The organism is Cupriavidus sp. SK-4 (genome assembly GCF_000611125.1).
In the GTDB taxonomy this organism is placed as follows: Bacteria; Pseudomonadota; Gammaproteobacteria; order Burkholderiales; family Burkholderiaceae; genus Cupriavidus; species Cupriavidus necator.
On record NZ_JFJW01000025.1, the window covers coordinates 56,731 to 112,462 of the forward strand.

General features: G+C 64.2%; 54 protein-coding genes, 1 tRNA gene and 1 pseudogene (2 of these 56 running past the window's edge). 33 read left to right on the forward strand and 23 right to left on the reverse strand.

What is annotated here, in order from left to right:
* The 6 genes in view from CF68_RS05700 to CF68_RS05725 are tightly spaced (each overlapping or abutting the next) and all read right to left on the reverse strand, a layout consistent with a single transcriptional unit that may run on beyond the window.
* Positions 1–521 carry the 5' portion of a glycosyltransferase gene (locus CF68_RS05700; RefSeq protein WP_035816652.1) on the reverse strand. It extends 379 nt beyond the left edge of the window, so 521 of the gene's 900 nt are visible here — the first part of the coding sequence; the start codon lies at positions 519–521; its stop codon lies beyond the left edge, outside the window.
* On the reverse strand, positions 502–1,851 hold the full coding sequence (wzy, locus tag CF68_RS05705; RefSeq protein WP_084187091.1) for an O-antigen polysaccharide polymerase Wzy: 1,350 nt from the start codon (positions 1,849–1,851) through the stop codon (positions 502–504). Before wzy ends, CF68_RS05700 begins: the two co-directional genes overlap by 20 nt.
* Positions 1,844–3,079, reverse strand: a complete 1,236-nt coding sequence (locus CF68_RS05710; RefSeq protein WP_161786852.1) for an oligosaccharide flippase family protein — start codon at positions 3,077–3,079, stop codon at positions 1,844–1,846. Before CF68_RS05710 ends, wzy begins: the two co-directional genes overlap by 8 nt.
* On the reverse strand, positions 3,070–3,894 hold the full coding sequence (locus tag CF68_RS35445; RefSeq protein ID WP_051591417.1) for a glycosyltransferase family 2 protein: 825 nt from the start codon (positions 3,892–3,894) through the stop codon (positions 3,070–3,072). The genes CF68_RS05710 and CF68_RS35445 overlap by 10 nt, the downstream gene beginning before the upstream one ends.
* Complete coding sequence (locus CF68_RS05720; RefSeq protein WP_035816658.1) at positions 3,891–5,051, reverse strand: glycosyltransferase; 1,161 nt, start codon at positions 5,049–5,051, stop codon at positions 3,891–3,893. Before CF68_RS05720 ends, CF68_RS35445 begins: the two co-directional genes overlap by 4 nt.
* Positions 5,048–6,097, reverse strand: coding sequence for a glycosyltransferase family 4 protein (locus tag CF68_RS05725; RefSeq protein ID WP_035816660.1), 1,050 nt, complete (start codon positions 6,095–6,097; stop codon positions 5,048–5,050). The genes CF68_RS05720 and CF68_RS05725 overlap by 4 nt, the downstream gene beginning before the upstream one ends.
* Before the next feature lie 199 nt (positions 6,098–6,296).
* Here CF68_RS05725 and CF68_RS05730 point away from each other — a divergent pair, with 199 nt between their 5' ends.
* Positions 6,297–7,364: a glycosyl transferase gene (locus CF68_RS05730; RefSeq protein ID WP_010813796.1), complete on the forward strand. Its 1,068-nt coding sequence runs from the start codon at positions 6,297–6,299 to the stop codon at positions 7,362–7,364.
* 170 nt (positions 7,365–7,534) lie between these two features.
* On the opposite strand, the gene CF68_RS05735 is transcribed toward CF68_RS05730, so the two are convergent.
* Genes CF68_RS05735 through CF68_RS05745 form a run of 3 tightly spaced genes read right to left on the reverse strand, consistent with a single transcriptional unit; the run spans position 7,535 to position 11,237 of the window.
* Positions 7,535–8,770 carry a lipopolysaccharide biosynthesis protein gene (locus tag CF68_RS05735; RefSeq protein ID WP_035816662.1) on the reverse strand — a complete coding sequence of 412 codons (1,236 nt, stop codon included), beginning with the start codon at positions 8,768–8,770 and terminating at the stop codon, positions 7,535–7,537.
* Positions 8,755–9,924 (reverse strand): glycosyltransferase, encoded by a 1,170-nt coding sequence (locus CF68_RS05740; RefSeq protein WP_235205678.1) that lies wholly within the window; start codon positions 9,922–9,924, stop codon positions 8,755–8,757. Before CF68_RS05740 ends, CF68_RS05735 begins: the two co-directional genes overlap by 16 nt.
* Positions 9,921–11,237: a sugar transferase gene (locus CF68_RS05745; RefSeq protein WP_035816666.1), complete on the reverse strand. Its 1,317-nt coding sequence runs from the start codon at positions 11,235–11,237 to the stop codon at positions 9,921–9,923. The genes CF68_RS05740 and CF68_RS05745 overlap by 4 nt, the downstream gene beginning before the upstream one ends.
* Before the next feature lie 413 nt (positions 11,238–11,650).
* Here CF68_RS05745 and CF68_RS05750 point away from each other — a divergent pair, with 413 nt between their 5' ends.
* Genes CF68_RS05750 through waaA form a run of 3 tightly spaced genes read left to right on the forward strand, consistent with a single transcriptional unit; the run spans position 11,651 to position 15,412 of the window.
* A complete protein-coding gene (locus tag CF68_RS05750) occupies positions 11,651–13,036 on the forward strand; it encodes a phosphomannomutase/phosphoglucomutase (RefSeq protein ID WP_035816731.1) in 1,386 nt (461 codons plus the stop codon).
* Positions 13,017–14,123, forward strand: coding sequence for a lipopolysaccharide heptosyltransferase I (gene waaC / locus CF68_RS05755; RefSeq protein ID WP_035816668.1), 1,107 nt, complete (start codon positions 13,017–13,019; stop codon positions 14,121–14,123). Before CF68_RS05750 ends, waaC begins: the two co-directional genes overlap by 20 nt.
* Entirely contained in the window at positions 14,123–15,412 is a 1,290-nt protein-coding gene (waaA, locus tag CF68_RS05760) for a lipid IV(A) 3-deoxy-D-manno-octulosonic acid transferase (protein WP_035816732.1), read from the forward strand. Before waaC ends, waaA begins: the two co-directional genes overlap by 1 nt.
* Positions 15,413–15,420: 8 nt before the next feature.
* Here the strand turns inward: waaA and CF68_RS05765 are convergent, their stop codons facing one another.
* Together CF68_RS05765 and CF68_RS05770 are read right to left on the reverse strand one after the other, a co-directional pair.
* Positions 15,421–16,512, reverse strand: a complete 1,092-nt coding sequence (locus CF68_RS05765; protein ID WP_035816670.1) for a glycosyltransferase family 4 protein — start codon at positions 16,510–16,512, stop codon at positions 15,421–15,423.
* Positions 16,509–17,798 (reverse strand): O-antigen ligase, encoded by a 1,290-nt coding sequence (locus tag CF68_RS05770; protein WP_035816672.1) that lies wholly within the window; start codon positions 17,796–17,798, stop codon positions 16,509–16,511. Before CF68_RS05770 ends, CF68_RS05765 begins: the two co-directional genes overlap by 4 nt.
* Before the next feature lie 351 nt (positions 17,799–18,149).
* Between CF68_RS05770 and CF68_RS05775 the strand changes: the two genes are divergently transcribed.
* Positions 18,150–18,974, forward strand: a complete 825-nt coding sequence (locus tag CF68_RS05775; protein ID WP_035816673.1) for an META and DUF4377 domain-containing protein — start codon at positions 18,150–18,152, stop codon at positions 18,972–18,974.
* 68 nt (positions 18,975–19,042) lie between these two features.
* On the opposite strand, the gene CF68_RS05780 is transcribed toward CF68_RS05775, so the two are convergent.
* The 6 genes from CF68_RS05780 to CF68_RS05805 all read right to left on the reverse strand — a co-directional run bounded on the left by CF68_RS05780 (position 19,043) and on the right by CF68_RS05805 (position 26,918).
* Positions 19,043–20,560, reverse strand: a complete 1,518-nt coding sequence (locus CF68_RS05780) for a TolC family outer membrane protein (protein ID WP_035816675.1) — start codon at positions 20,558–20,560, stop codon at positions 19,043–19,045.
* A gap of 75 nt (positions 20,561–20,635) precedes the next feature.
* Positions 20,636–20,959 (reverse strand): rhodanese-like domain-containing protein, encoded by a 324-nt coding sequence (locus tag CF68_RS05785; protein WP_035816677.1) that lies wholly within the window; start codon positions 20,957–20,959, stop codon positions 20,636–20,638.
* Positions 20,960–20,972: 13 nt separating this feature from the next.
* The gene (locus tag CF68_RS05790; RefSeq protein ID WP_018311229.1) at positions 20,973–21,626 is read right to left on the reverse strand and encodes a protein-L-isoaspartate O-methyltransferase; all 654 of its coding nucleotides are present in this window, start codon (positions 21,624–21,626) and stop codon (positions 20,973–20,975) included.
* A gap of 113 nt (positions 21,627–21,739) precedes the next feature.
* On the reverse strand, positions 21,740–24,976 hold the full coding sequence (locus CF68_RS05795; protein ID WP_035816679.1) for an efflux RND transporter permease subunit: 3,237 nt from the start codon (positions 24,974–24,976) through the stop codon (positions 21,740–21,742).
* An 11-nt stretch (positions 24,977–24,987) separates the two neighbouring features.
* On the reverse strand, positions 24,988–26,100 hold the full coding sequence (locus CF68_RS05800) for an efflux RND transporter periplasmic adaptor subunit (protein WP_035816681.1): 1,113 nt from the start codon (positions 26,098–26,100) through the stop codon (positions 24,988–24,990).
* A 2-nt stretch (positions 26,101–26,102) separates the two neighbouring features.
* Complete coding sequence (locus CF68_RS05805; protein WP_035816684.1) at positions 26,103–26,918, reverse strand: TetR/AcrR family transcriptional regulator; 816 nt, start codon at positions 26,916–26,918, stop codon at positions 26,103–26,105.
* Positions 26,919–27,186: 268 nt separating this feature from the next.
* Here CF68_RS05805 and CF68_RS05810 point away from each other — a divergent pair, with 268 nt between their 5' ends.
* From CF68_RS05810 to CF68_RS05820, 3 genes are all read left to right on the forward strand, one after another.
* Entirely contained in the window at positions 27,187–27,492 is a 306-nt protein-coding gene (locus tag CF68_RS05810) for a hypothetical protein (RefSeq protein WP_035816685.1), read from the forward strand.
* 41 nt (positions 27,493–27,533) lie between these two features.
* Entirely contained in the window at positions 27,534–28,094 is a 561-nt protein-coding gene (locus CF68_RS05815) for a DUF1439 domain-containing protein (protein ID WP_035816686.1), read from the forward strand.
* Between the two features lie 80 nt (positions 28,095–28,174).
* Positions 28,175–29,056, forward strand: a complete 882-nt coding sequence (locus tag CF68_RS05820) for an undecaprenyl-diphosphate phosphatase (RefSeq protein WP_035816733.1) — start codon at positions 28,175–28,177, stop codon at positions 29,054–29,056.
* 69 nt (positions 29,057–29,125) lie between these two features.
* Here CF68_RS05820 and trmB read toward each other — a convergent pair whose 3' ends face one another.
* The 5 genes from trmB to CF68_RS05845 form a co-directional block, all read right to left on the reverse strand.
* Positions 29,126–29,914 carry a tRNA (guanosine(46)-N7)-methyltransferase TrmB gene (gene trmB / locus CF68_RS05825; RefSeq protein ID WP_035816687.1) on the reverse strand — a complete coding sequence of 263 codons (789 nt, stop codon included), beginning with the start codon at positions 29,912–29,914 and terminating at the stop codon, positions 29,126–29,128.
* A 66-nt stretch (positions 29,915–29,980) separates the two neighbouring features.
* Positions 29,981–30,055, reverse strand: a tRNA-Gly gene (locus CF68_RS05830).
* A gap of 98 nt (positions 30,056–30,153) precedes the next feature.
* Positions 30,154–31,014, reverse strand: coding sequence for a transglutaminase family protein (locus tag CF68_RS05835; RefSeq protein WP_035816734.1), 861 nt, complete (start codon positions 31,012–31,014; stop codon positions 30,154–30,156).
* Between the two features lie 138 nt (positions 31,015–31,152).
* A complete protein-coding gene (locus CF68_RS05840; protein WP_235205679.1) occupies positions 31,153–32,547 on the reverse strand; it encodes a PhoPQ-activated protein PqaA family protein in 1,395 nt (464 codons plus the stop codon).
* 100 nt (positions 32,548–32,647) lie between these two features.
* Positions 32,648–33,646 (reverse strand): LysR family transcriptional regulator, encoded by a 999-nt coding sequence (locus CF68_RS05845; protein ID WP_035816689.1) that lies wholly within the window; start codon positions 33,644–33,646, stop codon positions 32,648–32,650.
* A gap of 90 nt (positions 33,647–33,736) precedes the next feature.
* Here CF68_RS05845 and CF68_RS05850 point away from each other — a divergent pair, with 90 nt between their 5' ends.
* The 3 genes from CF68_RS05850 (at position 33,737) to CF68_RS05860 (ending at position 36,305) form a co-directional block, all read left to right on the forward strand.
* Positions 33,737–34,726, forward strand: a complete 990-nt coding sequence (locus tag CF68_RS05850) for a tripartite tricarboxylate transporter substrate binding protein (RefSeq protein WP_035816690.1) — start codon at positions 33,737–33,739, stop codon at positions 34,724–34,726.
* A gap of 8 nt (positions 34,727–34,734) precedes the next feature.
* Complete coding sequence (locus CF68_RS05855) at positions 34,735–35,847, forward strand: CoA transferase (RefSeq protein ID WP_035816691.1); 1,113 nt, start codon at positions 34,735–34,737, stop codon at positions 35,845–35,847.
* An 80-nt stretch (positions 35,848–35,927) separates the two neighbouring features.
* A complete protein-coding gene (locus tag CF68_RS05860) occupies positions 35,928–36,305 on the forward strand; it encodes a DUF5594 family protein (protein WP_035816692.1) in 378 nt (125 codons plus the stop codon).
* Positions 36,306–36,319: 14 nt separating this feature from the next.
* Here CF68_RS05860 and CF68_RS05865 read toward each other — a convergent pair.
* A pseudogene (locus CF68_RS05865) lies at positions 36,320–36,644 on the reverse strand (aldose epimerase); the annotation flags it as partial.
* Between the two features lie 538 nt (positions 36,645–37,182).
* Here CF68_RS05865 and CF68_RS05870 point away from each other — a divergent pair.
* The 22 genes from CF68_RS05870 to CF68_RS05970 form a co-directional block, all read left to right on the forward strand.
* The gene (locus CF68_RS05870; RefSeq protein ID WP_035816693.1) at positions 37,183–38,868 is read left to right on the forward strand and encodes a ParB family protein; all 1,686 of its coding nucleotides are present in this window, start codon (positions 37,183–37,185) and stop codon (positions 38,866–38,868) included.
* Between the two features lie 8 nt (positions 38,869–38,876).
* Positions 38,877–39,437, forward strand: coding sequence for a DUF2857 domain-containing protein (locus CF68_RS05875; protein ID WP_013957688.1), 561 nt, complete (start codon positions 38,877–38,879; stop codon positions 39,435–39,437).
* Positions 39,438–39,699: 262 nt separating this feature from the next.
* Positions 39,700–40,476, forward strand: coding sequence for a PFL_4669 family integrating conjugative element protein (locus tag CF68_RS05880; protein ID WP_035816696.1), 777 nt, complete (start codon positions 39,700–39,702; stop codon positions 40,474–40,476).
* Positions 40,473–41,021, forward strand: coding sequence for a DUF3158 family protein (locus CF68_RS05885; RefSeq protein ID WP_035816698.1), 549 nt, complete (start codon positions 40,473–40,475; stop codon positions 41,019–41,021). The genes CF68_RS05880 and CF68_RS05885 overlap by 4 nt, the downstream gene beginning before the upstream one ends.
* A gap of 1,188 nt (positions 41,022–42,209) precedes the next feature.
* Positions 42,210–42,440 carry a hypothetical protein gene (locus CF68_RS38070; protein ID WP_084187093.1) on the forward strand — a complete coding sequence of 77 codons (231 nt, stop codon included), beginning with the start codon at positions 42,210–42,212 and terminating at the stop codon, positions 42,438–42,440.
* A 209-nt stretch (positions 42,441–42,649) separates the two neighbouring features.
* Entirely contained in the window at positions 42,650–43,228 is a 579-nt protein-coding gene (locus CF68_RS36015) for a PilL N-terminal domain-containing protein (RefSeq protein ID WP_013957682.1), read from the forward strand.
* Positions 43,225–43,878 carry a hypothetical protein gene (locus CF68_RS05895; RefSeq protein WP_035816700.1) on the forward strand — a complete coding sequence of 218 codons (654 nt, stop codon included), beginning with the start codon at positions 43,225–43,227 and terminating at the stop codon, positions 43,876–43,878. Before CF68_RS36015 ends, CF68_RS05895 begins: the two co-directional genes overlap by 4 nt.
* Positions 43,879–43,887: 9 nt before the next feature.
* A complete protein-coding gene (locus CF68_RS05900) occupies positions 43,888–44,613 on the forward strand; it encodes a TIGR03759 family integrating conjugative element protein (RefSeq protein WP_013957680.1) in 726 nt (241 codons plus the stop codon).
* Complete coding sequence (locus CF68_RS05905; protein ID WP_035816701.1) at positions 44,598–45,173, forward strand: transglycosylase SLT domain-containing protein; 576 nt, start codon at positions 44,598–44,600, stop codon at positions 45,171–45,173. Before CF68_RS05900 ends, CF68_RS05905 begins: the two co-directional genes overlap by 16 nt.
* Before the next feature lie 7 nt (positions 45,174–45,180).
* On the forward strand, positions 45,181–45,717 hold the full coding sequence (locus CF68_RS05910) for an integrating conjugative element protein (RefSeq protein ID WP_035816702.1): 537 nt from the start codon (positions 45,181–45,183) through the stop codon (positions 45,715–45,717).
* A 15-nt stretch (positions 45,718–45,732) separates the two neighbouring features.
* Positions 45,733–47,904, forward strand: a complete 2,172-nt coding sequence (gene traD, locus CF68_RS05915) for a type IV conjugative transfer system coupling protein TraD (protein ID WP_035816703.1) — start codon at positions 45,733–45,735, stop codon at positions 47,902–47,904.
* Positions 47,901–48,650, forward strand: a complete 750-nt coding sequence (locus tag CF68_RS05920; protein ID WP_035816704.1) for a TIGR03747 family integrating conjugative element membrane protein — start codon at positions 47,901–47,903, stop codon at positions 48,648–48,650. Before traD ends, CF68_RS05920 begins: the two co-directional genes overlap by 4 nt.
* 144 nt (positions 48,651–48,794) lie before the next feature.
* Positions 48,795–48,938 carry a hypothetical protein gene (locus CF68_RS37445; RefSeq protein WP_161786853.1) on the forward strand — a complete coding sequence of 48 codons (144 nt, stop codon included), beginning with the start codon at positions 48,795–48,797 and terminating at the stop codon, positions 48,936–48,938.
* Positions 48,939–48,967: 29 nt separating this feature from the next.
* A complete protein-coding gene (locus CF68_RS05930; protein ID WP_035816707.1) occupies positions 48,968–49,330 on the forward strand; it encodes an RAQPRD family integrative conjugative element protein in 363 nt (120 codons plus the stop codon).
* Complete coding sequence (locus tag CF68_RS05935; protein ID WP_035816708.1) at positions 49,327–49,566, forward strand: TIGR03758 family integrating conjugative element protein; 240 nt, start codon at positions 49,327–49,329, stop codon at positions 49,564–49,566. Before CF68_RS05930 ends, CF68_RS05935 begins: the two co-directional genes overlap by 4 nt.
* A gap of 23 nt (positions 49,567–49,589) precedes the next feature.
* The gene (locus CF68_RS05940) at positions 49,590–49,955 is read left to right on the forward strand and encodes a TIGR03745 family integrating conjugative element membrane protein (RefSeq protein ID WP_035816709.1); all 366 of its coding nucleotides are present in this window, start codon (positions 49,590–49,592) and stop codon (positions 49,953–49,955) included.
* Between the two features lie 12 nt (positions 49,956–49,967).
* Entirely contained in the window at positions 49,968–50,417 is a 450-nt protein-coding gene (locus tag CF68_RS05945; RefSeq protein ID WP_051591420.1) for a TIGR03750 family conjugal transfer protein, read from the forward strand.
* Positions 50,414–51,103 (forward strand): PFL_4703 family integrating conjugative element protein, encoded by a 690-nt coding sequence (locus CF68_RS05950; RefSeq protein WP_035816710.1) that lies wholly within the window; start codon positions 50,414–50,416, stop codon positions 51,101–51,103. The genes CF68_RS05945 and CF68_RS05950 overlap by 4 nt, the downstream gene beginning before the upstream one ends.
* Positions 51,100–52,020, forward strand: coding sequence for a TIGR03749 family integrating conjugative element protein (locus tag CF68_RS05955; protein ID WP_035816711.1), 921 nt, complete (start codon positions 51,100–51,102; stop codon positions 52,018–52,020). Before CF68_RS05950 ends, CF68_RS05955 begins: the two co-directional genes overlap by 4 nt.
* Positions 52,010–53,476 (forward strand): TIGR03752 family integrating conjugative element protein, encoded by a 1,467-nt coding sequence (locus CF68_RS05960; RefSeq protein ID WP_035816713.1) that lies wholly within the window; start codon positions 52,010–52,012, stop codon positions 53,474–53,476. The genes CF68_RS05955 and CF68_RS05960 overlap by 11 nt, the downstream gene beginning before the upstream one ends.
* Positions 53,457–53,891 carry a TIGR03751 family conjugal transfer lipoprotein gene (locus tag CF68_RS05965; protein WP_035816715.1) on the forward strand — a complete coding sequence of 145 codons (435 nt, stop codon included), beginning with the start codon at positions 53,457–53,459 and terminating at the stop codon, positions 53,889–53,891. The genes CF68_RS05960 and CF68_RS05965 overlap by 20 nt, the downstream gene beginning before the upstream one ends.
* Positions 53,891–55,732 carry the 5' portion of a conjugative transfer ATPase gene (locus CF68_RS05970; RefSeq protein ID WP_035816716.1) on the forward strand. 1,044 nt of this gene lie beyond the right edge of the window, so only the first 1,842 of its 2,886 coding nucleotides appear in the window; it begins with the start codon at positions 53,891–53,893; its stop codon lies off the right edge, out of view. Before CF68_RS05965 ends, CF68_RS05970 begins: the two co-directional genes overlap by 1 nt.

The window sequence follows — 55,732 nt, forward strand, 5'->3', positions numbered from 1 at the left end:
AACGATGCGTGGCATACAGGCACCTCCACAGCTTGAGGCACTCTGGCCGCGAAATCGAATCGCAGCCTGCTCAGGTTCACCACATCGTCTGCCCTGCTAGCAAGCTTGCGGCGCTCGATGACGGCGGCTTCCGTGTCATTGTCGTCGCGCAGGTATAGGGCGGAGGCGCCAACGATATCGCTGGCGGTGTCCTTTGCTGTTTGCAGCAGAATCCCCAAAGCGCCGGGATTCAGTATGGAATCGTCATCACCGAAGTAGATGAATTCCGTCTGCGCCAGTGCCTTGCCACGGTTCTTCGATGTGGTCTGTTTCCCGTTTGCACTGTTGCGGAGATAGGTGACCTGCGGGTAGCGCTGCATGAGCGCCTTCGCGACCTCGGGCGTATTGTCGGGCGAGCAGTCGTCCACCAGTACCAGTTGTGCGACCTCTGGCTGCAGATAGGACGGAATCGTGTCCGCAAGCAGGTGAGCGCGCTTGTAGGTCGGAACGACGACGGTCACCTTAGGCTGGCTGTCTGACATGGAATTTTGCGATTACGTAAAAGATCGTAGCAAACAGCGATGCCTTCAGCATCGGAACCACGAAGAGCAACTGGTTTTCACGCGGCAGCAGCAGGAAAAAGGGCAGCGTGGCGGCGAAGACAAACAGGCCGAGCGGCGAGGCCCTGGCTACGCGGTGGAGCAGGCGCAAACACATGCCGGTGAAAAGGCCAGCGACGAGCGGCCCGAACAGCCGCGAATACAGCAGGGACTCCGCCACTGCAGAACCGCCCATGCCCTTGCCTTCGAGGTACATTTTCGGATCGACGATGAACGATATGCGATGCGCCAGGCTGGCTGTGTGCTTGACGAATTCCAGCGTCTGACCGGCAGCGAGATCACCTAGCATTCGATGATAGCCGTCGAGGAAGGTGGCGAAGGTCGCGCGCAACCCGTCGACAGGTGTGAACCTTACAAGGTGCGTAGCCGTGGACTCGATGAAGATCAGGCTGACACCCTGCCCGTAAGCGAATCCGAAGAGTGTTTCGAACGGATCGGACGAAATTGCTGTTGCAACAGGAATGCCCACTCTAACGCGCCCCACAATATCGGCAACGATGGCGAGGCCGATGCCGGCGCAAGCAGCTTTCCACCACGAAACCTTGAGTTCCTGGGTCATGACCAGCAGCCACGTCAGCGCGATGATCTGCGCCATTGGAATACCACGCGCCCCCTTGAGCATGTCCAGTACGCAAAGCACCAGCCCGAAGCCATATGCCATGAATGCCGAACGCTGCTTGGGACGCGACGCCAGGTACATGAAGACACAGAAAATCAGCCAGCCGCCGAGCGCATAGGGAATGCCGCTCGGACCACCGTACTTGTAGAGCGCGAGATAGTCGCCATTGCGCCACGTGTCAATATTGATATAGACGCGATAAAGCGCAAAGGGCAGCAGTGCCAGGCCGGAGCGTAATGCGAAGGCGCCAAGAGACTGGTCATTGCGCACCGGGACGTTGCCGAGCTTGCCTGCCGACAATGCAATGCCGCATAGAAACAGGCTGATGCCGCACAGCGACAGCGCCACCGTATGGTCGTTCATCGGCCCCATGCGGAACCAGTCGCCGTAGCGGTAGTCGGACCAGCCAAAGAAATAGGTGATCAGGAAACGGCTGAGCAGGAAGAGCGTCGTGGTCAGGCAAAGCAGCATTGCCGGGTTGAACCGGCTGGAAGACGCCTTGCTGACCCGGTATATGCAAACAAAGAATGTCAGCGCAGTAATGGGTTCCTGCCAGGCGAGTACGCCGTAGGCACCGCTGATCAGGTTGGCAATTACCAGCGCCACTGTTGCCAGAAAGAGAAAATTAGGCATCCTGGGCTCCAAAAAACAATACAAAAGCAACAATCAGCAGGGCGAGGTTCGCACAGGCGTACGCGACCGCTGCCCCTGCCAGGCCAGCCAAGCCGGTCAGTATGTAGGTGGCCAGTACGAAGCAGACCGAAAACGTCAACTCGAGCGCCCAGGAAAACCGAAGATTCCTTTGATAAATGAAAAACGCGACAAACGGCATTGCCAGGGCCTTGAAGGCATCGCCGAGCAGTTCGATCCAGAGCAGGGGTGAGATGCCCGCGTACTGCTCGGAGTAGAGCACCTTGACCACGAGGTCGGCGCCGCGCCACAGGATTGCTACGCCAACGATGAAGCCGAGCACAACGAGAAGAGCATAGCCGGCCAGACGTTTTTTTAGCGTTTGGCGCGGCGCATCGCTCCGGAACACTTCGGGCAGCAGCACGAAGCTGACCACCGCTTGCGCCATGGCGACGACGGCGTCGGAGATGCGGAACATGCCTTGCCAGAGGCCGGCCGCTTCCGGGCTGACCTGCGTCGACACGACTTCGCGGACGGCGATCACGGCCGCGGTGCCCACGACGGCCGGTGCGAGCGCGATAGCGACATAGGGTGCCAGCGATCGGGCTGCCGGCCAACCGTCGCGCAAGGCGGTGATGCCGGCATGCCAGCGCGTTCGGGTGGAGGCGGCCACCACCAGCCAGATCGCGAGCGTTGTGGCAAAGCTGATGACCAGTGCGCGGACCGCGCTCGGGATCGAACCAGGCAGGACGAACAGCCAGTAGCTCAGCAGTGCGGTGACACCCGATAGCGCAACTACGATGGCATTCAGCCGCGACCGCCCTTGTGCCAGCACGGTGGCCTGGATCTGCAACGCCAGTGCAGCGAGCAGACCGAGCGCCAGTGCGGCGAGCGGGCCGAGCGCCTTGGCGCCGCTGACCACGCCGAGTTGCCGGAATCCGGCATGCCAGGCGGCGATCAGCACGGGCACACCAAGCACAAACAGCAACCCGCCGGCCAGCCACCGTGCGCGCGCCGCATCGTCCTGTGTCGGTGAGGACAACTGCGCGATCAGCCCTTGCGAGATGCCGCCATTCGAGAACGTCGTGTAGAGCGTGGCCAGGCTGAAGACATTTCCCCATGTCCCAAAGGCTGCCGGTCCCAACTGCGTGGACAGGATCTTGTTCGCGGCCAAGCCGCAGAGCAACTTCAGGAGAACGCCCAGACCAGAGATCAGTGCGTTCAATGCCATGGAGGCGCGGCCAGTGTCTGGTAAGGGCTGGAAACACGGGCCACCACCCGTGAGATCATCGCTGTGAACAGGAAGCTCGCAAGGAAGAACGCCGACGTGACCTTGCCGAAGCCCTCCATCGTGCGCATGATGAACCAGACTGAATGCGCCGAGCGGAACTTGTTCGACGAGAACGACCGCTTGCGCACGCGGTACCATGCCAGCGTCTTCGGCAGGCGCTCGCCGCGCAGGCCACCCTTGATGAGGATCGCCCAGGCCGCAAAGTCCTCCGCGACCAGGCCAGGCGGCATGGCCGGAAACACGCCGTCGCCGGCGATCTTCCGCTTGAGCATTACTGCCAGGCATCCCACGCCGCGCCGTGCGTTATGGGAAAACAGCGTCAGCCGGTTCGGCCCGCAAATCTTCGATAATGGGCGGCCACTGCCGTCCTCAAACGGAATATAGTCGTGATAGCTGAAATCCAGGTCATGGTTGCGCATAAACCTGACCTGCTGTTCCAGCTTATTTGCATCCCAGATGTCATCAGCATCGAGAAATGCGACATATTCTCCAGATGCGGCCGCGATACCGATATTGCGCGCGCGTGCGGGACCGTATGCCACCGGATTTGTAATGATTCGAATGCGCGCGTCAGATGCGGCAAGACGGGCGAGCACGACTGCCGTTTCGCCATTTGATCCATCATCGACCAAAATCCATTCGAAGTCGGTGAGGCTCTGCTGCAGAATCGAAATGGCGGTCGCGCCAATATACTTCCCATCGTTATGCACGGGAGTAATGATGCTAACCAGTCTTTTCGCGCTCGATTTGATCATTTTGCAAGGAGTAGCAGTTCCAGCCGCCGAGTCTGCGACGCCTGCGAGTATAAAGCATCGAATGCTGCAGATGCAGCATTCCGGAGGGAGCCCTGATCGGGGGTTTGTAAAATTCTGTGAAGTGTGCGTGCCATCTGTGGCACATTTTCAACGACGCTAATGGCTTCGCAATATCGCTCGTCGGAGAGCATGGCTTCATAGCCTACCGCGGCGTTTGGCATGCAGATCACCGGGATGCCATACGACAACGCCTCGGCGACCTTGGTCTTCATGCCGCTGCCCCAACTGACCGGTGCCAGGTAGACCGCGGCGGAGGCAAAGGCGGCGGACATCCGGTCGGGATCGGGATTGTCGATGACCTGCAGGCAGGGGTAGGGTGCGGCCATTTCCGCCGCACGGGCGCCCGCAACGACGAACTGCACGGGCGTATCGGCGCTTTCCTTGAACGCCTTTGCCACTTCGGCGAAGTGATGCAAGGCGGTCTGATTTGGTGCAAAGCCGAAATGGGCGGTGAACAGAATCTGGGGATGGGCGGCGGAATCCGCCAGGCGTTGCGCGTCGGGCTCGCCACGAGACAGCGAGATGGGCAATATGCCTGTGCGCGCGGGCATGCCGTAATGGCTGTCGAACAGCGTGCGGTCGGCCTCAGTGATAAAGGTCATGAAGTCCGCGGAGCGGCACGGGGCCTCCGCGTGGCGAATAAGCCGCGTGTCCAACGCATTACTTACTTGCCGTAACATATTTCCCCCGCTGTGCTGGCGCTTCAGTTCGGCTTCCACGTTGTCGCTCAGTATCCCGTATGTCCTCCCGGGCACTTTTTTGCGAATGTCGGACATGAGCCTTCCGAGGCGGGAATTGTGGAACAGCGTGACGTCCGCGGCGCGCGCTTCGCGCATCAGCAGGGAGCGGTAAGTCATCAAGTAGGTGGGGCACAGTCGCACGCGTGCCGCCACATCCCGGAGCGCGTTCTTCTTCAGGTAAATGCGTTTGCAGTGGGCAGGGAACTCGAATATTTCCCCATTGCCCATGTCCTTGCTGATGACGGTCAGCTGGTCGACGCCTTGGGCGGCGCAAAGCGCCTGGGCCAGCGAGCGGAGATAGAGGCCGCCTCCGGAAAGCTCCTGAAGCCCATTGGGTGATATCAGCAGAACGTTCACGAATCTCGTAATTGCAGTTGTGCGCGAATCTGCTTGCAGAAGCGCTCGATGGAGAAGGATTCTTCAATGAATGCGTGCATGCGAGCGGGGTCGCTATTGCGTCGCAGACGCTCAAAAATCGACGCAGCTTGCCTGACGAAATCACTGGTGTCTGTCGGTAGTTCGCTGACCCAGGGCACGCCTTGCCGCAGGAACACATCGCAGGCGCCCACCCGGGTGCCTAGTACACTGACGCCGGAAGCCAGTGCCTCGAGTGTGACAAGCTCGAACCCTTCGAAGAGGGAGGGCAACAGCATGATGTCGATCATGTCGTAGAACGTCGACATCTGGTCCGGCGCCAGGCCGGGAACAATTGTGACGCCGGGGAGATTCTTCAGGGTAGTCGGCACGTCGCTCGTCGTTGCGATGACCAGCCGCATGGTGGGTTGCGTGCCAATCCAGCGCGCTATCTCGATCAGATAAGGCAACCCCTTGCCATATTCCAAGCGTCCCGCAAAGCCCAGCCGCACGAGGCCGTTCGTGAATTTCTGCCCGGCATGAAACACGCTCGCGTCAATGCCATTGTGGACCACGCGGCATTTCCTTGCGGGTATCCCATGGTGGCCAATGCACAGGTCGCGGACGGCTTCCGAGACGCAGATCACGCGCTGCGCGCAGCGCATTGTCAGGCCTTCGAGGCGGGCCAGAAGCCTCATCCCCAGAAACCGGTTGCCCGACTTGGTCAAGGCCCGGATATAACCAGCCGCGGAACCGTGAACGATTACTGCTTCAGCAGGATAGAGCGGTGTGTAAGAGGAGTTGGAAATGGTCACGAACTTGCCACCAGATAATCTTCTGGCCCATAGCCACAGCGATGCCGCGATTGGAAAGGCAAACTGCGCAAGGCGCTTGCGACACAGAAACTGTGGTAAAACCATGGCTTCGTCGACCAGGGTTACTTCGGCGCCATGCCGTTTGAGGTCACTCTGGAGAAGATGTACGACGCGCTCGACGCCGCCCGTGTTCTTTACCCCATTACGCGATACGAGAAAAATAGGCAAGAGCATGAACAATACTGTGGTTGTGCGGTTGCACAACGCGGAGGGCAGGCCCTACTATCGGGGCGGCACGATGTGAAGTCAAATGACCGCTCGCCGCCGCACGTTCGCCTGCGATCTGCAATGCTGAACGTGGACACGGGCGGGAAGCCGACATTCTACGCGAATGCCGGCCCGACCTTGGCGCTACGATTTCTCTTGAGTTTTCATGTTTGAACTATTCTGGCTCCCTGCAATCGCGGCCTTGTTGAGTGCAGGCGCTGTGCTGATCCTGCGCCCACTGGCCACCCGCGGAGGTCTGCTTGACCACCCTGGCGGAAGAAAGCGGCACGAAGGCTCGACGCCGCTGGTCGGAGGTATCGCGATCCTTATCGCGGTCTGGGTGTCCACGGCGATGTTCGTGCGCGGCTATGATCAGTACACGCCGCTGTACATTGGCCTGACGCTGCTTGCGCTGGTTGGCCTGTTCGACGATCTGAATGGCATTCCGCCACTAAGCAAGCTGGCATTCCAGTTCACAGCGGCAATCCTGATGACTTCGTGGGGCGAGGTGTATCTACACTCGCTGGGCGATCTCCTCAACAAGCGCGACGTCATTCTTCATGCGTGGGGCATTCCGCTGACCCTTCTTGCTGTCCTCGCGGTGGTCAATGCCATCAACATGACCGATGGCATGGATGGCCTGGCAGGGGGACTTTCCTTTATCGTGTTCGGCTGGTTCGCGTGGCTGGCAAACGACATTGGCAATCCGGGTGCATACCGGATCTGCCTTCTGGTGTGTGGCGCCATTGCAGGTTTCCTGCTGTTCAACATGCCCAGCCCCCTGCGCCGCCGGTTGGTTTTCCTGGGCGATGCGGGAAGCTTGTTGCTGGGCTACGGGATCAGCTGGTTCTCGGTGGAGCTGTCGCAGAAGGAGTACAACCCGGGTGGCGGTTACGTGCCCCCGGCCGTTATGCTCTGGGTGGTCGGGCTGATCTTGATTGATCTGCTGGCAGTGGTTTTGCGTCGAGCAATCCAGGGCAAGAATCCGCTGGCGGCCGATCGCACCCACCTGCATCACCTGCTGTTGCGGGCGGGACTGGATAGCAAGCAGGCAGTCTGGTTCCTCTTGGTTGGCAACTTTCTCCTCGGTCTGATTGGCGTGATTGCATGGAAGCAAGGCGTGCCGGAGTCCATCCTGTTCGTCGCATTCCTGCTACTTACGGGCATTCACTTGCTGATCATGCAGCGAGCCTGGGTCGTGATCCGATGGATACGGAGACTTCGCTCGCGATAGTGCCAATGCGAGCCACATGGAAGCTGAATTCTCCTCTCTCCAAGGCCGTGGACGGTCTCTGCGCCGGTGCCTGCCTCAGGGCCTGCAATATTTTGCGTTTCAGGAATTCTTCGAGAATTGGAGGGCGATGGGCAGGCGCCTGGTTGAGTTCAAATTGCCAGGTGCGCAGATCATGCCTGCGCCTTTCGCGCGTGGAGCCACATGTAGACACCCGCAAGCGTGGCCAGGACATTGGCAACTGCGTAGCCTAGAATGGCCCCTTTCGCGCCAAATCGGGGAATAGCAGTCAGATCGACAGCAACTGTTGCCAGAAGCGCAAGGCCCCATTTGATGGCGATCCATCGGGGCTTGCGCAGGTAAGCTGCCAGGATAGTAAAGCCAACATCGGCAAACACCAACGGCGAGGCAAGGGTGGCCAGGCGCAATAGCGAGCTTGCCTCCACAAAGGCGGCGCCATACAGCAGATGCACGATCCATGGTGCCAGGAGGATAAGCGGCACGGTGCCGGCAGCCCCCACGATGGTGATGAGGGCCGCCAGCTTCAGTACATTGCGAATGCCAGTGGACGCATCCCGTGCATAGACGTAGAGCGGAGCGATGCCACTCGCGAGAATGGTGGCCAACGTGGTGTAGTTGTCCACGATCTGCATTGCGGCCGCATAGGCAGCGAACTCTTCAGAAGGTACGTGCGGTCTGAGTATCAGCTGATCAGCCCTGCGTGCCGCCATCATCAGCATAAAGCTGATCCAGAAAAGAGATCCATCGCGGAACAGCTGACGCGTCAGTTGGCCATCGTAATCGACAGCCTCCTGTGGCATGTATTTGCGATAGAAGGTGCCGAGTAAGACAGCGGCCATCAGGGCCTCAAGTACGAAAGCGGCGGCGTAGGCGCCGACGGCATGAATTCCCATCACGGCAAGCGTGGCAACAGAGCCGGCTTTCAAAGCGAGGGAAGCAAGATTGATCAGCACACTTGGCCGGGTTCGCGTATGGGCCTGCGTCCACGCGATCACGACGCCAGAGGGTTCGCGAAGCAGGATTGTGATACCCAAGATCAAAGCCGGCTGCCAACTGGCATCCCCTTGCCGAGATACCCATAGAAAGCCGCAGACCAGCAGGTAGGCGCAGCACGCGGCCAGAAGGCGCAGGCGGAATACGTGCTTGAGGAGCCGATGTTGTGCGGCTAGATCGCCAAGCGCCACAAGCCGCGGAACCACGACTTCGCTACCGCAAATCAGCGCGACGGACGCCCCGATCAGTACCAGGGACTGGGCGTATTGAAACGCCGCAAAGCCGTCGGTGCCGAGGGTACGGGCGAGTATCGCGACGATGCCGATGCCCACCAGCACTTGCGAGCAGCGATCGAGCAACATCCAGCCGACGTTGCCAGCTATGCGTCGCCGCATGACCTTGTGCAGCGTGCATGTTCGGAGGCTTCGCAGTGCATCTCGCGATAGAGCGATAACCAGCGATCGGCGGCAGCGGCAATACCGAAGTGCGTGACGATTCGTTGGCGGCGCATGTCGCGCTGGCCATCGGTTCCGGCCTCGGCGGCAAACGATTGCGTCATGGCAAGCGCCAGTGCATCGGTATCATCAATGGGCACCATGGTGCCAATGTCACCCATTAGTTCCTTGACGCCGGGCGCCGAAGTGGCTACGACAGGGCGCCCGCAAGCCAGCGCTTCGCCAATCGCTAGAGGCATGCCCTCGACGCGTGAAGAGAGTACGAAAAGATCAGCTGCATTTAACAGGGCGGGAATATCGTGCCTTGTCCCCAGCAGCGAGACGGCATCGTGCAGTCCGTATTTTGATATCCGCTCCTGCAACGCTGCACGCTGCGGCCCGTCGCCTGCAACGAAAAGGCGAGTAGTTTGTGAACGGTTCATCCGTTGGAACGCATCGATCAGCCTATCTTGCGCTTTCTCTACGGCCAGGCGTCCTATGGTCAGGATCAAATGTGCGCGGGAATCAATGCCAAGCTGCGCGCGCGTGCGCTCGCGTAGTGCCACGTCTGGCTTGAATTTCTCTGTATCGATCCCGTTGTACATCACGCGAACACGGTCAGGCCTGACGGCTCCCGCCCGGATCATCTCTGCGCGACTGGCCTGGCTGACCTGCGTCGTCAGCGTACACCAGCGATCGGTGAGCCGATAACAGAGCATGCGCAGCCGGCCGCCCTCTGAAAAGCTGTGTGCCGCGCAGATCAGCGGAGGCAGACGGCAAATGCGCGACAGTGACCGCGCAAACAGATTCGCATGGAACATATGCGAATTCACGATGTCCGGGCGCCATTCTAGTGCAAAGCGTCGTGCTTTCAATAGCGCATGAACCATCGACAGAGGTGTCTTGCGCAAATCGAGCATCAAGCGCTCTACCGCGTCGGGCATGGGGACTTCGCAATCCGGAGTCAGGCTGATCAGCGCGACGCTGTTGCCTCGCGCGATGAACTCTTTCGCGAGGGCAGCAACCTGCTGTTCAGCACCGCCCATGCGTAGGCCGGTTGTCACCAGCAGGATACGCAAAGACTCCGGCTGAGCGGATGGCTCGGACGGGTTCAACGCGCGCCGTATCCGGTAAGTAAGGTTCGCAGTGTCTTGACTGCAATCAGCAGATCCAAGGCAAACGAACAGTGTTTCACGTAGTACAGGTCGTAACTTAGCTTTGTGACCGTCTCCTCGTGGGTGCCTACATAGCCCTGCTGTACCTGCGCCCAGCCCGAGAGGCCGGGGCGAACCAGATGGCGATAGGGATAGTAGGGAATGCTCTGCGAGAACTGCTCGACCATGGGCACTTGTTCCGGCCGCGGCCCGATCAGGCTCATGTCACCGGTCAACACATTCCAGAGCTGCGGAATCTCGTCGAGCCGATACTTGCGGATGATCCGGCCAACGCGGGTGACACGAGGATCTTGCTTCGACGCGAACTGCGCAGGAGCATCTTCCTCAGTGGTCATGCTGCGGAACTTCAACATGACAAAGGGGCGACCGAATAGACCGACACGCACTTGACGGAATACAGCCGGGCCCTTTGACTCAAGGCGGACGGCAAGTGCCACTAGCGCGCCTACCGGAACTGCAAGCGGTGCCATTGCCACCACGGAAACGATGTCGATGAGTCGCTTCAGGAAGCCGTAAAAATAGTGCTTGGCGTAGTCGTCAAGGAAATTCTCATCGATGTGCGCGAGTCCCACTCGCCCAGTCAGCATCTCGCCGATTCGTTCGACGGAATACATGCGGACATGTGTTAGCTTCAGCCGCGACAGCGTGCGAGTGCGTTCCGGATCGGCCATGGCGTGCCGATCGACCATCAATGCGTCACACCCGGTGGCCTCCTGCAGGGACCGGATATGTTCGAACCGGTGCGGACTCGGCAGGGCAGCACCGGGCATGTTCACGATCTGTTCGAGTTGCGCGAGCGTCGTGGGATCGGAGTATCCAAACACGGGTACATAGTTCCTGACAAACAAGCGGTACCCAAACCAGGTCCACACCAGTGTGCCAAAATAGGTGAGCAACAACGCCACGCGTGAATACTCTAGTCGCAGAACGGCGAAACATAGGAGCAGGGCTACAAAAGCCAATGTCACGGACAGCCCGACAAGGCTGTTGCCCTCGACGGGTGGCAAATGCAGTGACCTGAGCATCAGCGCAAACGCGCCGAGATACGCGGCTGCAGACCAGCCTAGTGTGCGCGTGAACAGCCCGGTGACAATTCCAGTTTGGCGCAGTTCCTCAACTGCAAACATGCCGAGGCCGAGAAACATTAGGCCTAACAGCGCCCAGCCCACCATCCGGCTGGCGCGCCGAATGATCTCGGATCCTCGTGCACGAACGGTCGGGGCGGAGCGGGACATACTGTTGGTTTTCGTCATTAGTGAATCTAGCCACACGTCAACCCGTTACGTGAGTTCGCCACTTCAAAGATTTACAAAGTTTTGCAACTGCAACCAGTTTTTCCTGCGCCACCGGCTTGTCAGGCAAACAGGTATGATGGCTAGGCCGAGTGGATGAGTGCGCACAATTGTAGTGCTTTCAGCCCTCTTGCGACGCATAGTGGTTTCAATCAGCGGCGGGATTTCTGCAATCGGAGCGCATGATTATAACTGCGTGCCTAGCCGCAGCCCGCGATGTGCACTCTAGTGCATTAGGTGCCACGGCGTCTTGGTCCGGAGCACTTCCTGAGTCGCTATCGGTCACCGCGGTTGCGCAATCCGGCACAATGCTCCCCTGCGCCGATTTGGCGGTTCGACACTTTCATGACACGTATCCAACTTTCGTAATGCTCATGCAAATTGACTCTTCGATCTTTAAGGCCTATGACATTCGTGGCGTCGTTGGCAAGACGCTGACGCGTGAGGTTGCCCGCTTCATCGGCCTTTCCTTCGGCACCGCCGCCGCAGACCTGGGCGAAAAAGCCATCGCCGTCGGCCGCGACGGCCGCCTCTCCGGCCCCGACCTCATCTCCGGCCTGGTAGAAGGCCTGCGCGCCGCCGGCCTGGACGTGATCGACATCGGCCTGGTCGCCACCCCGATGGTCTACTTCGCCACCAATATCGAGATCGACGGCGTTCGCCCGACCTCCGGCATCATGGTCACCGGCAGCCACAACCCGCCGGACTACAACGGTTTCAAGATGGTGCTGGCCGGCAAGGCGATCTATGGCGAGCAGATCCAGGCGCTGCGCCAGCGGATCGAAGCCGGCCAGTTCAGCAGCGGTGCCGGTACATACAAGCAAGTCGATGTGCGTCAAAAGTACCTCGACCGCATCATCAGCGACGTCAAGCTCGCCCGTCCGATGAAGATTGCCCTGGATGCCGGCAACGGCGTGGCCGGCGCCTTCGTGGGTGACCTGTTCCGTGGCCTGGGCTGCGAGGTGACGGAGCTGTTCTGCGACGTGGACGGCAATTTCCCGAACCACCACCCTGATCCCGCACATATCGAGAATCTGCAGGATCTGATGAAGGCCCTGCGCGAGACGGACTGCGAGCTTGGCCTGGCCTTCGACGGTGATGGCGACCGCCTCGGCGTGGTGACCAAGGACGGTCAGGTGATTTTCCCGGACAGGCAACTGATGCTGTTCGCTGAAGAGATCCTGTCGCGCAACCCGGGTGCCCAGGTTATTTACGACGTGAAATGCACCGGCAAACTGGCCCCCTGGATCCGTGAGCATGGCGGCGAGCCGCTGATGTGGAAGACCGGCCATTCGCTGGTCAAGGCCAAGCTGAAGGAAACGGGCGCGCCGATCGCGGGCGAGATGAGCGGCCACGTGTTCTTCAAGGACCGCTGGTATGGCTTTGACGATGGCCTGTATACGGGCGCGCGCCTGCTGGAGATCCTGTCGCGCCACGCGGATCCGAGCGCGGTGCTGAATGCGCTGCCGAATGCCAACAACACACCGGAACTGCAGCTCAAGTGTGCCGAGGGTGAGCCGTTCACGCTGCTGGACAAGATCAAGGCGAACGCGAAGTTCGAAGGGGCGCGCGAGGTGATCACCATCGATGGCGTGCGCGTGGAGTACGCCGATGGCTTCGGCCTGGCGCGCCCGTCCAATACCACCCCAGTGGTGGTGATGCGTTTCGAGGCGGACAACGACGCCGCGCTGGCGCGCATCCAGGCGGAGTTCAAGCGCGTGATCTTGGCAGAGAAGCCGGATGCTCAGCTCCCGTTCTGAGCGCGCGACGGTGCCGGCGGCATCGTCGGACGCGGCCGGTGTGGCGCAGCCCACGCCGGCCGCGGTGCCTTTCACACTGCCGGAACGGCCGCGCATCCTGCTGGTCAAGGTGTCGTCGCTCGGTGACGTGGTGCACAACATGCCGCTGGTGCATGATCTGCGCGCGCGCTGGCCGGGTGCCGAGATCGACTGGGTGGTGGAAGAGGGCTATGTCGAGCTTGTCCGGCTGTTGCCGGAGGTGCGTCGGGTGATCCCGTTTGCGCTGCGGCGCTGGCGCAAGCGCATCCTGCAGGGCGGCACCTGGCGCGAGGTGGGCGAGGTGCGTGACGCGTTGCGCCAGGAGCGCTACGACGCGGTGATCGAGAGCCAGGGTTTGCTCAAGACCGCGGTGGTTGCGCGCGTGGCCGCGCGGGCGCCCGGTGCGCCGATTATCGGGCTGGGCAATGCCACGCAGGGCTCCGGCTATGAGCCGGCGGCGCGGCTGTTGTACACCGATCCGGTGCGCGTGCCGCGCCAGACGCATTCGGTGCGGCGCTCGCGCTTGCTGGGCGCTGCGCTGACCGGGCTTGCGCCGGCGGAGCCGCCGCAGTTTTTCGGGCCTGCCGCGCAGGCGCTGCATGTGGACGATCCGCTGTGGGGCGACCTGCCTGCGCGCTATGCCGTGTGCTTCCATGCGACCGCCGGCGCGCGCAAGAAATGGGCAGTGCAGAACTGGCATGTGCTTGGCAGGCGGCTGGCGGATGAGGGTCTGGTGATGTTGCTGCCGTGGGGCAATGACAAGGAACGCCAGGCTGCTGAAGAGATCGCTGCCGGTGTGCCGCAGGCGAGGGTGTTGCCGCGTTTCTCGGTGATGCAGGGCTTCGGGCTGATCAACCGGGCCGAGGTGGTGATCGGGGTCGATACAGGCCTGGTCCATATCGCCGCGGCGTTGTGCCGGCCGACGGTGGAGATTTACACGGCCACGTGGCGCTGGAAGACTGAGGGCTACTGGTCCGCGCGCATTGCCAATGTCGGTGACGACGGCGTGGTGCCGTCGGTCGATGAGGTCTACGACGCGGCTTGCCGCGTGCGCGGGGTGGCTGCCTGATGCTGCGTTTGCTCTATAGCACGTTGTGGGTGGTGGTGCTGCCGCTGGCGCTGCTGCGCCTGGCCTGGCGTGCGCGTAAAGAACCGGGCTACTTGCAGCATGTCGGCGAGCGCCTGGGTGTATACGGCAGCCTGTCCCGGAAAGGTCCGTGGCTATGGGTCCACGCCGTGTCAGTAGGCGAGACCCGCGCCGCGCAGCCGCTGATCGAGGCGCTGCTCGGCGCCTATCCGCACCACCGTCTGCTGCTGACGCACATGACGCCGACCGGCCGCCAGACCGGTGCGCAGCTGTTCGGCAAGGAGCCGCGCATCCTGCAGTGCTACCTGCCGTATGACCTGCCATGGCTGGTGGGGTGTTTCATGCGGTATTTCCGGCCGCAGGCGGGCATGCTGATGGAGACGGAGGTGTGGCCCAACCTGGTGCGCGGCGCGCGCAAGGCGGGGGTGCCGCTGTTCCTGGTCAATGCGCGCCTGTCGCCGCGCAGCTTCCGGCGCACGGCGCGGTTTGGGCGCGCGGCGGCGGTCATGTATGGGGATTTTGCGGGCGTGCTGGCGCAGACGGTGGGTGATGCCGAGCGTTTCCAGGCGTTGGGCGTGCCGGCGGTGCAGATCACGGGCAACCTGAAATTCGATATGCAGCCGGCGCCGGCAGGCGTTGCGCTGGGCGAGCAGTTGCGCAAGGTCTTTGGCACGCGTGCGGTGCTGGCCGCAGCCAGCACGCGCGAGGGAGAGGAGCCGATGTTGCTCGATGCCTTCTCCCGTTGGCAATCACTGGCGGGCAATGTCCCACGTCCCGCTCTGCTGCTGATCCCCCGCCACCCGCAGCGCTTCGATGAAGTCGCCGCGATGGCGGCACGTGCGGGGTTTTCGGTCGAGCGCCGGAGTGCACTGGATCTTGACGGCATCCAGTCGCCGCTGACTGCCGATATCGTGCTGGGCGATTCGATGGGCGAGATGGCGACGTACTTTGCTGCGTCGGATCTTGCCTTTATCGGTGGCAGCCTGTTGCCGCTCGGGGGTCAGAACCTGATCGAGGCCTGCGCGGTCGGCACGCCGGTGCTGGTTGGTCCGCATACCTTCAACTTTGCGCAGGCGACGGAAGACGCGATTGCCGCGGGCGCTTGTCTGCGCGTCGATAATGCCGATGCGCTGATGCGTACCGCGGCAAGCGTGCTGGCCGATCCAGCGCGGCTGGCGGATATGCGCGCGCATGCGCAGACCTTTGCGGGTTTGCATCGGGGCGCCACCGTGCGCACGCTCGCTGCGCTGGCCCCGGCGCTGGAAGGCTGATCCGGTGCTTACCCTGGTGCCTTGACCAAGGCATCCCACTGCAGGGCAAGCCGCTCCAGCGTGAAATGGCTTGCCTTGTGGCGGCCACCGGCGCCAAGGCGGCTCGCCAGTTCCGGTTGGCGGATCACCGTCAGCAGCGCCTTGGCCAGCGCATCGGCATCATCCGCTGCAACGACCAGCGCATCCTGCCCCGGGGTGAGCAGTTCGCGGGGTCCGGTCTCGCAATCGGTCGATACGATCGGCAGGCCAAAGGCCATCGCTTCGATCAGCACCAGTCCGAATCCCTCATAGCGCGAACTCAGGCAGAAGACCGATGCACGCCCGTAGGCCTGCGCCGGATCCTGGCAGATACCCGGCAGGCTGGCCCGGTCTTGCAGTTGCAGCTGGCCGATCAGTGCAGTGAGGGCAGGGCGCTCTTCGCCTTCGCCGTGGATGACCAGTTGCCATTCCGGTTCCGCTTCCACTACCTTCTGCCAGGCGCGCAGCAAGACATCAAAGCCTTTCGCCGGGACCAGCCGGCCCATGGCCAGCACGGTCTTCTGCATGCGTGGCGCGGGTTCGGCCGGCATCGGAAATGGCAGCGGATTCGGCAGGCAGACGACCTCGCTGCGCGGCCGCAGTGCCTCAAGCCAGCGGCGGCGGTCCCGCTCTGTCAGCACGACTACCTGCCGGCAGAACTGCGCGGCCAGTCGCCGAGCCACCTTGCGCGCCGGCCTGCCGAGATCCTCGTCGAAATGGCAATGCTCCCACGCGATACGATGCAGGCCCAGGCCGAGGGTGGCAGGCAGCACGAAGAGTTCGAGCATGGTGTCGACCTGTACCAGCACATCGATGCGATGCGCGGTGCAGTGCCTGCGGATGCCGGCGACCGTGGCGAAATAGGCGCGTTTGAAAGAGGGCCGTTGCGCGAACAGCGCTTCATGGCGCACGCGTGGATGCAGCGGAAACTGGCTGGCAGCGTCCCAGAGGCTCAGGATAGTGACACGATGGCCAACGTCGGCAAGCGCATTGGCAATCGTTGCGGTCATCCGCTCCGCGCCGGCCATCGCATTCAAGGTACCGGTCAGGAAGCAGATGTGGCGTCGTGAGTCCTGGCTCAACTGGCCGCCCGCGCGGGCAAGGCGTCCTTGCGCGCAATCACATAGGCAAAGCACACGGCCATGATCAGGCTGTAGAAGGCATTGACCAGGGTCGTGGCGAACATGACCTCGGTCAGGCCGAACACCATGAAGCCGCAGCACAGGGCCAGGCCCATGGCGCTGGCGACCTGCGTGCCCCGGTCTGCATTGCCAAGGTGGCGCAGGAAGAAGGCGGCCGGTACCAGATACAGAGCAAGGATTGCCAATAGGCCCGGGATGCCGAGTGTGGCCGTAGCATGCAGGAGTTCATTGTGTGAATGCGGCATGCTGGCAGCGAGTGGGGAGATCTCATGCTGCGCCGCAAGCGTTTGCAGGGTCCGCTCGAAGTTCTCCGGCCCCACGCCGGTCCAGGGATGGGCCTGCACCATCTGGAGCGATTCTCGCCACAGCTGTAGCCGTATACCGATCGACGTGTCCAGTGTTACATGGTGATCAAATTGAGACAGTTCGGATACAACCTCTGTCGTGCGCTGCTGCACCCAGGCGCTGCCGAACCAGGTGAGGGCCATAAGACCGGCCAGTCCTGCGAGGGCAGCCGCCTTGTGTAAGCGAGTCAATCTGCGTGATGCTGCCAACGCAATCAGCGCAAGCACGGGGATGGCGAGCCAGCCGCCACGCGTGCCGCTCATGTATGAGGCGTACAGGCCGGCAGAGCCGGCCAGCAGCTTCAGGCCCGATTGCAGATAGTCCCTGGGACGATCCCATCCAATTGAAATCAGGGCGAGTATTCCCATCAGCATGGAAAGATTGCTAAGGGGAATGATATTGGAGGACCCTACGTGAGCTGGGCGACCTGCAGCTGTCGCCTCGTGGATCCAAGCCGCGGAAAGGAGTGCGCAGACCACGAAACCCCACTGCACACTCCGCATCCCACCCCTGCCAAGCCGTACCATCCCAAAAACCAATGGAATGAACAATGCGAAGCGCAGGTACAGGTAAGAAACATGCGGGTCCTCCGCCCCGGCCAGCAGTTGCTGCAGCAGCACCGCAAGCGGCAGCGCCGCCATGGCCAGCATGAACAGCCAGTATTGGCGCAGCAGCGCGCCACATTCCGCCAAGCCCGCCCGCCCGCCGGCAACGAGAGTGATGGCGCTCCAGCCGAGCAGGAGTCCGTAGCAGAGGTTGCTAACCGTCGGCTTGACAAACATCAGCGCAGGGAACGCAGCCAGGACGGCACAGGCGGCCAGGTACAGAGCTTTGTCGACCCCATACGATTGGGATCTCTGCAATCTCGTCATCAAGAGCATGGAGAGAGGTTTCCGGAGGAAGGGTTGTGCACTCGGGATGCGGGCCGATCCATCCTTCTTATTATTGTTGCCGCCTGTTGAGAGCGGAGCCTGTCGGTCACATTGCTGCGCCGGGCGAGGCAATTATATCGGATGGTCAGGGTGGGATTTCTTGACGTTCCGCATCCTAGCCCGCCGACGCGGTTGGGACGTTACAGGATGTATGTGATTTAATCGGTGCTTGACCGGGCTTTGGCGCAACCGCCTTGCTAAACTGATGTATTAAGGGGTGCACTTTTCGGCATGCCCGTTGTCAGATCTGTCGATTGCATCCATGCGGCCGTCTTGAGCGGCCTGTTACAGGAGCCCTTCATGCACAGCCGTACCAGCCTGTTCCCCTTCGCCCTGGCTGCCCGCAGCGCGGCCGCCTTGCTGGTGGCAACCGCGCTAGGTGCCTGCACGACCGCGACAGCACCGGACCTCCCCTCCGCTGGCACCAACCTCAACCAGACCCAACCCTCCGGCCCCAGCCGCTGGGAACTGGTGCGCTGGCAGCAGCCCGACGGCGCGCTGCGCGATATCCCGCACGGCGACAACGGCCAGCCCATCATTTTTGAGTTCAATGAGGGCATCGATGCCGCGCAGGGTACGGTCAGCGGCACCAGTGGCTGCAACCGCTTTACCGGCAGCTATGGCAAGACCGATACCGGCATCCGCTTCGACCGCATTGCCGGCACGCGCATGGCTTGCCCGCCACCGCGCATGGAACTGGAATCGGCCCTGCTCAAGGCGATGCAGACGCCGTTTGCCACGGTCGGCACACAGCCGTCGGCGGGCAGCACGGGTCGGCAGATCATCTGGAAGACTGCCGGCGGCGACCTGCTGCAGTTTGTTGAGCGCGAAGGCCTGGGCAAGCGCGGTGCGAGCGTGGAGGCCGGGGGCGTGGAGAAGGTGGTCTACATCGATTCGCAGCGCGTGGAGTGCTCTGGCGTGGGCAAGATGACGTGCTATCGCTGGCGCGAATCGCCGGAGGCGCCGTGGCAGCTCTGGTATGGCCCGATCGAGGGGCTGGACTTCGAGCCGGGCGTGGCCTACACGCTGCGCGTGCGTGAGTACCAGGTGCCGAACCCGCCGGCGGATGCGTCGTCGATACGCTGGCAGCTGCTGAAGGTGGAGTCGCGTACGCGGGCGAACTAGGGCGCGACGCCGTTTATGCAAATGGGCCGCAATTGCGGCCCATTTGCGTTGCGGCGTGCTGCGGAGGATCAGGTGCGCGGTGCGCCGGCAGGCGTGGCTTCACGCCGCGTGCCGCGGCGCTCGACCGAGGCGCGCGGGGTTGCCGGTGCCTTGCCACCAGCCTGGCCGGGCGTGGGCAGCTTGTACAGCGCGCCCGGCGACGAGGTCAGCAGGGTGTTGATCTGCACCACGTCGGCCTCTTGCAGCACGCCAGTGGAGGCCTTCAGCCTCAGGCCGTTCATGATGGTGTCGTAGCGGGCCTTGGCCAGGTCGCGCCGGGTGGAGAACAGTTGCGCTTCGGCGTTCAGCACGTCGATATTGATGCGCACGCCCACTTCATAGCCAAGCTGGTTGGATTCCACCGCGCTGGTGGCCGAGCGTTCGGCGGCTTCGAGAGCCTTGACCTGGGCCAGGCCGTTGGACACGCCGGAGTAGGTCTGGCGGGCCGTCTGCGCGGCGGTGCGGCGCGCGAATTCCAGGTCGCTGGCGGCCTTGTCGGCCAGGGCCAGGGTCTCGCGCACGCGCGACTGGATCTGGCCGCCGGCGAAGATCGGCATGGTCAGCTGCACGCCGATCTGCGAGGCGTTGTAATGGGTGGAGATCGCCTGCGTGGCGCTGCCGGTCTGGTTGGTGAAGCCGTATGACGCCACCAGGTCGACCGAGGGCAGGTGGCCGGCCTTGGCCTTGTTGGTCTCGCGCTGGGCGGTTTCCAGGTTGTAGCTGGCCAGGTTCACCTGCAGGTTGCTGGTCTCTGCCTGCGCGGCCCAGGCGTTGACGTCGGGCGGCTGCGGGCCGGGGATGGGCGCTTCGGGGCGCAGTCCCAGCACTTCGTCGACGGACTTGCCGGTGATCTGCTGCAGCGTGGCGCGCTTGATTTCCAGGTCGCTCTGCGAGGCGATCTCGGTCGAGGTGGCCAGGTCGTAGCGGGCCTGGGCGTCGTTGGTGTCGGTGATGGTGGCGGTGCCGACTTCAAAATTGCGCTTGGCCTGCTCCAGTTGCTCGGAGATGGCCTTCTTCTGCGCGCGTGCCAGGTAGAGGTTGTCCTGTGCCGCCAGCACGTCGAAATAGGCCTGCGAGCTGCGCGTGATCAGGTCGAGCTCGGCCTGGTGGAAGCTGACTTCACCGGCCAGTGACGCCAGTTCGCCCTGCTTGTAGGTTTCCCAGCGGTCCCAGCGGAACAGCGGCTGGCTCAGTTGCAGCTGCCAGTTGTTGTTGTTGAAGAAGCGCGTGCCGGAGGCACTGGCCCCGGCGCCGACCGGCAGCGAAGCCGTCTGGTCGAGCTTGGTGCGGTTGGCGCCCGCGGTGCCAACCACCTGCGGCAGCAGCCCGGCGCGGCCCTGGGGCAGCCGCTCGCGCGTGGCCAGCAGCTGCGAGCGCGCGCTGGCAAACTGCGCGTCATTGGCTTGCGCATCGCGATAGACCTGCAGCAGGTCGGCCGCGCTTGCCGGTGCCGCCGGCAGCATGGCCAGCAGCGGGGCAAGCAGGGAAACCGCGATCGCCAGGCGCGTCCGGATCACTCCGGGCAGGGCGTTGGGCGCAAACTTCATGAAAGCTCCAGGTTGCCGGGCGCGGGCCGCGGCTACAGTCGATTCTTCTTGGTGTTGCTGTGCTGGACTGCCGCTTCAGTACTTCGGCATGGCCGGGTCGACCTCGCTGGCCCAGGCGTCGACGCCGCCGGTCAGGTTGTAGACCTTGGCGTAGCCCTGGCGCTCCAGGTAGGCCGCCACCTGCATGCTGCGTGCGCCGTGGTGGCAGATGCAGACGATGTCGGCGTCTTCGTCCAGTTCGGCCGCGCGCGCGGGGATGTCCCGCATCGGGATGTGGGTGATGCCGGGCATGGCGCAGGTCTGCACCTCCCAGCCTTCACGCACGTCGAGCAGGACCGGTTTGGCGCGGCTGGCATCGGCCAGCCACTGGGCCAGTTCGGCCGCTTTGATGACCTGCATGGTGGCTCCGTCCTCAGAACTGGAATTGCGACGGCCGGGCCGCGCCCTGCAGGGGCTTGACCGCGGTTTCGAACAGGTTGACGACCTGGTATTCGGTCTCGGACACGCGCGTGACCAGGCGCGCTTCCATCACCGGCAGCTCGCCGATGAAGGCGGCGATGCGGCCGCCCACCTTGACCTGCGACAGGATCGACTGCGGAATCGCCGGCAGCGAGCCCGAGATGCAGATCACGTCGTAGGGCGCGGCGGCGCTCCAGCCGTCGGCGGCGTTGCCTTCGGCCACGTCGACGTTGGTGACGCCGGCGTTGGCCAGGTTGGTGCGGGCCAGCTCGACCAGCCCGGGCACGATGTCCACGGTCAGCACGTGGCGCGCGCGGTTGGCCAGCAGGGCGGCCATGTAGCCGGAGCCGGCGCCGATTTCCAGCACGTTCTCATGCTTGCGCACGGCCAGGTCCTGCAGGATGCGGGCTTCCACGCGCGGGGCCAGCATGTTCTGCCCGGCGGGCAGCGGAATCTCCATGTCGACGAACGCCAGCGAGGCGTACGCGGCCGGGACGAACTGCTCCCGCTTGACCACCGCCAGCAGGTCCAGGATTTCCTGGTCCAGCACGTCCCACGGGCGGATTTGCTGTTCGATCATGTTGAATCGGGCTTTTTCGAGATCCATCTTGCCATTCCTTACCAATGCCAACCGCTGTCGGTCTGTGCGCCGGCCGCGCGGTGCCACGGCCGGACAGTCTTATCAAACCTCTTATTTTAACCTTGCAGACGCCGCCGGGCTCATTCCGCGCTGGCCTCCGCCGGAGCCGGCCGGTCCGGTGCCGCTTGCCGGCCGGGTGCGGGCTGCGCGTGCGCTGCGGGCTCGCTGGCCGCCTTGCCTTGCCACAGCCGGCGCAGCCAGGCCCCGAAATCATCAAGGTACGTATAGATCACCGGCACCACCACCAGCGTCAGGATCGACGACGTAATGATCCCGCCGATCACGGTCTGGCCCATCGGCGCGCGCTGCTCGGCGCCTTCTCCCAGGCTGAAGGCCAGCGGCACCATGCCGAAGATCATCGCCAGCGTGGTCATCAGGATGGGGCGCAGCCGTACGCGCGCGGCCTCCACCAGCGCCGCCTCGCGCGACAGCGGCTGGCGGCCGTCGGCGCCGTCCACATGGCCCTGGCGCGCCTGGTTGGCGAAGTCCACCAGCAGGATCGCGTTCTTGGTCACCAGCCCCATCAGCATGATGAAGCCGATGATCGAGAACATGTTCAGCGTCGAGCGGAACAGCAGCAGCGCCGCGAACACGCCGACCAGCGTCAGCGGCAGCGAGGTCATGATGGCGATCGGCTGGAAGAAGCTGGCGAACTGCGAGGCCAGGATCATGTAGATGAAGATCACCGCCAGCGCCAGCGCCGACACGGCGTAGCCGAAGGACTCGTTCATCGACTTGGTCGAGCCGCCAAAGCGGTACTTGTAGCCGGCCGGCCAGCTCATGCCGTCCAGCGCGGCCTTGACGTCGCGCGCGACTTCGCCGGCCGAGCGCCCGGCCACGTTGGCGGTCAGCTCGACTTCGCGGTTCAGGTCGCGCCGGCTGATCTGGTTGGCGCCGGTGGTCGGCACCAGCTCGGCGATCTGGCGCAAGGGCACCATCCTGGGCGAGCCGTCGGCGTTGGTCTGGCTGCTGGCGATCATCAGCGCGCTCAGGTCGGCCATGCCGGTGCGCGCATCCTTGGGCAGGCGCACGCGCACGTCGTAGTTCTCGTCATCGGGCGCGCGCCAGGAGTTGATGGCGTCGCCGGCCAGCAGCGGGCGCAGGGCATTGCCGATCTGCGCCACGCCCACGCCCAGGTCCGATGCCAGCTCGCGCCGGATGCGCACCTCGATGGTGGGGCGGTCGTCCTTCATGCTCGAATCCAGGTCGGCCAGGCCGCGGATCGCTTTCATGCGCGTGCCCGCTTCCCTGGACAGGCGCCGCAGTTCGTCCAGGTCATCGCCCTGGATCGATACCTGGATTGCCTTCTGGCCGCCGGCGCCGTCGGGCATGCCCACCATCGTCAGCGTGATGCCGGCGATGCCCGCCAGGCGCTGCCGGATCAGCGGGTTGAGCTGTGCGGTGGACAGCTGGCGCGAGCGCCGCTCGGTCAGGCGTACCGACACCAGCGCATTATTGCGGCCCGAGGCATTGCCCGAGTTGATGGTGGCGTAGGTGTAGGCCACTTCCGGGAAGGATTTCAGCGCGGCTTCCACCTGCCGCACCTTGGCTTCAGTGACTTCGATCGAGGTGCCGACCGGCGTGGTGAAGCCCACCTGGGTCTCGCCCAGGTCGGCATTGGGCACGAATTCCGTGCCGATCAGCGGCACCAGCGCAAAGCTGCCGAAGAAGGTCACCGCGGCGATGATGGCCGTGGCCAGCCGGTGCTTCAGCGCCCAGCCCAGCATGCTGGCATAGCCGTTGCCAAGCTTGTCCATCTTTGCCGAGAACCAGTCCAGCAACCGTCCCACCGTGCGCCCGTACCAGCTCTTCTTGTTGCCGGTGCCGTGCAGGTCCGGGTCGTGCCAGACCGACGACAGCATCGGGTCCAGCGTGAACGAGACGAACATCGAGATCAGCACCGCCGCTACCACGGTGATGCCGAACTGGTGGAAGAAGCGCCCGATGATGCCGCCCATGAAGCCCACCGGCAGGAACACCGCCACGATCGAGAAGGTGGTGGCCAGCACCGCCAGCCCGATCTCGTTGGTGCCGTCCAGCGCCGCGGTGCGGTGGTCCTTGCCCATCAGGTTGTGGCGCACGATGTTCTCGCGCACCACGATGGCATCGTCGATCAGCAGGCCCACGCACAGCGACAGCGCCATCAGCGTGATCACGTTGAGCGTGAAGCCGCACGTATACATCACGCCGAAGGTGCCGATCAGCGCAATCGGCAGTGTCAGCCCGGTGATCACAGTGCTGCGCCACGAACCCAGAAACAGGAACACGATCGCCACCGTCAGGAAGGCCCCTTCCAGCAGCGTCGATCGCACTTCCTTGACGCTGCTGCGGATGCCGCGCGCGGTGTCGTTGACCACGTTCAGCTGCACCCCGGCCGGCACCAGCTTGCGTGTTTCCTCGGTCATGCGCACCAGGCCGTCGACGGTATCGACGGTGTTCTGGCCCTGCGCCTTCACCACCGACAGGAACAGCGCGCGCTTGCCGTCCAGCAGCGCCAGGCTTTCCTGCTCTTCCTGGCCGTCGCGCACATCGGCAATCTCGCCCAGCGTGACCGGCTGGCCGGCGCGGCGCGCCACGATGATCTGGCGGAACGCGTCCGGGGTGGGCACGCGGCCCTTGATCTGCACCACCGTTTCCGTGGCCGAGGAACGCAGCTCGCCCGCGGGCAGTTCCTGGTTCTCGTTGCGGATGGCGTTCATCACCTGGTCCACGCCAATCCCCAGCGCCTCCAACTGCGCCGGCCGGATGCGGATCTCGACCTCGCGCTTGGTGCCGCCGACGATATTGATGGCGCCCACGCCGCGCACCGTCTCCAGCCGCTTGCGCACGATCTGGTCGGCGATGGTGGTCAGCTCGCGCTGGCTGCGGGTGGCGCCCGCTGCGTTGGAGACCGAGAGATAGAGGACCGGCGCGTCGGACGGGTCATAGCGCAGCACGCGCGGCTCTTTCACCTCGTCGCGGAACTGCGGGCGGATCAGCGCGATCTTGTCGCGCACGTCCTGCGCGGCCTGGCCGACGTCGACGCTCAGGTCGAACTTGATGACGACGACCGAAGTGCCCTGGTACGAATGCGAGAAGATTTCGTCGATGCCGGAGATGGTGTTGACGATTTCCTCGACCTTGCGCGTGACGTCGGACTCCACCGACTCCGGCGCGGCGCCCGGGTATTCGGTCTGCACCACCACCACCGGGAAGGTGATGTCGGGGAACTGGTCGACCGGCAGCCGCTGGTAAGAGAACAGCCCCACCACGATGAAGGCCATCATCATCATGGTGGCCAGCACCGGATTGCGGATCGACAGGCGGGTGAACCACATGGCGCGGGTCCTTACGCCTTGACGCGCTTGACCTGGCTGCCGCTGCGCAGCGTGCCAAGGTTGTTGCGGACGATCTCGGTGCCGGCGTCCAGCCCGGAGACGATTTCCACCATGCCGCTGGCCTCGTCGCGGATGCCAAGCTGCACCGGGCGCTCGGCCAGGGTGTCCTTGTCGATGGCATAGACGAAGGCGCGCTCGCCTTCCGTGCGCACCGCCGAGGACGGCACCGCCACTACGCCGGGACGTTCGCCCAGCACCAGCGCGCCGCGCGCGAACATGCCGGCGCGCAGCTTCTGGTCTGCATTCTCGACGCGGATATAGACCATGATGCTGCGCGTGCCCTGGCTGACTGCCGGGTTGATGCGCACCAGCTTGCCGGTGAAGCCGCCGGCGCCTTCCACGTCCAGCGCCACCGGCTGGCCGACCGCGGCGCGCGCCACGTCCGCCATCGGGATCGGCGCTTCCAGTTCCAGCACGCGCAGGTCGACCACGTCGACCAGGCGCGTATCCGGCGAGACCTTCTCGCCCGGCTGCACCGCGCGCGCGGCCACCATGCCATCGAGCGGTGCCTTGACCACGGTGTCGGCCAGCGCCTTCTGCGCCACCGCCAGGCCGCCCTGGGCCGCGTCAAGGTTGGCGCGGGCGACGTCCAGGTCGGCCTGGTACTTGTCGAATGCGGTCCTGGAGATAAAGCCCTTGCCGACCAGCTCGCGGTTGCGCTCCCAGGTCTGGCGCGAGTTCTCGAACTGTCCGCGCGTGGCCAGCATCTGGCCGCGCGCCTGCGCCACCTTGGCCTCGTACTCGGTGGGATCGATGCGCACGATCACCTGGCCGGCGCACACCGGCTCGCCCTCACGTACCAGCACCGCCTTGACCTCGCCGGAGACCTTGGCCTTGACCGAGGCCTGGTTCAGCGCACGCAGGCTGCCCGACAGCGGCAGCGACACCCGCAGGTCCTGGCGCGCCACGCTGACCAGGTCGGTCTGCAGGAATTCCACCACGTTGACGGCGGCCTGGGCCGGCGCCTGCGGCTGGCGCGCGCTGACGGCCTTGCGCACGGCGATCGTGGCGGTCAGCGCGATGGCGATGCAGGCGGCGGTGATCAGCAGGGTCTTGCGCTTCATGTTCAGAGGCCGGGTCGCGGCGCAGGGGGATCGGGCTCGGCGTCGGCTTCCATGGCGGCGGCGCGTTGCGCCAGCATGTCGTCGCGGATGCGTTCCCAGATGTAGGGGCCGGTCTGCGGCGGCAGCGGGCGATTGCGGGCGTCGCCGCTGGTGAGCCCGAACAGCAGCGTGTCCAGCAGGCCGTCCAGGAAGGCCTCGGGGTCGATGTCCTTCTCGGCGGTGGCACGCAGCGCGCGCTGCCACAGCATCAGGAACACCAGCGGCGCACAGACCAGCGTCGTGGTGGGGTTGGCCGGCATCGCGCGGAATTCGCCGCGCGCTACACCACGGGCCAGCACCTTGGCGAACAACTCGTCGCCCGGCATCATCACTTCCTGGTTATAGAAACGGGCGATGTCCGGGAAATTGGCCGACTCGGCCATGATCAGCTTGGTCAGTCCCGCCACCGGCGTGGCGCCGATCAGGCCCCACCAGCCGCGCAGCAGCTCGCGCAACAGCTCGGGCGTGCTGCCGTCGTAGGCGTCGACCAGGTCGGAGCCGCGCGCCAGTGCCGGCACCAGGTTCTCGCGTACCACCGACTTGAACAGCTCTTCCTTATTGGCGAAGTAAAGATAGACCGTGCCCTTGGACACGCCGGCCGCGGCGGCCACGTCTTCCAGCCGCGTGGCCGCATACCCGCGCTCCACGAAGAGGTCGAGCGCCGCGGCCACCAGTTCTTGCGGGCGGGCGGCCTTGCGCCGGCTCCAGCGCGGCGTGTCGGCGTCCTTGTGAGGATCGGCGGGCGTTTTCACGGATGTCTTGCGGGTCCTGCGGGGCACGGGGGGCGGGTCGGAAAGTTAATAACTTGTCGGTCAGTAATGTAGATGAGCGCCATGGGAGGGTCAAGCACAGGCCGGCGACCCTCGGGAACACATCGAGACGGCACTGAGGCTAAATTACGATTTGTGGCTTATGGTTCGCTTTTTCCGGCGGTGCGCGGGCGCGGCTTACTGCGTTTTCCTTTTCTTACAGGACGGCAGCGGCCCTTCGGGCACAATGTCCTCTTTGTGCTGGCCGCCTGGCGGCCGCCCATCCTGAACCATCGTCATGAGTTGCCGGTCAGACCTTTCCTGTCGCGCAGGCTGCGGCGCCTGCTGCATCGCCCCGTCGATCGCCTCGCCGCTGCCCGGCATGCCTGGCGGCAAGCCGGCGGGCGAGCCGTGCGCGCAGCTGCTGCCGGATATGCGCTGCGCGGTGTTTGGCAGGCCGGACCGGCCTGCGTTCTGCGGCGGCCTGAAGCCGTCGGCCGAGATGTGCGGCGACTCGCGCGAAGCCGCGCTGCACTGGCTGACCCAGCTGGAAATCCTGACCGCGCCGCAGGCCACGCCCGGGCGGCCCGGTGCGCGCGCATGACGCCTGGTACGCGACCTGACTATCCCGCAATCGGAGGCAATATGATCCGGACTTCCCGACGGCGCTGGCTTGCCGCGGCTGGCGCGGCCACGCTGGCCGTGGTCCTGGCCGCCTGCGGCGCCTTCCGCAACGAATACACCTTCTCGCAAAGCCAGCTGCAGGCGGCGCTGGAGCGCAAGTTTCCATTCAACAAGCGCTATATGGAGCTGTTCGACATCCAGCTGGCCAACCCGCAGCTGACGCTGGACCCGGCGCGCAACCGCGTCAACGTGCAGTTCGACGCCATGATCGACAACAAGCTGTTCTTCAGCCGGGCCCTGTCAGGGCGTTTTGCGCTGGACAGCGGCCTGCGCTATGACGAGCCCACGCGCTCGGTGGTGCTGCAGGACCCCGAGGTGCAGCGCTTCGACGTGCAGGGCATGCCCGCGCAGTTCTCGCGCCAGCTCAATGCACTGGGCGGCATCCTGGCCGAGCAGCTGCTGCAGGGCTATCCGCTCTATACCTTCCGCGAAGACCAGCTGCGGGTTGCCGGCATGAATGTGGCACCCGGTACAATCACCGTTTTGCCTGACGGCATCAACGTCAAGATCAACCGCCCCTGACCGGGGCGCTCAAACAACAATCCAGGGCGGTCCCGGCGCGCATGCCGGGCAACGCCCATGACAACGTTTCTCCGTTCCGCATGGAAATCGCACTTGCCCTGAAAGCCGTGATACTCGGTATCGTCGAAGGACTGACCGAGTTTCTCCCCATCTCCAGCACCGGCCACCTGATCCTGGCCGGCCAACTGCTCGACTTCAACGACGAGAAGGGCAAGATCTTCGAGATCGTGATCCAGTTCGGCGCGATCCTGGCAGTCTGCTGGGAATTCCGCGCGCGCATCGGCAACGTGGTGCGCGGCCTGCGCGCCGACCCGCTGGCGCAACGCTTTGCCGCCAACGTGGTGATCGCCTCGGTGCCGGCCATCGTGCTGGCCTTTATCTTCGGCAAATGGATCAAGGCCCACCTGTTCAACCCGATCTCGGTGGCGCTGGCCTTTATCGTTGGCGGCGTGGTGATTCTGCTGGCCGAATGGCGCGACGCGCGCCGCGGCACGGTCTCGCATCCGCAGGGCAATGCGTTGCTGGAGGCCGCCAAGGCCGGCGCGCCGCGGATTGAATCGGTCGATGACCTGACCTGGCGCGATGCCCTCAAGGTCGGCCTGGCGCAATGCTTCGCGCTGGTGCCGGGCACCTCGCGCTCCGGTGCCACCATCATCGGCGGCATGCTGTTCGGGCTGTCGCGGCAGGTGGCCACCGAGTTCTCGTTCTTCCTCGCGATCCCGGTGATCTTCGGTGCCACCGTCTACGAACTGTACAAGGCGCGCGCACTGCTCAACGCCGACGACCTCGGCATCTTTGCAGTGGGTTTCGTCTTTGCCTTCCTGTCCGCCTTCCTGTGCGTGCGCTGGCTGCTGCGTTTCGTCGCCACGCATGATTTCAAGCCGTTTGCCTGGTACCGCATCGCCTTCGGCATCGTGGTGCTGGTGACCGCATACTCCGGCCTGGTTTCCTGGCACGCCTGAGCGGGTTTGCCGCGGGCAACAAAAAAGCGTGGCATCTGCCACGCTTTTTTGTTGGTCGGCTGCCGGCGCTCAGGCGCGCTTGCGGAAGACCACGTCCCACACGCCGTGCCCGAGGCGCACGCCGCGCCGCTCGAACTTGGTCACGGGCCGGTAATCCGGCCGCTCGGCAAATCCGTCCGCAGCGGTCGAGGTGTTCTCCAGCGACGGCTCGCCCGACAGCACTTCCAGCATCTGGTGCGCATACTCTTCCCAGTCGGTCGCGCAGTGGATATAGCCGCCCGGCTTCAGCCGCGCGGCCAGCACCTTCACCAGCGGCGGCTGCACCAGCCGGCGCTTGTTGTGGCGCTTCTTGTGCCAGGGGTCGGGGAAGTAGATATGCACGCCGTCCAGGCAGTCGTCGGTCAGCATATGCGCGATCACTTCCACCGCATCGTGCTGGAGGATCCGCACATTGTCCAGGCCGCGCTCGTCGATCAGCTTGAGCAGCGCGCCCACGCCGGGCTCATGTACCTCGCAGCCCAGGAAGTTGTCTTGCGGCCGCAGGCCGGCGATATGCGCGGTGGTCTCGCCCATGCCGAAGCCGATCTCCAGGATCGACGGTGCCTTGCGGCCAAATACAGCTTCCCAGTCCAGTGGCTGTGGCGCATACGGCACCATCATGCGCGGCCCGACTTCGTCGATGGCACGCTGCTGCCCGGTCGAGGTCCGCCCCGCGCGGCGCACGAACGAACGGATCCGGCGCGGATGCGCAACGCCTTCAGGATCGGCAGGAGAGGGAGCGGACGCTTGTCCGGCGCTGTCTACCGGCGCGGCGTCGTCAGCCGGCGTCGGTTCGGTGCTGGGGTCTTGGGGAAGCATGGCAACAAAAAAGCCGCCGGGCAGATCACCGTAATGGTGGCAAAGGCGGCTTGTCTCGACTGGAAGTGGAGCGGGCGATGGGAATCGAACCCACGTCTTTAGCTTGGGAAGCTAAGGTAATAGCCATTATACGACGCCCGCGAACCCGCGATTTTATGCGGATTTCTGGCGAGGACGCAAGCAGCCATCTGCGGTGCTGGCAAAATAAGTGCCTGTGCCAGCACTAACGTCCTTATCCGCTACCACGTCGAAATCGCCTGCGGCGTAAACTCCGGCATCCCGATATCAGCCGCCGCATCCGTCAACGGCTCGATTTCCACCGCAGGCCGCTCCGACCTTACCTGGCCGAAGATGGCCGCAAACGGTATGTCCGCGGCATCTCGGCCGGTGCCGATACGAAGCAGGCCGGTGGGGATCGAGATGCCCGAAGGATCCAGCAGATACCAGCGGTGCGACAGGTAGACCTCCACCACCGCGTGGAAATCCGGCGCGCCCGTGTCTGGGTCCGCACCGTAGTCGAGGCTGCTGGACATGCGTGCCGGGATGCTCAGCGCGCGGCACAGGGCGATCATGAGGTGGGCGAAATCCCTGCAGACACCGGTGCGCTCCACGATGGTGTCGGCAGCCGAGGTGCGTTCGTTGGTGGACCGCGACAGGAAGCGCACGTGATTGCGCACCCACTCGCGGATGGCGTAGACGCGCACATAGCCCCGCAGCATGCCGCCGAACTCGCGGCTGGCGAATTCCATCAGGCGGTCAGACTCGCAGTAGCGGCTTGGTGCCAGGTAGGGCAGGACATCGAAGGGCAGTTCGGCAACGGGCACTTCTGACAGCCTGTCGCCGTCTTCCAGGTAGTGATCGATGTCGATGATCGCCTCATAGCGGATGCCGAGGCGTCCCCGGGGCGCGCGCAGCCTGAGCAGCCGGTTGGCCAGCACGGGATCGGTGTAGCGGGCGGCCTCGAGGCCGGGCGGCAGCGTCAGCTGCTCCGAGACGACGGACTGCCGGGGCGTGCGGGCGGCTTCGATATTGAGCAGGAAGTCTGCCATGGGATCCATGACCTCATAGGACAGGCTTACTGCGTACCTGAGGCGGTTCATCGGGTGGTCAGCACTGGCTGGGGCCGGGAAAAGGCGGCCGGTTCCCTTGGGCCGGAAATGGCGGTACATCCATTTCCAGTGTAGTGCGGGCCGCCGGCCCTGCCTGCGCCACGGATGCCGCGGCAGGTTCCTGCTGTGCTAGTTCGCAAAGTTCACCAGCGAACTGACAAATCCTGTCCCGCCTGTGCCTTTGTCCTCCACTTCTACGTAGTACGCCAGCCGATACCCATCGCGCAGCGGCAGTCCGGCGGCATACATCTCGCCATCGGTGCGCATCGGCACCGACTCCCACCTGGCCTTGCGCCAGTCGGCGGTGATCGGGTTGTAGGCGTAATAGAGCAGCACGCGGGCAGGCGCCGCTTCGGCCCTGACGCGCGCCCGCACCGCGAACTGCCCGTCCTGCGCCACCCCGCTGGCTTCGATCGCGGGCAGCTTCCGGCCCAGGAAGGTATGCGCCAGCCACATGCGCCATGCAGCCAGGTGTTTGGCCGAGACCCACGAGTGAGGCAGGTTGTCCACCGCCAGGAAGGCCTTGTCGCCGGACATCTCGGTCAGCATGCTGTTGGGAGTGCCCAGCGCGAAGAACTCGTCGTTGGTGCCGAGCGCGACCAGGAAGCTGGATCGCATCTGCTTGCGCCACATATACGGGTCAAAGTGCGTCAGCATGCGAAAGCCCGTGGGGTTGTTGATCGTGCGCAGCACGGCGTCGGCGGGCTGGAAGCCGGGGCCGGTGCGCTGCTTCGCGGGGCCGCCGACGCCGGGGCCGAACTCGGCGTACTTGCGCGCAAGGAAGTACAGGCTGTTGCCGCCGTAATAGCAGGTGGCCATCACCCCCGCGACGCGGTCAGGGTCGACGCCGGTGGCGATGCTGACGGCGAAGCCGCGCTTGGAGCAGCCCATCAGCACGGCGCGCTCGGTGCCTACGCCGGGCAGGTTGTGCATCAGGGTGATCGCGCGCAGGTAGGCCATGGCGATCGGGTAATAGCCGTTCCAGGTCAGGTCGCCGGTTTCCATCACCTGCTTCAGCGCATAGCCGGTCAGGTCGGATTCGTTCATGCCCCAGTAGTCTTCGGCCGGGTTGGAGAACAGCATGACGGGCATGCCCAGGTCGATGGCGGTACCTTCGGCGTATTCGGCTTCGGTGTTCAGGCCGGTGCCGGGGATGGTGTGGCGCGGCCAGGCAGGCTCGTCGAAGAACTGCCGTTCGGTGCCGATGATGCCGGCGTTGCCGCCGCCCTGGTAGCCGTCGGGCACGTAGATGCGCGCCGGGTGCGTCCATGGCAGGCCCTTCCAGTCCTGGCTGGTGAAGCGCAGTTCGATCACGCGCACGCGCTTGCCGGGGCGCGCGCGGCTGGGCACCACGGCATCGCGGGAAATCACCGGTGCCAGCGTGCTTTCGTCACGTACGGCCTGCATGTCGAAGAACGCCGCCGGCCCGACCGGCTGCGCTTGCGCCGCGGCGATGCCGGGCAGCAGCAGCGACGCAAGCAGCCAGGCCGCTTGTCGCGCAATGCCCATGATCCGTGTTGTCACGATGTCTCCTTCCTGTGATGGGAAGAGGCATTGTCGTGAGCGTGGCCATCACCGGCAATTCGCCAGTTTGCATGGCGCCATCACGAATCGATATGACCCGTCAGCGGCGCCGCGCGCGTGCCGGCGGTGCGCCGGTGTCCTGCCTTGTCACCGCTTCGAGGGCCTCGCGCAACCGGATCACGGCGGGCGGCGAGTCGATCTCTGCCGGGGTGATGAAGACCAGCCGGCCCGAGGCAAACGGGGTGCGCAGCCGCACTTCCCGCACCATCGACATGGCCTGGTAGTGGGCCAGCGCCGTGGCCGGCGCCACCGTCAGGAAGCCGCCGGCGGCGGTCATGGCCAGGTTGCTGTGGAACGAGGCCGATTCGATATGCGGAACGGGCGGCAGCTGGCCGGCGTCGAGGAAGGGCTGCTCGAACACGTCGCGCGTGTGGGTGCCGCGCGGCGGCAGGATCCAGGGGCCTTCATGCAGGTCCGCCAGCGCAACCTCGCGGCGCCGCGCCAGCGCGTGGCCGGGCGCGCAGACCACGGCCAGGTATTCATCGCGCAGCGGGGTGATGTGGACCCTGGCCTTGAGTTGGTCGGTGTCGTCTTTCTGCAGCCGGCCCACGATGCAGTCGAGTTCGCCTTCGCAGAGCATTGTGGTCAGGCCGCCGACGGTATGTTCGCGCACTGCCAGCCGCGGCAGCGCGTCCTGGGCCAGCAGCAGCGCGACCGCCTGCGGCAGCACGTCCACGCCCACCAGCGGCAGCATGCCCAGCCGGACCAGCGGCACTTCCGGGCGCGCCTGCAGCGCCTCGCCGGCGGCGTCGATCACGCCCAGCACCACGCGCAGCCGCTCCAGCGCGCGTTCGCCCGCGGCGCTCAGCCGTCCGCCGCGCGTGGTGCGTTCGATCAGCCTGCAGCCGAAGGCGTGCTCCAGTTCCTGCAGCATCTTGGTGACGGCGGGCTGGCTGATATGCAGCGCTTCGCCGGCCGCGGTCAGCGAGCCGCTGCGCGCCACCAGGTCGAGTAGGCGCAGGTGCCGGATGCGCAGCCGGTCGATCCGGTTGGGAGAAGGGGTGGCGGCGCTCGGGCGCGTAGGGGAGGCGGGACTCATAACAAAGCGTGATGGCTCCATCAAAACTGGATAATTGTTTCGAATGGCACGGCGCCGGACAATCGGGGCAAACCATGGAGGAGACATGCGATGCATGCCAACGTCGGGCGCCGCCTGCTGCTGAAGTCCCTGCTGGCGCTGCCGGCCGCTGCCGCGCTGGGCAGGGCCGGTGCGGCCAGTCCCTATCCCAACCGCCCGATCCGTCTGGTGGTGCCCTACGCCGCTGGCGGCGGTCCGGATATCCAGACCCGCAAGCTGGCTGAGTTGCTGGCGCGCGAGCTTGGCCAGCCGGTGGTGGTCGAGAACAAGGTCGGTGCAGGCGGCATCCTGGCCGCGGAGTTTGTCGCGCAGCAGCCGGCGGATGGCTACACGCTGATGCTGGGTGCCTCGACCCATGTCACGCAGAAGCTGCTGCAGCCCGGCGCAAAGTTCGACCCGATGGCATTCACCCACATCATCCGCGTCGGCGTCAGCCCGGCGGTGCTGGTGGTCAGCGCCAGCTCGCCGTACCGGAACGTGGCCGACCTGGTCGCCGCCGCGCGCCGCGCGCCCGGCACGCTGAACTATGCCTCGGGCGGGATTGGCTCGGCCGCGCATGTGTCGGGTGCGGCGTTTGCGTCGGCCACCGGCATCGACGTGGTGCATGTGCCGTACAAGGGCTCGGTCGAGATCGTGCCATCGCTGATCAAGGGCGACACGCAGTTCGGCTTCCCGGTGGCGGCGACGGCGATTCCGCAGATCGCCAGCGGCAAGGCGCGGGCCCTGGCGGTGACCTCGGCCAGCCGCGCCGCGGTGCTGCCGCAGGTGCCCACGCTGAATGAGGCGCTGGGCCGCAAGGATCTCGATCTCGACGCATGGAGCGGCATCTGGGCGCCGCCGCATCTGTCCGCGCCGATCGTGGCGCGGCTGCATGCCGCGGTGAGGCAGGCGCTGGGCGACCCCGGCCTGCGCCGGCTCTATGCCGAGATGGGCGCGGTGCTTGCGCCGACGCCCACGCCTGAAGCCTTTTCGCGGCTGGTGGCCGATGAGACCACCCGCATCCGCCAGGTTATCGACAAGAACCGCATCACTATCGAATAGGCCATCCCATGACCCTCACTCCACAACCAGATTTTGCCCCGCTGGCCGGCATCAGCGTGCTGGATTTTTCGCACGTGATCGCCGGGCCGTTTGCCACCTTCCTGCTGGCGCAGCTGGGGGCGCAGGTCACCAAGGTCGAGAGCGCCGGCGGCGGCGACGTGATGCGCCGCGCGGGCAAGGGGCATGCCGCCTTTGTCGCGCTCAATGCGGGCAAGTCGTCGCTGGCGCTCGACCTGTCGGATGAAGCCGGGCGCGAACACGCGCTGGAACTGGCCGGCCGCTGCGACGTCTTCGTCGACAACCTGCGGCCGGGCGTGCTCGAGCGCTTCGGGCTGGGCTATGAGGCGGTGCGGGCGGTCAATCCGCGCGTGGTCTATTGCAGCATTTCGGGCTTTGGCCGCGGCGCAGCGCAGTGGCATGGACGGCCTGCCTACGACCACGTGGTGCAGGCCGCCACCGGCATGGCCTGGATGGCCGGCACCGAGGGCGATCCGCCGATGAAGACCGGCTTCCCGGTGATCGACTCGGCCACCGGCATGCTGGCCGCCTTTGCCATCCTGGCCGGCGTGCGCGAGAGTGAGCGCACGGGGCGGGGCATGCTGCTCGATGTCTCGATGGCCACGGCCGGCCTGCAGCTGATGTATCCGATGACGTGCGATGCCATGACCACCGGCGGCGTGCCGGCGCGGCAGGGCAACCAGGGCTATTCGGGCAGCCCGTCGGCCGATTTCTTCCGCACGCAGGATGGCTGGCTGGCGATCGGCGCGAATACGCCGAAGCAGTTGCTCGCGCTGCTCAAGGCGCTCGGGCTGGACGAGCTTGCGCAGGATCCGGCCTTGTTCGATATGCCGCTGGATGCCGGCGCCTTGCCTGCCTTCGTGCGCTCGCTCGATCCGGCCGCGCTCAAGCGGGCGATTGCGGGCGCGGTGGCGGCGGGCACCGCAGAGGACCTGGAATTGCGCCTCAACGCGCTGGGGATCCCGGCGGCCCGCCTGCGCAATATCGCTGAGTTTGCGGGGGAGTCGATGGCCAATGGCAGCCTGCGGCCGGTGGCGCTGCAGGAAGGAAAGACTGAGGTGCTGTCGTCGGGGCTGGGCTTCCAGGTCTACCGCCCGGTATGACACCCGGCGGCGTATAGTTGCTGGCACGGCGCACGGCAGTGTGCCGCCATCGCCCTTCGCAACGTCAGGACGCCCCCACCTTGACCACCGATTTCTTCGCCCGCTTTGAAGCGGAATGCCTGCCGCGCATTGTTGCCGCGATCGGCCAGCACGACCGGCGCGTGCAACTCCACACCCTGCCTGCCGATGCCCCTGGCTGGCCGCCGCGCCTGCGCGTGACGGGCGATGGGCCGCCGGACCTGCGGCGCCATCAGTATGCGCTCGATATCACGCTCGCGTGGGACGGGCTGGAGGTGCAGCGGCTGTTCGCGGCCGGTGGCGAGGCGCGCTTTGCCGGCTACCTGGCGGCGCTGCCATCCAAGCTGCGTGCCTGGCAGGAGCCGCGCGGGATCGATTTCCGTTCTCTATCGCAGGTTGACCGGCAGATCCTGATCGGCGGGCTGGATTTCGAGCACTGAGCGCGTGCGCTGATTCAGGCCGTCACCCGCAGCCGGCACACCGCACTTTCAGATTGCCCTGGTTGATCCAGCGCAGCCCCTGCCCGTGGTGGATGGCATCGGGCAGGCCCACCCACGGCTCCACGCAATAGAAATCGGAAGTCGCGGACTCCGACCACGTGGTCACGGCATGCCAGGGCGCGTTGCCGGGCAGGTCGAGTTCGAACCTGATGCGGCGACCCGGCATCGCCAGCGCCGCAGCCGGGTGTTGCGGAAGACGTGGAAGGTGTCCTGCAGCCGTGGATCGTCGAGCTGGTATGTCGTCTCCCCGGGCTCCGCAGGCCCGGGGCTGCCATCAGGCGCTCTGATTATGCCTCCAGGCGCAACAATTCATACAAAATCGGTCTTTGCCAAGTGCTTGCAGAGCAGGTCTAATCACGCAGGTACGCCCCGCTGCATATGTCGATATGACGGTTGCGCATCGCCTGCAGACGGAAGAGACCCAGTATCCGTCATTGCATATGAGCGGTCCTTGGGGGTTGTTGCGTACGCCCGGTTCGCGAAGCCGAAGGCAACAGGTTTGCCGAAGAGGAAACTCGCGAGATCGCATGCAGGGATTCCAGACTGGAGACTTGGGTGCACGCCTTATTGCCCACTGGCAATAAGCCGGGAACCTACGTTGTCTGCGTAGCGGTTCGAGCGACTGGCAATTTCACTATCCAACGCGGCAGAGATGTGGTCCAAGGCATTGCGCATCGACATTGACCCGGCTCCAACGGAGTGACGGATACCGATACACAAGGATAGCTTAAGACCAAGGAGTCGCGGGAGAAGGCCGAGTTACACACGGCGCGCTATCCCTTCCCGGCCTGAAGGCCGAGGTTTCCCGCGCATTCGGATGAATCTTCGGGACAAGGACGAAAAATTGATCGCGGCCAAGGCTCAGAGGGCCGTCCCTTCGGCGACAGCTGGGAGCGATCCCATCGCTGACACACCGATGATTGTGACGCTGGACCAATTGCGCTCGTATGACCACGATCCGCGCGTTATGCGAAATCCGGCTTATGAGGAAATCAAAGCCTCCATCCGAGAGCGCGGCTTGGACGCGCCACCGGCGATAACTAGGCGCCCAGGTGAAGCACATTTAATCATTCGCAACGGTGGCAATACGCGACTGGCAATACTTCGCGAGTTGTGGGCAGAGACCAAGCAGGAGCGGTTCTTTCGCATCTTCTGCCTATTCCGTCCGTGGCCGGAACGGGGCGAGATCGTCGCCTTAACGGGCCACTTGGCAGAAAACGAACTGCGCGGCGGATTGACTTTCATCGAGCGCGCCCTGGGAGTCGAGAAGGCGCGCAGACTCTACGAGCAGGAGGCAGGTAGCAAACTGAGCCAGTCCGAACTCGCCCGGCGCCTGACGGCCGATGGCTATCCGGTGCAGCAATCACACATCAGCCGCATGCAAGATGCGGTGTGTTATTTGCTGTCGGCGATACCTACCGTGCTGTACCAAGGGCTCGGCCGGCATCAGGTGGACAGGCTCGTGGTGCTGCGCAAGGCGTGCGAGCGAACCTGGGAACGAAGGGCTCAGGAGAGTCACCTCGTGGTGGACTTCGCCTCGCTGTTCCAGGATGTGCTGTCGCAGTTCGACGCGCTACCGGATGGCTTTTCGCTCCAGCGGGTGAAGGATGAACTAGTGGGCCAGATGGCTGAGCTGCTGGGCACAGGCTATGATGCGCTGAGCCTCGAAATCGACGGCAGCGAAAGCCGGCAGCGCGCGTTGAGCAGCGAGCCGGCGCCGGCGAAATCGACGGCCTCTACCATATTCTCGACGCCAAAGCCGGCATCCCTTCCTCAGGCGGCGGCGACAGCCCAGCCGGCCGGCCTATCGACTGAACTGGCGTTCAAAGAGGCCTCAACACGGGCTGCAATCGTGTCTGCGGCTGGCTGCGGGCTAGTTGAGGAAGAAGCTGCCGCGCCAGTACGGGCTGACCGTGATGGGCAGCCCGTGCAGGGGCATATCGTGTCTCCGGCGCCGACCACCGAACGCATGCAGTGCGTTCAGGGCCAGGTATCGAGCCAGTTGGGCGACAGGCTACTCGATTTTGACACCAATGCTTCTTGCGCGATTCCGGTTCTGGTCGGTGGCCTCTACCCGATCTCGGATGTCTGGCATATCGAGCCAGGATTGGACGAGCCAAGCCGACTTCGGGTGCATATTGCACAGTTTGCCCGTGAAATTGCAGAAGAGGCGGCGGTTGCCAATCAGATCGTGCCAAGTGACAGTGGTATCGGCTTCGTTTGCATGATCCCCCGCGTTGGGCAGGTGAGCGCTTTGCCTGATTTCCCTCGCGCGCTTCTGGCGCTGTTGCATGCGTTGAGCATGCCCGAGTCAATCGCGACAGGATTGAATCGTGCGCGACTGGATAACGACCTGGCGCCGCTGCTGCATGGCGCTGGGGCAGCGTCCACGCGACTGAGCGACACTGGCCTGATGAAGTTGTTCCGGCTGCTGCGTCTGGCGCGACGGCTGCGAGACCTGGAGCACGGTAGGGGGTTCGCCGATCAGGGCCGCGATTCCTGAGGGCCACCATGTCGTCATCTCACCCGCTCAACCAGGCTGTCATCGCCCAAGCGTTGCACGATCTGCGCAATGGCCAATTGCGTCGGTGCAAAGCGATGGGATTCGGCGAAGAGGAACTGGAGGCGCTCAAGCATCCGGCGCTAGTCAGTGTGCTGGTCAACGCCACGGTGTCGTGGTGTTCGGTATCGGTCAATCGTGAGGTCCTGAAGCGGCTGCTAAGCCAAGTGCATGACGTGGAGCAGGAAATTGCCACAGTGGACCGCATGCTGCGCCTGGGCGCGAGCACGGAGATGGTGAGCCGCTTCTACGGCCTCACGCATCAAGAAATCGCACTGCGGCGCGACATTCTCGGCTTGCCCAAACGCAAGGGCCGGCACCCGGTGCTAGACGAGACACAGGGCATCGCACTGTGGAAACACTGGAAGGCCGGAGTCGGCGAGCGTAATCTTGCGCTGGACGACGATCCGCCCATGCTGGGCCTGTCGATGGACCTGGCCGAGACCCTGACGTTACCGATGTCGGTGGTCTGGGCGTCGATCCGAAATTGGATCGACGAGGGGCTGGTGTAGACCATTGGGAAGGGCAGTGCGCCCTGGCGTGATGGCCCCATAGCACTGTCGGCATGGTTCCTCGATACACAAGAGAGCTGGCATCGGCCCCATCGTGCTCTCCATGAAAATGGCTGACTGCCAGCTATCCCCAGGGGATAGCTGGCACACCCGGCCTTCCGCATCGAACAAAGCGGGCAATCCCGGCCTGCGGTTTTTTGACTGACGCCCTTCCGGGCGACGCGGATGCTAGCGACTCATTCCTCCTTTTTGAGTCGTCGCTATGGCTAATGAACCCTTGCAACTAAATCTCGGATCGTTGCGCAGCGCGATATCGCTGACGCTGCACACTCACCACGCTTCCCGTATCTGGCATGGCCGCCCCGCGGCAGAGGGGCGGCCCGGCATCATCGGCCTCAACGGCTACATCAGCGTGATGGGCAAGATGAAACGCGGCGCCGAGCAGGACGATCCCTACTCCGACTGGTGGATGCTTCGCATCGAAGACAAGCTGGACGAAACTAAGAGGTGCCTGCAGACGCTGCGCGAACAGGTGGAGCAGGCGCTGGCCAGCGTACCCCCTGCGCTCAGCCTTGGTGAGAACCTGAATCTTCAACCGGTGAAACTTCCGCTGTTCGTCAACGCCCAGCTCGGCTTTGCGGCCATTTACTTGCTGGCCGATTACGACGACCTCGCGCGCAAGCTGATGCTCGCCCACCATACGGCGCTGATCGACCGAAGCACGCTGGAGCGCTGGCTCAACGATGGCGCGCACGCAATGCGCAGCCTGTTTTCGCTCGCCCAAGAGTATTGCTTCTCTGGCGCAACCCGCGCTGACTTTGCGGAGAACAATGCGGCGGCGCAGGCGGCAGTGCAGAAGCTCGGCCAGCTGCCACCGGAGGTGCTCGAAGGCACGCGCCGTTCACGCTTTGCACCGCCTATTGTGCGCCGAGGCGGTAGTCGCGAATCCGCGGCTGCGCCCACCGCGGTGGGGCCGACTTTCGCCTCCATCGATGACCCAACCGGCACTGCCGCACGCGACGAGGATGCGACGGAATGACGGTACATACCATGCCTGTCCAGCCGAGGCGCTTCACGGCGCTGGAACAGGCGGACTTCCAGCGGCTGGAACACGCAGGCTACCTAAAAGGCCTTTTACAACCTTTTAAAGGTAAGGGGAGTTTGGAGGCTTGGGCCGGTCAATGCCTGGCGCTGCGCGACAGCGTGATCGTGCTGGCACAGCGGCGTGTGCTGCCCCAAGCCAGAGCCTATCCCTTCAACCTGCTAAATGTGCAGCTGGCCCAGCAAACGACTGGCGCAGGGACGACCTTCCTACGCTGGCGCAATGTCGACCGCTCATCCATGGGCGTCGCCTTGTGGGAATCCCTGATCGGCAGCCCTGCGATACCGGCCTCGCTGATTGACGACCTGTATGCGATGGAGATGCAGCGTATTGCGCTGAACATGCAGATCAGCCTGACCCACAGCATCGCCCGCAACGCTTTGGAATGCGCCAACAAGATGGCCCAGGCTGAGGCCGCTTACCTGCGGCGCACCCATAGCCATTCCACGTCCACTGTCACCATTCCCAAGGAGTCACCATGAGCACATCGTTTGTCGGCGAAGACAACATCGGTCTTGCGCCGGACTACCGCGAGTTTGTCAATGGCAATCGCAAGCCGGGCCGGCTGCCGCGCCACACTGTTCCAGCTCGGCGCGCGGGTCTGCGGCGAAGAGCGGGTGCCGACGAGAACGCTGTCGTATACAAGCGCCGGGCAGCTGTAGCATGCCCGCCGTGCGCCGTGTGCTATCGCCCGGGACAGATTCCCAGCGGTCGACTCGCTCCCATCCGCTCTCCTGAGGCAAGCTTGGGGTCCCCTTGCTGGTTGCGAACAATCGACGCATGCTGCGGCAATTGTCCCTTCGACGGTCATTAATCGGCGCCCATGCAGTCCGGCTTTTTTGTGGCCCGTCTCATTCGGCGCAGTCATGCTGTCACCCATCCGGCGAGCCGCCCATCGACAAGGAGCCTTCATTGTCGGATCCAGAAACCGAGGATGAAGATCTCGCCGGCAGGGCGGCGCATCTCGCAGTGGCGTGCATCAGCCAGGTCGCCATGACAGGTGGCGCTGGCCTCGCGAACCCTGCGTCACGCCGGCTGCATTAGCCGGCGTGACCAATTGCCCGCATCCCGCGGGAAATCCCAGCGCATGTCACCTTCTGCAACGTTGCGCGCGTCTCACGGTGCCGTTATGCACATGCGAGGCGAGAAGGTCGTTCCTTGATAGACCGCGCTCGGCGCGGTTGCGTTGATCCAGTTGATTCCGTCGATGGCGAAGGGTCTCCTGGCGGCTTGCGGGCCTGTGCCGCAGCGAGCCTCGAGGAGACCCGTCGGGTCGTCGGTATTCGTTGCCGGTGCCCGCCGGTGGAACAACGGGCTCCCTTTGTGCACGGATGTGTGCCCAAGGATGTCGACCCCAGCCACGATACGGGTCGAGTGCGACTGCTGGCGCAGCAAATGCCGTTGACAGGGCTGCAGCAGCCACAGGTGGCGCCTTTGTCCAAGGCTGAAAGCCTAGTGCTTTCAGCCGATTGTTCTTTGCCTGGTCAGAAAGTGGCGCGGCCCCGGGGCATGGAGGCTGCCGCCCGGTCAGCGCGAGGCGAGGCCGCTAGGATTTTCAAGTCTGTAAGACGTGATCGCCGCATGCATCGCAACAGTCCGCTTCGCATTGTCTCCCTGCGGCGGCGCGTCTTCCCGACGCCGATGCGCTTCTTCTGTAAGCCTTTGGGACGATTCCGTTTCCGTCATGGTGTGGGGCTTTCCGTCCCAACGGCCATCTGGCCAAGGCCTACACGGGCAAACACCTATCCTTGCAGGTGCTTTCCAGCGCCGCCGGCCACTACATCTGCACTGCCCACCGTGAAGGATCGGTATCACGTGAGGCAGTGGAGTATTTCCCCTCACGGGAGGCGGCAGAGGCGGCCCTGCCGACGGGGCACTGGCAACAGCGGTGCCAGGCATGAGCCCAGCCTGCAGGAGTGTCTTGGGGAGTCTTTATCCCAAGGCGTGATTGATCACACTGTGGCGGAAGAGCGGCCCCGCGGCGCTAACTGGCTCTCCTCGATCCCGGGGCTGCATCGCCAAACCGGTGACGATGCGATTCCCATTTGGTGCTGCCGTTTGCATCGAATGCGGCGAAGGTGATGGCTGCGTGTTTCGGAAGCCAATATAAATGCGACTGTCCGCCTATTCTCTCCCGCTCGCCGGTCTTGCCGGGGCCGTCCTTATCACGGGTTGTGCTACCACCGTACCACCGGCCGATCTGACACAGACGCCCGGGCCACCCCAGCAATCCCAAGCGCTGATATCCGGGACGAATACGCCAGGCAGCCCTGTGCCCGTCGTCCGCTACGGCCGCTACACCTTGACGGAACTGGTGGCGGAGCCGGGGCAGCGGGACCTAATGAAGCAGGTCGTGGACATCACCATCCCGCCCTCGCTCGACTCCACGGTCGGCGACGCCATGCGCCATGTCCTCCAGCGGTCGGGATATCGGCTGTGCGAGGGCTCGCAGGCCGTAATGCTGTATGCGCTGCCGTTGCCGGCGGCTCATCTACGGTTGGGACCGATGGTTCTGCGCGATGCGTTGCTGACGCTCGCCGGTCCGGCGTGGGACATGGCCGTTGATGAAACCTCGCGCCAGGTTTGCTTCAAGCACGCGGTTGCGCCCGCAACCACCACTGCCGAAGCAACGGCTGTGGATTCCCTCGAAGGCATTGACCGCGTTGATAATCCGGAGGTGCAACAATGAATGCACCAAACAAACCGGCCTCGTCCAAACGCGATCGACGCGTACGCTGGCCGTGGGTTGTCGCCTGCATCTGGCCGCTGCTTGTCAGCGCATTGACGATCTTCAATAGCGTTGGCCTGTCGCGTCTGACCGAGCATAGCCGCGCCGGCGCTCAGAATGCCCATGTCCAGGCGCTGGCGACGCGTGTCGACGGTCTGGAAAAGCAGGCCGAGGCCGTTAAGCTGCAGCCCACGCCCGTCATCCGGGCCGATCTCGATGCCACGCGCCAAGAGCTGGATGAGCGCCTGTCGCGGGTTGAGCAGGCTCAGACCGCCGCTGATAGTGCCAGCGGGTTGCAGGCGTTGCAAGCGCGCGTCGGCGCCATTGAGGATCGCCTAAAGAGGACAGCGCCGGCCATGGCCGTGGTACCCCGGCGCAAAGCTGAACCTCCCAAGCCAACGGTACCCGAGCCGCCCTTCAATGTCATCGGTCTGGAGCTGCGCGGTGGAGAGCGCCTTGTATCCGTCGCGGCGCGGGGCGCAGCTTCGGTGCGCGAAGTGCGGCTGCTTCGTGAGGGCGACACCATGGGCGCCTGGCGGCTCCAAGCCATCGAAGCGCATGGCGCGGTATTCCGCATCGACGGCCACACGCTGCGCATCGCAATCCCGTAGGGGCGGACTATGACGCAAGTACCTGTGGCCGTCCTTGCCGTGTTCCTGGTAGTCGGCTTACGCGGTGCATACGCACAGACAGCGCCGCTGGTGACCCCGCGCGTAGCTCAGAGCCAGCTTATGAAAAGCACTGACGCCGCGCTCGACGAGCGCCAGGCCAGGGATTGGGGCTTGCGTCCTGAAGAATGGACGCGATACCGGCAACTGATGCAAGGGCCGCTGGGCGTTTATTCCCCCAACCTCGACCCTCTCACGACCTTGGGCATCGAGGCACGCAGTGACGAGGAGCGTAACCACTACGCCGAGCTGCAGGTGCAGGTTGAGGCAAGGCGCGTGAACAAAACCCTCGCCTACCAGAGGGCCTACGACGCGGCTTGGAAGCGCCTCTATCCGGGCCAGCAGCGTGTCAATCTCCCGGGTGCACAGACACTGAGCGCTGGTAACAGCGGTTCTGGTCGCCTGGCCGTTTTCGTCAGGGCTGACTGCGCGCCGTGCGACCAGCGCGTGCGCCAGTTGCAGACGGCGGGCACGGAGTTCGATGTCTATATGGTCGGCAGCCGCCTGGACGATGCTTATATCCGCCAGTGGGCGACTCGGGCCGGCATCGACCCGGCCCGAGTCCGCGCACGCACGATCACGCTCAACCATGATGCCGGACGTTGGCTGTCCCTCGGCGTGTCGGGCGAGCTGCCGGCCGTGGTACGTGAGCTGAACGGCAGATGGCAGCGGCAGTAAATCCGCAGTCCGCGTTGCATGTCGCGCTCCTGCTAGTCGCCTGCGTCTGGGCATCAGTTGCGCCCGCGCAAGAGGAGCCGCCGCCGGCCTACCAGATTGCCGCGAAGCACGCAGGTGTGCCGTCGCCAGTACTGTACGCGGTGGCCTTGCAGGAGAGCGGCACCAGACTGCGTGGACGGTTGATTCCTTGGCCGTGGACACTCAATGTTGCGGGGAGGGGCGAGCGTTATGCCACGCGGGCTCAGACCTGCGCGCGCTTGAGCCAAGCGCTCACCCGCATCCCAGCCAACCGGATCGACGCCGGCCTCGGGCAGGTCAATCTCGGTTACCAGGCGCATCGCTACAGTCATCCCTGCGAGCTCCTCGACCCTTACAGGAATCTCGCGATCGTCGCGGAAATTCTCATGGAGCAGTACAAAGAGGGCGAGGACTGGCTAGCCGCCATCGGTCGCTACCACCGTCCAGCCGGCGGCGCACCGGCCGCTCGTTACCGCCGCAGTGTTCATCAGCACCTCGTTCGCGTGCTGGGGCCGCGCACAACGCCTTCCGCTATCAAGTGACCTGGCCATGAATCGGATGCTCTGTACTTCCGCCCTGGGGCTGCTCATTGCCACCACCGCCTTGGCGAAATCGACCGCCCAGCCCCTGATCGTTGTCGAGGACCGCGGCGGGGCCCCGGCACTGCCGTATTACCAGGCACTGAATGCCGAGGGTGAGGGGGCGCCAGGGCCGGCCGCACCGAAGCAGACACCCCGCATCGGAGATCGGGAAGAAGCCGAGGCGGTCATGCTGCCGGTGCGCTCGACACGGCTGTCGCCGGGTAATGAGCCGCGGCGCGTCATCCGCGCGCCGGCCATCACACCATTGTTCCTGATCGGCGACGATGACCGCTCCCGCGCTTGGCTGCTGCAGCGGCGGGGAGCGCTGAAAGCGCTGCACGCGGTGGGACTGGTGGTCAACGTGGTGTCGCCCGATGCACTGGCCACACTGCGCCGCCTAGCGCCGGGCCTGATGCTGTCGCCCGTCTCCGGGGACGACCTGGCTCAGCGGCTGGGCATCCGTCACTATCCGGTGCTGATCACCTCCACTGGCATTGAGCCGTGATGTGAGACGCCGGTTATGGCCAAGTCCCGGAACATCGAGGTTCTGCTGCGCCCCGCGGTGGAGTTGTACACCGTCGCGGCCTGTGCGGGCGCCGCGCTGCTGTGCCTGACGGCACCGTGGTCGCTCGCGCTGAGCCCTCTGTCGGGCCTGGGTAGCGCGCTTGCGTTCCTCATCTTCGGCGCCATCCGGCTGCGGGACGCCTGGGCCATCCTCCGCTACCGACGCAACATCCGCAGGCTACCGCGCTACGTGATGACCAGCCGGGACGTGCCCGTCAGCCAACAGCGGCTATTCGTTGGCCGTGGCTTTCGATGGGACCAGCGCCACACGCAGCGGCTTATGCAGACCTACCGGCCGGAGTTCCGCCACTACGTGGAACCGACAACGCTCTACCGAGCGGCGCGGAGGATTGAGGCGCGGCTGGAGTTCGCGCCATTCCCTGTGTCCAGGTTGGCGAAGGCTCTGGCCTGGGACAGTCGGCTCAATCCAGCGCGCCCGCTGCCGCCAGTCGGCGGCCTGCCACGTCTGCACGGCATCGAGCCGCACGAGGTCGACGTCACGCTGCCGTTGGGCGAGCGGGTCGGCCACACGCTGGTGCTGGGCACCACGCGCGTGGGCAAGACCCGCCTGGCCGAGCTGTTCATCACCCAGGACATCCGCCGCAAGGTGGGCGGCCAGCACGAGGTGGTGATCGTCTTCGACCCGAAGGGGGACGCCGACCTGCTCAAGCGCATGTACGTGGAGGCCAGGCGCGCCGGCAGAGAAGGGGAGTTCTACACCTTCCACCTGGGCTGGCCGGACATCTCGGCACGATACAACGCCGTGGGCCGTTTCGACCGGATATCGGAGGTTGCCACGCGCATTGCGGGCCAGCTTTCGGCCGAGGGCAACAGCGCAGCGTTCCGCGAGTTCGCCTGGCGCTTTGTCAACATCATCGCGCGCGCGCTGGTCGAGCTGGGGCAGCGTCCCGACTACCTGCTGATCCAGCGCCACGTCATCAATATCGACACGTTATTCATCGAGTACGCCCAGCACTTCTTCGCCAAGAGCGAGCCGAAAGCCTGGGAGGTCATCGTCCAGCTCGAGGCGCGGCTAAACGACAGGAACACGCCGCGCAACATGATCGGCCGCGAGAAGCGGGTCGTGGCGCTGGAGCAATACCTTTCGCAAGTGCACATCTATGACCCCGTGCTCGATGGCCTGCGTAGTGCCGTGCGCTACGACCGCACCTATTTCGACAAGATCGTTGCTAGCCTGCTGCCGCTCTTGGAGAAGCTGACCACCGGAAAGATTGCGCCACTGCTCGCTCCGAACTACTCGGACTTGAACGACCTGCGGCCCATCTTTGATTGGATGCAGATCATCCGCAAACGCGCCGTGGTCTACGTCGGGCTGGACGCGCTATCGGACGCCGAAGTCGCGGCCGCCGTGGGCAACTCAATGTTTAGCGACCTGGTATCAGTCGCCGGCCACATCTACAAGTTTGGCATCGAGGAAGGTCTGCCGGGCCCATCGACCGGCGTGAAGGTGCCCATCAACGTCCACGCCGACGAGTTCAACGAACTGATGGGGGACGAATTCATACCGATGGTCAACAAGGGCGGCGGCGCCGGGATCCAAGTGACAGCCTACACGCAGACCCTTTCTGACATCGAGGCGCGCATGGGCAGCCGCGCCAAGGCCGGGCAGCTGATCGGCAACTTCAATAACCTGTTTATGCTGCGCGTGCGCGAGACCGCCACGGCCGAACTGCTGACGCGGCAACTGCCGAAGGTCGAGGTGTATGCCGCCACGGTGACGAGCGGCGCGATCGACAGCTCGGACCCGAGCGGCAACACCGCCTTTACCTCCAACACCCAGGATCGCATCAGCAGCACCAGCGTGCCGTTGATCGAGCCCGCGCACGTGGTCGCGTTGCCCAAGGGGCAATGCTTCGCGCTGATCGAAGGCGGAAATCTATGGAAGATCCGCATGCCGCTCCCCGCGGCCGACCCCGATGAGGTCATGCCAAAGGATCTCCAGGAACTCGCCGCCTACATGCGGCAGCACTATGGCGAGGCGGGTGACTGGTGGGCGAGTCAAGGCGCCCCTGTCTCGCAGAAACAAGCGTTTCCAGACGATCTGCAAGCGAACTCTCAGCAGACTACCGCGGCCAATGAGGCTGGTGGCGAAGACGTCGAAACATGAGCGATCCGGTCGTCGCAGCGCAGCGCCAGCAGGTCTACCAACAGGGGCTGGTCGCGAGTGTCATCACCTTGCCGTTCCGCATCTTTGGTGTGCTGTGCGGCTCACTGCTTTTGTGCATCGTGATCGAATGCATCGGGTTGCACTTCTTCTGGCCTCAACAGGGCTGGCGTCACGCGCAGAGCATGCTCAATCACGAGTTGGCCCTGGTATCGGAGAGCTTTACGCGCAGCGTGATGGTGCAGGAACCAGGCCGCACCGCTCGGCATCTTGTCGAGCTGGCCTACGACTGGCTTTTCGTCAAAAGCGGGCTGCTCGACGTGATACGCGATGCCGCTACGCAGGCAAGCGCCGGTGTCCGCAGCCAGGCACATGATTTGCGCTACTACCTTGGCGTGGTCTATGTGCATGTTGAGAGCTACTTGATCGCCTCCGCCTACACCGCTCTCGTGTTTCTCGTGCGGCTGCTGGTGCTGACGCTGACCTTGCCGCTGTTCTTGATGGCCGCCTTCGTTGGCCTGGTGGATGGGCTAGTTCGGCGTGACGTGCGCAGCTTCGCAGCCGGCCGCGAATCGGGATTCGTCTACCACCGAGCGAAGGCGAGCCTGATGCCGCTGGCCATTCTGCCGTGGGTTATTTACCTGGCGCTGCCGGTGAGTGTTCATCCGCTGCTAATCCTGTTGCCCAGCGCGTCAATGCTGGGCGTAGCCGTATGCATCTCCGCCGCGACGTTCAAGAAGTATCTCTAGGCGATTTTGGAAGGTGAACGTGTCCGACTGCGCCTTGCCCGCAGCAAGGAACGTGCACTAGCCCCCACGCTTGGGGGCTGGCACATTGTACCCTCTTCCCTCATGGCCGCGGCGGTCATCCCGACGTGTAGGTTCTGCGCACTCATGCCATATGTGCTCAGCAGCTTCTGGGAAGGGAAAAGCTTGCGCGCTGAAATGCCGCCGTTGGCGCAACATGACGCCGTCAATCTGGTTGTGCAGAAATCCTCTTTCTCTGCGGCGCATGACTGCGGCGCGCTGCAGTATTGACACCATCCACTTCACCAGGGGATGGCAACATGAAACAAACATGCCGACGCACTGGCGCGTGGCCACGCCGGATGGTCATCTTGCTCCTGTTGCTTTCGTTCTCAAGTTTGCGTGCGGCCATGGCTTCCAATGGCGCCATGGAGCGTGAGCAACTCGGCGCCTTGGCGCGTCAGATTGAACTGGCGGACAGCATCGCAGCGCACGCCGCCAACACCGCAATGGATGAACGTGCCCGCTACCACTTCGATTATGCCCGGCTGCATGCTGACCTTGAGCGCATCCGTGCAGGCGTGCAGGACTACCTCGCCCCCGAGCGTGCCCAGCCGCGCGATCCCGTTCCCATCGCCGGCGACTACGTACGAAGCCATGAACCGCAGGAGTCATCGCCATGACGCTTGCCGCTGATCAAGTCGCCGCTTTTCAGGCCAACAGTGGCTTCACGCCTCCGACCGTCTCCACCGTTGTCCTCGGCTTCGTCTTCGCCGTTCTGCTGCTCTGGGGTGTTTGGGCGCTGCGTACCGCCTATGTCGGTTGGGCCGAGAACCGGACAACCGAGCGCCAGTTCGTCGGCGTGGCCGTACGATTCGTCGCGATGTATCTGACGCTGAGCTTCTTTCTCCTGTCCTGACCACCACGAAAGTTTGAATCGCTATGAAAACCTGTTCGATTTTCCATCGCGCCACATGTGTTGCCACCGCACTCGTTGCGCTATGCATTACGGGCATGCCAAGCGCTTCGTTCGCTGCCGGCCTGCCGACCATGGAAGACCCATCGCGCGGCGCGGGTAAAGGCATCCTCCAAACGCTGCAGAACTACGGCTACGACATCGTGCTGCTCATTGCGCTGCTTGTGGTTTCCTCGATGTTCATCGGGGTCTGCTACCACGCTTATACGCGTTATGCCGAGATCCACACCGGCCGCGCTACCTGGGGCCAGTTCGGCCTCACGGTGGCGGTGGGCGCCATTCTGTTGGTCGTTGGCATCTGGCTGATGACCAAGGCCACCGGTGTGCTCTGAGGGTGTGCAGCGATGACCGGCTACCCCCAGAACCCGAGGCTGGCTGCGCAGGATGGTCTCAATGATGGGCTCGTCGTCTTCCTGCCGCATCGCTTGAACCGCCATCCGGTGGTGATACGCGGATTGACTGCCGACGAGCTGTGGGCCTGCGCCGGCTTGTCCGGTGTGGCCGGCTTCCTGACAGGCTTGGCGGCGGCCTGGCTGACCCAGAGTATTGCCATGGTGCCGACCCTGGTCGTCGTTGGCATCGGGATCGGCGTGTTCGGGGGTGGCGGCTTCCTGCGCCGAAAGAAGCGCGGTCGGCCTGACACCTGGCTATACCGCCAGCTCCAGTGGCGGCTCGCGCTGCGCTACCCCTCGCTGGCTGCTCAAGTAGGCGGACGGCAGATCATCGCTTACTCTGGCTGGTGGACCACACGGCGCGAGTGGCCTTCCACATCCATTCGTCGGGGCGCCGCATGAGCCGGTTCAAGAACGAGGTCATGCACCTCGAGGCGCATGTCAAGACCTTGCGCCTAGCCGTGGCAGCGCTGTTCGCCCTGGCCCTGGTGCTGGGGTTCGGCTGGTGGAGCGCGCCGAAGACCCTGACCATCCACGTGCCCCCTGATCTGCGTTCGGGTAGCACCCGAAAGTGGTGGGACGTGCCTCCGGAAAACGTCTACGCCTTTACCTTCTACATCTGGCAGCAGACCCAGCGCTGGCCGGCCAATGGCGAGGAGGACTACCCGCGCAATCTCAAGGCGCTGTCCGCTTACTTCACGCCTGGGTGCCAGTCCTTCCTGCAACAGGACTACGAATTGCGGCGAAACAACGGCGAACTGCGCCAACGGGTGCGCGGCATCTATGAGATCCCCGGCCGAGGCTACGGCGATGATCCCACGTCGCGTGTGCAAGTCGTGTCAGCAGCGGATTGGATCGTCACGCTCGAGGTAAGTGCCGACGAGTACCTCGGCTCCGAACAGGTCAAGCGCGCACTGGTGCGCTATGCCTTGAAGGTCGTTCGCTCGGATGTGGACCCAGAGCATAACCCCTTCGGCCTGGCGCTGGACTGCTATGCGAGGGCGCCGCAGCGCATTGAATCGGCGCCGGCAACTGTATCCGGCCCCCAACCTGCCGCTGTCAACCATCTGCAAGGAGAAGCGCCATGAAGCGGCGTATCCTTTCGGCCTTGGCTGGCCTTCTGCTCGGCATGGCGCAAGTCTCCATCAGCCACGCTGTGGAGCTCCTGCGCTGGCAACGTTTGCCCCTGGCTGTGGCGCTAGTGGTCGGTCAGGAGCGCGTGATCTTCATCGATCGTAACGTGCGCGTCGGCCTGCCGGAGAACATCGCATCGCACCTGCGCGTGCAGAGCGCCGGCGGCGCGATCTATCTGCGCGCGAGCGAGCCGATTCCGCCCTCGCGGCTGCAACTGCAAGACGTGGAGTCCGGGGCGCTGATCCTGCTCGACATCGCTGCCGAGACAGCCAAGGCAGGCCAGCCTGCGCTCGAGCCTGTGCGCATCATCGTGGGCGATGCGGCATCATCGCCGGCGAACGCTCTGGCCGGTACCGTCACAAGCGAGCACCAGCCGCGCGAGACGGCAGGCGCGGCGACGCGGCGCGCGAGCCCGGTGCCTGCGGTGCTGACACGCTATGCGGCACAAAACCTCTATGCACCGCTGCGCACGGTGGAGCCGGTGGCCGGCGTCCGCCGCGTGAATCTACGCCGCCATCTGGCTCTACACACATTGCTACCTGTGCTCCCGTTGCGCGCGCAGGCGCTGGCCGCGTGGCGGCTCGATGACCAGTGGGTGACGGCAGTGAAGCTCACTAACACGTCCGCACGGCGCTTGGTACTCGACCCGCGCGCACTGCAAGGCGATTTCGTCGCGGCAACCTTCCAGCATGCGACCTTGGGGCCGGCTGGCGCTTCGACCGACACCACCGTGGTCTATCTTGTTACCCGTGGCCATGGCCTGGCCGAGTCGCTGCTGCCAAAGGTGGCAACCTTCGACGCCACCGCTAGCATGCCGGTGGCGGCCGCGGCCGGCCAGGCCGAAGGAGGAGATCCCCATAATGAAAAGTAATCCCCTCCTCAAGTGGTTGCTGATCCCGATGGTGCTGTTGATGGTCTTCGCTGGCATCAGGCTCTTCTCAAATGATCATGGTGCCGAGCCCGCGAGGCCCGATCGTGCCAATCCGCTCTCGCCTGAAGAGATGAAAGCCTTGGGTATCGAGGGCGATACGCCGCGCGATACCGTTGCCACGCTGGTCGCCCAGGTCAAGCAACTGCGCAACGAACTACAGGCAGCGCTCAACGACAACAAGGACCAGAAGGCCGAGAACGAGCGCATGCGTGTCCGTGAGAGTGCGATTGACCAAAGCATCCAGACCGCATTGGAGGGAGAGCGCGGCCGCGTGCAACAGGAGCGTGATCAGATCGCAAACGATCGTCAGCAGACGCAGGACCGGTTACAAGACTTGCAGCGGCGCCTCGACGGGCTTTCCGGCGAGGGCGGGCAGCCCGACCTGCCCATCGGGCTGGGCCTGGAGGAGGGCGATGGCAAGCACAGGGGCGGTGCGCGCAAGAGCGGCGGCCTGCACTGGGTGGAACCAGATGACGCAACGCCCGTCAAGAGTGGCGATGTACGTAGCGGCCCGAATCTGGCCACTAGCTTCGGACCCGCGCAGAGAACTCTGACGGATATGGCTGAAAACACTGCGAGCGCCGCCGCTGAGGCTGTCAGCAGCGCCGCAGGGACCTACGCCAAGCCGATCTACACGGTGCCGTCCAACTCGACGCTCATTGGGTCGATTGCCATGACAGCGTTGATCGGACGTGTGCCGATCGACGGTACGGTCAACGACCCGTATCCTTTCAAGGTGCTGATCGGTCCGGACAACCTTACCGCCAACGGCATCGATATTCCCGACGTAGCCGGTGCAGTGGTGAGCGGCACCGCCTCGGGCGACTGGACACTTTCATGCGTGCGCGGCCAGGTCCGCAGCGTGACGTTCGTTTTCGAAGACGGAACTATCCAAAACGTGCCGCAGAAGAGTTCGCGCAGCCAGGGTGCCGCCGGTGACCAGGCTAGCAGCACCGGCATGGACGGCAGCGCGGTGCGGGGTAGCTTGGGCTGGATCAGCGATCCCCACGGCGTCCCCTGCGTCTCCGGCGAGCGTCGCAGTAACGCGCAACAGTACCTCGGTTCGCAGGCGTTGATTACCGCGGCCGGAGCAGGCGCGGCCTCGCTCATCAAGTCGGACACCGGCAGTGTAGCCGTGGTCTCCAACAGCAACGGCTCGCTTGGTACGGTCGGCATTTCAGGCAACGAGGCCATGGGCCGCATTCTCGCCGGGGGTGTGCGCGACATGGCCGACTGGGTCAACAAGCTTTACGGGCAGGCCTTTGCCGCAATCTACGTGCAGCCCGGGGCCAAAGTCGCTGTCCATCTGGAGCAGCCCCTTAACATCGACTACGACGTCAAGGGGCGGCGGGTCAATCACCGCATCGGAGAAGCTCATGCGTCAGATCTGGACTGAAGCCGCCGCGATGCTGATTGCAGCCCTGGTGCTGGGAGGGTGTGCCACCAGCAAGGACAAGCTACTACCACAAGGCGATCACACAATGCTCGATGTCTGGCAACAGGAGACTGGCGGCAGTGCGGGCGGTGGTCAGCCCGCGAGACAACTGATCGATGTGCGTCATGGCTTGCGCCGGCCGCTGACTGAGCCCGATGTAAAGAGCATGCCCGCGGCCAATGCAGCCTACACCCGCACCGCCGCCAACGAGATCTACCGCCAGTTCCACCGACTGCCCAACCCGGACCTCGTGATGTACGTCTTCCCGCATCTGTCCGGAAGCGATCCAGTGCCGGTGCCCGGCTACACCACGGTGTTTCCGCTTTACCAGCGGGTGCAGTACGCGATGCCGGGCGAACGTTTGGAGGATTACTAATGATCCGCTCATTCTTTAGGACGCGCCGGGCCGAAAGGGCAACCGGTGCCAGTGAACCGGCTGACGAGGCCTGGACCCGGCATGTGTCGTTACTGGCCGCGCATGGCATTACCGAGCCCGGCAGCGCGTTGGCCGCCGGCCGCCGCAACCCGGCCACCGAGGCGCACGCCCAGGCGCTCTATGATGTGGCCCCGTCCTTCGCCGATCTGCTGCCCTGGGTCGAATATCTTCCCGAATCGATGAGCATGCTGCTGGAGGACGGCGATTCGGTCGCGGCCTTCTTCGAGTTGGCCCCTGTCGGCACTGAAGGGCGCGAATTGGCCTGGCTGTGGCAGGCGCGCGACGCGCTGGAGAACGCGCTGCAGGATTCCTTCGATGAACTGGAAGAGTATCCCTGGGTGGTCCAGCTCTATGCTCAGGACGAGGCGAATTGGGACGGCTATCTGCGCACGCTGGCAGACTACGTCCGGCCACGTGCTCAGGGCATCGCCTTCAGCGAGTTCTATCTGCGCTTCTTCGCGCACCACCTGCGCGCGATCGCCAAGCCAGGCGGGCTCTTTGAAGACACCATGGTCACACGCTTGCCGTGGCGCGGCCAGGTCCGGCGTGTGCGCATGGTAGTCTACCGGCGCGCACCCGCGACAGCGGTTTCCCGACGCGGCCAGTCGCCCGAGCAGTCTCTCTGCACGATCTGTGATCGACTCGTGGGCGGGCTCGCCAATGCGGGCGTGAAGGCCCGCCGCATGCATGCGGCCGACATCCATGACTGGCTGCTGCGCTGGTTCAACCCGCATCCGACGCTGCTGGGGCCGAGTGCTGAAGATTGCGAGCGCTTCTACGCGCTGACCCGCTACCCCGAGGAGGGGGAAACAGGCGAGATCGAACTGGCTAGCGGCGACTTTGCCCAGCGCTTGTTCTTCGGGCAGCCGTGCTCGGACCTGGCCAACGGCGTCTGGCTCTTCGACGGGATGCCGCATCGGGTCATTGTGATGGACCGCCTGCGCATGCCTCCGGCGACGGGACACATAACCGGTGAGACTCGCAAGGGAAGCGATGCAGTCAATGCGCTATTCGACCAGATGCCGGAAGATACGGTGATGTGTCTTACCCTGGTCGCTACGCCTCAGGACGTGCTAGAGGCGCACCTGAACCACCTGAGCAAGAAATCGGTGGGCGAGACACTAGCTTCGGAGCAGACTCGCCAGGACGTGCAGCAGGCGCGCAGCATGATTGGCAGCGCGCACAAGCTCTACCGCGGCGCGCTGGTCTTCTACCTGCGGGGGCGCGACCTGCAGCAGCTTGACGCCCGCGGCCTGCAACTGGTCAACGTCATGCTCAACGCTGGTCTACAGTTGGTGCGCGAGGAAGACGAGGTGGCGCCGCTCAACAGCTACCTGCGCTGGTTGCCCTGCGTCTTCGACCCGGCCCTGGACAAGCGGCAGTGGTACACCCAGCTCATGTTCGCGCAGCACGCCGCGAACTTGGCGCCGGTGTGGGGCCGCAGCCAGGGCACGGGGCATCCGGGCATCACCTTTTTCAACCGTGGCGGCGGGCCGATCACCTTCGATCCGCTTAACCGGCTGGACAGGCAGATGAACGCGCATCTGTTTCTTTTCGGTCCCACCGGCTCGGGCAAGAGCGCCACGCTCAACAACATTCTGAATCAGATCACGGCGATCTACCGGCCGCGCCTTTTTATCGTCGAGGCGGGCAATAGCTTCGGTCTTTTCGGCGACTTTGCCTCGCGCCTGGGCCTGTCGGTCCACCGTGTCAAGCTCGCTCCCGGCGCTGGCGTGAGCTTGGCCCCTTTCGCCGACGCCTGGCGCCTGGTAGATACGCCT

What these genes read in the sequence shown, in the direction of transcription:
- wzy (WP_084187091.1), bottom strand. Translation starts at nt 1,851, where the DNA reads ATGCCTAATTTTCTCTTTCTGGCAACAGTGGCGCTGGTAATTGCCAAC.
- CF68_RS05710 (WP_161786852.1), bottom strand. Translation starts at nt 3,079, where the DNA reads ATGGCATTGAACGCACTGATCTCTGGTCTGGGCGTTCTCCTGAAGTTG.
- CF68_RS35445 (WP_051591417.1), bottom strand. Translation starts at nt 3,894, where the DNA reads ATGATCAAATCGAGCGCGAAAAGACTGGTTAGCATCATTACTCCCGTG.
- CF68_RS05725 (WP_035816660.1), bottom strand. Translation starts at nt 6,097, where the DNA reads ATGCTCTTGCCTATTTTTCTCGTATCGCGTAATGGGGTAAAGAACACG.
- CF68_RS05730 (WP_010813796.1), top strand. Translation starts at nt 6,297, where the DNA reads ATGTTTGAACTATTCTGGCTCCCTGCAATCGCGGCCTTGTTGAGTGCA.
- CF68_RS05735 (WP_035816662.1), bottom strand. Translation starts at nt 8,770, where the DNA reads ATGCGGCGACGCATAGCTGGCAACGTCGGCTGGATGTTGCTCGATCGC.
- CF68_RS05745 (WP_035816666.1), bottom strand. Translation starts at nt 11,237, where the DNA reads ATGACGAAAACCAACAGTATGTCCCGCTCCGCCCCGACCGTTCGTGCA.
- CF68_RS05750 (WP_035816731.1), top strand. Translation starts at nt 11,651, where the DNA reads ATGCAAATTGACTCTTCGATCTTTAAGGCCTATGACATTCGTGGCGTC.
- waaC (WP_035816668.1), top strand. Translation starts at nt 13,017, where the DNA reads ATGCTCAGCTCCCGTTCTGAGCGCGCGACGGTGCCGGCGGCATCGTCG.
- waaA (WP_035816732.1), top strand. Translation starts at nt 14,123, where the DNA reads ATGCTGCGTTTGCTCTATAGCACGTTGTGGGTGGTGGTGCTGCCGCTG.
- CF68_RS05770 (WP_035816672.1), bottom strand. Translation starts at nt 17,798, where the DNA reads ATGCTCTTGATGACGAGATTGCAGAGATCCCAATCGTATGGGGTCGAC.
- CF68_RS05775 (WP_035816673.1), top strand. Translation starts at nt 18,150, where the DNA reads ATGCACAGCCGTACCAGCCTGTTCCCCTTCGCCCTGGCTGCCCGCAGC.
- CF68_RS05780 (WP_035816675.1), bottom strand. Translation starts at nt 20,560, where the DNA reads ATGAAGTTTGCGCCCAACGCCCTGCCCGGAGTGATCCGGACGCGCCTG.
- CF68_RS05785 (WP_035816677.1), bottom strand. Translation starts at nt 20,959, where the DNA reads ATGCAGGTCATCAAAGCGGCCGAACTGGCCCAGTGGCTGGCCGATGCC.
- CF68_RS05790 (WP_018311229.1), bottom strand. Translation starts at nt 21,626, where the DNA reads ATGGATCTCGAAAAAGCCCGATTCAACATGATCGAACAGCAAATCCGC.
- CF68_RS05795 (WP_035816679.1), bottom strand. Translation starts at nt 24,976, where the DNA reads ATGTGGTTCACCCGCCTGTCGATCCGCAATCCGGTGCTGGCCACCATG.
- CF68_RS05800 (WP_035816681.1), bottom strand. Translation starts at nt 26,100, where the DNA reads ATGAAGCGCAAGACCCTGCTGATCACCGCCGCCTGCATCGCCATCGCG.
- CF68_RS05810 (WP_035816685.1), top strand. Translation starts at nt 27,187, where the DNA reads ATGAGTTGCCGGTCAGACCTTTCCTGTCGCGCAGGCTGCGGCGCCTGC.
- CF68_RS05815 (WP_035816686.1), top strand. Translation starts at nt 27,534, where the DNA reads ATGATCCGGACTTCCCGACGGCGCTGGCTTGCCGCGGCTGGCGCGGCC.
- CF68_RS05820 (WP_035816733.1), top strand. Translation starts at nt 28,175, where the DNA reads ATGGAAATCGCACTTGCCCTGAAAGCCGTGATACTCGGTATCGTCGAA.
- trmB (WP_035816687.1), bottom strand. Translation starts at nt 29,914, where the DNA reads ATGCTTCCCCAAGACCCCAGCACCGAACCGACGCCGGCTGACGACGCC.
- CF68_RS05835 (WP_035816734.1), bottom strand. Translation starts at nt 31,014, where the DNA reads ATGAACCGCCTCAGGTACGCAGTAAGCCTGTCCTATGAGGTCATGGAT.
- CF68_RS05845 (WP_035816689.1), bottom strand. Translation starts at nt 33,646, where the DNA reads ATGAGTCCCGCCTCCCCTACGCGCCCGAGCGCCGCCACCCCTTCTCCC.
- CF68_RS05850 (WP_035816690.1), top strand. Translation starts at nt 33,737, where the DNA reads ATGCATGCCAACGTCGGGCGCCGCCTGCTGCTGAAGTCCCTGCTGGCG.
- CF68_RS05855 (WP_035816691.1), top strand. Translation starts at nt 34,735, where the DNA reads ATGACCCTCACTCCACAACCAGATTTTGCCCCGCTGGCCGGCATCAGC.
- CF68_RS05870 (WP_035816693.1), top strand. Translation starts at nt 37,183, where the DNA reads ATGAATCTTCGGGACAAGGACGAAAAATTGATCGCGGCCAAGGCTCAG.
- CF68_RS05875 (WP_013957688.1), top strand. Translation starts at nt 38,877, where the DNA reads ATGTCGTCATCTCACCCGCTCAACCAGGCTGTCATCGCCCAAGCGTTG.
- CF68_RS05880 (WP_035816696.1), top strand. Translation starts at nt 39,700, where the DNA reads ATGGCTAATGAACCCTTGCAACTAAATCTCGGATCGTTGCGCAGCGCG.
- CF68_RS05885 (WP_035816698.1), top strand. Translation starts at nt 40,473, where the DNA reads ATGACGGTACATACCATGCCTGTCCAGCCGAGGCGCTTCACGGCGCTG.
- CF68_RS36015 (WP_013957682.1), top strand. Translation starts at nt 42,650, where the DNA reads ATGCGACTGTCCGCCTATTCTCTCCCGCTCGCCGGTCTTGCCGGGGCC.
- CF68_RS05895 (WP_035816700.1), top strand. Translation starts at nt 43,225, where the DNA reads ATGAATGCACCAAACAAACCGGCCTCGTCCAAACGCGATCGACGCGTA.
- CF68_RS05900 (WP_013957680.1), top strand. Translation starts at nt 43,888, where the DNA reads ATGACGCAAGTACCTGTGGCCGTCCTTGCCGTGTTCCTGGTAGTCGGC.
- CF68_RS05905 (WP_035816701.1), top strand. Translation starts at nt 44,598, where the DNA reads ATGGCAGCGGCAGTAAATCCGCAGTCCGCGTTGCATGTCGCGCTCCTG.
- CF68_RS05910 (WP_035816702.1), top strand. Translation starts at nt 45,181, where the DNA reads ATGAATCGGATGCTCTGTACTTCCGCCCTGGGGCTGCTCATTGCCACC.
- traD (WP_035816703.1), top strand. Translation starts at nt 45,733, where the DNA reads ATGGCCAAGTCCCGGAACATCGAGGTTCTGCTGCGCCCCGCGGTGGAG.
- CF68_RS05920 (WP_035816704.1), top strand. Translation starts at nt 47,901, where the DNA reads ATGAGCGATCCGGTCGTCGCAGCGCAGCGCCAGCAGGTCTACCAACAG.
- CF68_RS37445 (WP_161786853.1), top strand. Translation starts at nt 48,795, where the DNA reads ATGCCATATGTGCTCAGCAGCTTCTGGGAAGGGAAAAGCTTGCGCGCT.
- CF68_RS05930 (WP_035816707.1), top strand. Translation starts at nt 48,968, where the DNA reads ATGAAACAAACATGCCGACGCACTGGCGCGTGGCCACGCCGGATGGTC.
- CF68_RS05935 (WP_035816708.1), top strand. Translation starts at nt 49,327, where the DNA reads ATGACGCTTGCCGCTGATCAAGTCGCCGCTTTTCAGGCCAACAGTGGC.
- CF68_RS05940 (WP_035816709.1), top strand. Translation starts at nt 49,590, where the DNA reads ATGAAAACCTGTTCGATTTTCCATCGCGCCACATGTGTTGCCACCGCA.
- CF68_RS05945 (WP_051591420.1), top strand. Translation starts at nt 49,968, where the DNA reads ATGACCGGCTACCCCCAGAACCCGAGGCTGGCTGCGCAGGATGGTCTC.
- CF68_RS05950 (WP_035816710.1), top strand. Translation starts at nt 50,414, where the DNA reads ATGAGCCGGTTCAAGAACGAGGTCATGCACCTCGAGGCGCATGTCAAG.
- CF68_RS05955 (WP_035816711.1), top strand. Translation starts at nt 51,100, where the DNA reads ATGAAGCGGCGTATCCTTTCGGCCTTGGCTGGCCTTCTGCTCGGCATG.
- CF68_RS05960 (WP_035816713.1), top strand. Translation starts at nt 52,010, where the DNA reads ATGAAAAGTAATCCCCTCCTCAAGTGGTTGCTGATCCCGATGGTGCTG.
- CF68_RS05965 (WP_035816715.1), top strand. Translation starts at nt 53,457, where the DNA reads ATGCGTCAGATCTGGACTGAAGCCGCCGCGATGCTGATTGCAGCCCTG.